The organism is Geodermatophilus sp. SYSU D00779 (genome assembly GCF_054050595.1).
On sequence record NZ_JBJGZQ010000011.1, the window covers coordinates 115,344 to 168,703 of the forward strand.

50 protein-coding genes (1 of these 50 only partly in view) are annotated in these 53,360 nt (G+C 74.3%); 22 read left to right on the plus strand and 28 right to left on the minus strand.

What is annotated here, in order from left to right; translation table 11 throughout:
- The 3 genes from ACI79G_RS10955 to ACI79G_RS10965 all read left to right on the plus strand — a co-directional run.
- Nucleotides 1-1,841: the 3' portion of a bifunctional [glutamine synthetase] adenylyltransferase/[glutamine synthetase]-adenylyl-L-tyrosine phosphorylase gene (locus ACI79G_RS10955; RefSeq protein WP_456881156.1), read on the plus strand. 1,288 nt of this gene lie to the left of the window's left edge; 1,841 of the gene's 3,129 nt are visible here — the last part of the coding sequence; its start codon lies beyond the left edge, outside the window; the stop codon is at nucleotides 1,839-1,841.
- Between the two features lie 104 nt (nucleotides 1,842-1,945).
- Complete coding sequence (locus ACI79G_RS10960) at nucleotides 1,946-2,245, plus strand: hypothetical protein (protein ID WP_091219636.1); 300 nt, start codon at nucleotides 1,946-1,948, stop codon at nucleotides 2,243-2,245.
- A 63-nt stretch (nucleotides 2,246-2,308) separates the two neighbouring features.
- Entirely contained in the window at nucleotides 2,309-2,629 is a 321-nt protein-coding gene (locus tag ACI79G_RS10965; RefSeq protein WP_456881157.1) for a CDGSH iron-sulfur domain-containing protein, read from the plus strand.
- A gap of 4 nt (nucleotides 2,630-2,633) precedes the next feature.
- On the opposite strand, the gene ACI79G_RS10970 is transcribed toward ACI79G_RS10965, so the two are convergent.
- Nucleotides 2,634-4,184 (minus strand): methyl-accepting chemotaxis protein, encoded by a 1,551-nt coding sequence (locus tag ACI79G_RS10970; protein ID WP_456881158.1) that lies wholly within the window; start codon nucleotides 4,182-4,184, stop codon nucleotides 2,634-2,636.
- Nucleotides 4,185-4,384: 200 nt separating this feature from the next.
- Nucleotides 4,385-5,395 carry an iron-containing redox enzyme family protein gene (locus ACI79G_RS10975; RefSeq protein ID WP_456881159.1) on the minus strand — a complete coding sequence of 337 codons (1,011 nt, stop codon included), beginning with the start codon at nucleotides 5,393-5,395 and terminating at the stop codon, nucleotides 4,385-4,387.
- Nucleotides 5,396-5,471: 76 nt separating this feature from the next.
- On the opposite strand from ACI79G_RS10975, the gene ACI79G_RS10980 reads away from it, so the two are divergent.
- The 3 genes from ACI79G_RS10980 to ACI79G_RS10990 all read left to right on the plus strand — a co-directional run bounded on the left by ACI79G_RS10980 (nucleotide 5,472) and on the right by ACI79G_RS10990 (nucleotide 8,963).
- Nucleotides 5,472-6,320 carry an SDR family oxidoreductase gene (locus ACI79G_RS10980; RefSeq protein ID WP_456881160.1) on the plus strand — a complete coding sequence of 283 codons (849 nt, stop codon included), beginning with the start codon at nucleotides 5,472-5,474 and terminating at the stop codon, nucleotides 6,318-6,320.
- Nucleotides 6,321-6,464: 144 nt separating this feature from the next.
- Nucleotides 6,465-8,189: a bifunctional metallophosphatase/5'-nucleotidase gene (locus ACI79G_RS10985; protein WP_456881161.1), complete on the plus strand. Its 1,725-nt coding sequence runs from the start codon at nucleotides 6,465-6,467 to the stop codon at nucleotides 8,187-8,189.
- Between the two features lie 195 nt (nucleotides 8,190-8,384).
- The gene (locus tag ACI79G_RS10990) at nucleotides 8,385-8,963 is read left to right on the plus strand and encodes a hypothetical protein (protein WP_456881162.1); all 579 of its coding nucleotides are present in this window, start codon (nucleotides 8,385-8,387) and stop codon (nucleotides 8,961-8,963) included.
- Between the two features lie 58 nt (nucleotides 8,964-9,021).
- Here ACI79G_RS10990 and ACI79G_RS10995 read toward each other — a convergent pair whose 3' ends face one another.
- A complete protein-coding gene (locus tag ACI79G_RS10995) occupies nucleotides 9,022-9,465 on the minus strand; it encodes an Hsp20/alpha crystallin family protein (RefSeq protein ID WP_456881163.1) in 444 nt (147 codons plus the stop codon).
- Between the two features lie 119 nt (nucleotides 9,466-9,584).
- Here ACI79G_RS10995 and ACI79G_RS11000 point away from each other — a divergent pair, with 119 nt between their 5' ends.
- Together ACI79G_RS11000 and ACI79G_RS11005 are read left to right on the plus strand one after the other, a co-directional pair.
- A complete protein-coding gene (locus ACI79G_RS11000) occupies nucleotides 9,585-10,673 on the plus strand; it encodes a s-methyl-5-thioribose-1-phosphate isomerase (protein WP_456881164.1) in 1,089 nt (362 codons plus the stop codon).
- Entirely contained in the window at nucleotides 10,670-11,311 is a 642-nt protein-coding gene (locus tag ACI79G_RS11005; RefSeq protein ID WP_456881165.1) for a class II aldolase/adducin family protein, read from the plus strand. Before ACI79G_RS11000 ends, ACI79G_RS11005 begins: the two co-directional genes overlap by 4 nt.
- Before the next feature lie 41 nt (nucleotides 11,312-11,352).
- On the opposite strand, the gene ACI79G_RS11010 is transcribed toward ACI79G_RS11005, so the two are convergent.
- Together ACI79G_RS11010 and ACI79G_RS11015 are read right to left on the minus strand one after the other, a co-directional pair.
- Nucleotides 11,353-11,706, minus strand: coding sequence for a DUF488 domain-containing protein (locus ACI79G_RS11010; protein ID WP_456881166.1), 354 nt, complete (start codon nucleotides 11,704-11,706; stop codon nucleotides 11,353-11,355).
- An 18-nt stretch (nucleotides 11,707-11,724) separates the two neighbouring features.
- Nucleotides 11,725-11,991, minus strand: a complete 267-nt coding sequence (locus tag ACI79G_RS11015; RefSeq protein WP_456881167.1) for a hypothetical protein — start codon at nucleotides 11,989-11,991, stop codon at nucleotides 11,725-11,727.
- Between the two features lie 85 nt (nucleotides 11,992-12,076).
- Between ACI79G_RS11015 and ACI79G_RS11020 the strand changes: the two genes are divergently transcribed.
- The 4 genes from ACI79G_RS11020 (at nucleotide 12,077) to ACI79G_RS11035 (ending at nucleotide 16,417) form a co-directional block, all read left to right on the plus strand.
- Nucleotides 12,077-13,204 carry a 5-methyltetrahydropteroyltriglutamate--homocysteine S-methyltransferase gene (locus ACI79G_RS11020; protein ID WP_456881168.1) on the plus strand — a complete coding sequence of 376 codons (1,128 nt, stop codon included), beginning with the start codon at nucleotides 12,077-12,079 and terminating at the stop codon, nucleotides 13,202-13,204.
- A 229-nt stretch (nucleotides 13,205-13,433) separates the two neighbouring features.
- Nucleotides 13,434-15,671 carry a carbon starvation CstA family protein gene (locus tag ACI79G_RS11025; protein ID WP_456881169.1) on the plus strand — a complete coding sequence of 746 codons (2,238 nt, stop codon included), beginning with the start codon at nucleotides 13,434-13,436 and terminating at the stop codon, nucleotides 15,669-15,671.
- Nucleotides 15,668-15,880, plus strand: coding sequence for a CstA-like transporter-associated (seleno)protein (locus ACI79G_RS11030; protein ID WP_456881170.1), 213 nt, complete (start codon nucleotides 15,668-15,670; stop codon nucleotides 15,878-15,880). Before ACI79G_RS11025 ends, ACI79G_RS11030 begins: the two co-directional genes overlap by 4 nt.
- A gap of 195 nt (nucleotides 15,881-16,075) precedes the next feature.
- The gene (locus tag ACI79G_RS11035; RefSeq protein WP_456881171.1) at nucleotides 16,076-16,417 is read left to right on the plus strand and encodes a hypothetical protein; all 342 of its coding nucleotides are present in this window, start codon (nucleotides 16,076-16,078) and stop codon (nucleotides 16,415-16,417) included.
- 29 nt (nucleotides 16,418-16,446) lie between these two features.
- Here the strand turns inward: ACI79G_RS11035 and ACI79G_RS11040 are convergent, their stop codons facing one another.
- The 3 genes from ACI79G_RS11040 to glnA form a co-directional block, all read right to left on the minus strand.
- Complete coding sequence (locus ACI79G_RS11040; protein WP_456881172.1) at nucleotides 16,447-17,970, minus strand: phospholipid carrier-dependent glycosyltransferase; 1,524 nt, start codon at nucleotides 17,968-17,970, stop codon at nucleotides 16,447-16,449.
- On the minus strand, nucleotides 17,967-19,505 hold the full coding sequence (locus ACI79G_RS11045) for an NAD(P)/FAD-dependent oxidoreductase (RefSeq protein WP_456881173.1): 1,539 nt from the start codon (nucleotides 19,503-19,505) through the stop codon (nucleotides 17,967-17,969). The genes ACI79G_RS11040 and ACI79G_RS11045 overlap by 4 nt, the downstream gene beginning before the upstream one ends.
- 218 nt (nucleotides 19,506-19,723) lie before the next feature.
- Nucleotides 19,724-21,157, minus strand: coding sequence for a type I glutamate--ammonia ligase (glnA, locus tag ACI79G_RS11050; RefSeq protein ID WP_456881174.1), 1,434 nt, complete (start codon nucleotides 21,155-21,157; stop codon nucleotides 19,724-19,726).
- Between the two features lie 165 nt (nucleotides 21,158-21,322).
- Between glnA and ACI79G_RS11055 the strand changes: the two genes are divergently transcribed.
- Together ACI79G_RS11055 and ACI79G_RS11060 are read left to right on the plus strand one after the other, a co-directional pair.
- Nucleotides 21,323-21,745: an RDD family protein gene (locus ACI79G_RS11055; RefSeq protein ID WP_456881175.1), complete on the plus strand. Its 423-nt coding sequence runs from the start codon at nucleotides 21,323-21,325 to the stop codon at nucleotides 21,743-21,745.
- Nucleotides 21,742-22,263 (plus strand): GNAT family N-acetyltransferase, encoded by a 522-nt coding sequence (locus ACI79G_RS11060; RefSeq protein WP_456881176.1) that lies wholly within the window; start codon nucleotides 21,742-21,744, stop codon nucleotides 22,261-22,263. The genes ACI79G_RS11055 and ACI79G_RS11060 overlap by 4 nt, the downstream gene beginning before the upstream one ends.
- 53 nt (nucleotides 22,264-22,316) lie before the next feature.
- On the opposite strand, the gene ACI79G_RS11065 is transcribed toward ACI79G_RS11060, so the two are convergent.
- The 4 genes from ACI79G_RS11065 to ACI79G_RS11080 all read right to left on the minus strand — a co-directional run bounded on the left by ACI79G_RS11065 (nucleotide 22,317) and on the right by ACI79G_RS11080 (nucleotide 28,082).
- Complete coding sequence (locus tag ACI79G_RS11065) at nucleotides 22,317-23,126, minus strand: DUF4191 domain-containing protein (protein ID WP_456881177.1); 810 nt, start codon at nucleotides 23,124-23,126, stop codon at nucleotides 22,317-22,319.
- 158 nt (nucleotides 23,127-23,284) lie between these two features.
- Nucleotides 23,285-24,259, minus strand: a complete 975-nt coding sequence (gene lipA, locus ACI79G_RS11070; RefSeq protein WP_091219570.1) for a lipoyl synthase — start codon at nucleotides 24,257-24,259, stop codon at nucleotides 23,285-23,287.
- A 78-nt stretch (nucleotides 24,260-24,337) separates the two neighbouring features.
- The gene (locus ACI79G_RS11075; RefSeq protein WP_456881178.1) at nucleotides 24,338-25,516 is read right to left on the minus strand and encodes a hypothetical protein; all 1,179 of its coding nucleotides are present in this window, start codon (nucleotides 25,514-25,516) and stop codon (nucleotides 24,338-24,340) included.
- Nucleotides 25,517-25,799: 283 nt separating this feature from the next.
- Complete coding sequence (locus tag ACI79G_RS11080; protein ID WP_456881179.1) at nucleotides 25,800-28,082, minus strand: putative bifunctional diguanylate cyclase/phosphodiesterase; 2,283 nt, start codon at nucleotides 28,080-28,082, stop codon at nucleotides 25,800-25,802.
- Nucleotides 28,083-28,320: 238 nt separating this feature from the next.
- Between ACI79G_RS11080 and leuS the strand changes: the two genes are divergently transcribed.
- The gene (leuS, locus tag ACI79G_RS11085) at nucleotides 28,321-31,209 is read left to right on the plus strand and encodes a leucine--tRNA ligase (RefSeq protein ID WP_456881180.1); all 2,889 of its coding nucleotides are present in this window, start codon (nucleotides 28,321-28,323) and stop codon (nucleotides 31,207-31,209) included.
- Between the two features lie 147 nt (nucleotides 31,210-31,356).
- Here leuS and lipB read toward each other — a convergent pair whose 3' ends face one another.
- The 3 genes from lipB to ACI79G_RS11100 form a co-directional block, all read right to left on the minus strand.
- Nucleotides 31,357-32,004: a lipoyl(octanoyl) transferase LipB gene (lipB, locus tag ACI79G_RS11090; protein WP_456881181.1), complete on the minus strand. Its 648-nt coding sequence runs from the start codon at nucleotides 32,002-32,004 to the stop codon at nucleotides 31,357-31,359.
- 74 nt (nucleotides 32,005-32,078) lie between these two features.
- Entirely contained in the window at nucleotides 32,079-32,813 is a 735-nt protein-coding gene (locus tag ACI79G_RS11095) for a Type 1 glutamine amidotransferase-like domain-containing protein (RefSeq protein WP_456881182.1), read from the minus strand.
- Nucleotides 32,814-32,815: 2 nt separating this feature from the next.
- On the minus strand, nucleotides 32,816-34,060 hold the full coding sequence (locus ACI79G_RS11100) for an FAD-dependent oxidoreductase (protein ID WP_456881183.1): 1,245 nt from the start codon (nucleotides 34,058-34,060) through the stop codon (nucleotides 32,816-32,818).
- Nucleotides 34,061-34,177: 117 nt separating this feature from the next.
- Here ACI79G_RS11100 and ACI79G_RS11105 point away from each other — a divergent pair, with 117 nt between their 5' ends.
- On the plus strand, nucleotides 34,178-35,857 hold the full coding sequence (locus ACI79G_RS11105) for a protein kinase domain-containing protein (protein WP_456881184.1): 1,680 nt from the start codon (nucleotides 34,178-34,180) through the stop codon (nucleotides 35,855-35,857).
- A gap of 6 nt (nucleotides 35,858-35,863) precedes the next feature.
- Here ACI79G_RS11105 and ACI79G_RS11110 read toward each other — a convergent pair whose 3' ends face one another.
- The 3 genes from ACI79G_RS11110 to lpdA form a co-directional block, all read right to left on the minus strand.
- Entirely contained in the window at nucleotides 35,864-36,772 is a 909-nt protein-coding gene (locus ACI79G_RS11110) for a TIGR01777 family oxidoreductase (protein WP_456881185.1), read from the minus strand.
- A 104-nt stretch (nucleotides 36,773-36,876) separates the two neighbouring features.
- Nucleotides 36,877-38,763, minus strand: a complete 1,887-nt coding sequence (sucB, locus tag ACI79G_RS11115; RefSeq protein WP_456881186.1) for a 2-oxoglutarate dehydrogenase, E2 component, dihydrolipoamide succinyltransferase — start codon at nucleotides 38,761-38,763, stop codon at nucleotides 36,877-36,879.
- A 49-nt stretch (nucleotides 38,764-38,812) separates the two neighbouring features.
- Nucleotides 38,813-40,192, minus strand: a complete 1,380-nt coding sequence (gene lpdA, locus ACI79G_RS11120) for a dihydrolipoyl dehydrogenase (protein ID WP_456881187.1) — start codon at nucleotides 40,190-40,192, stop codon at nucleotides 38,813-38,815.
- 153 nt (nucleotides 40,193-40,345) lie between these two features.
- On the opposite strand from lpdA, the gene ACI79G_RS11125 reads away from it, so the two are divergent.
- Nucleotides 40,346-40,681, plus strand: coding sequence for an oxidoreductase (locus ACI79G_RS11125; RefSeq protein WP_456881188.1), 336 nt, complete (start codon nucleotides 40,346-40,348; stop codon nucleotides 40,679-40,681).
- Nucleotides 40,682-40,718: 37 nt separating this feature from the next.
- Here ACI79G_RS11125 and ACI79G_RS11130 read toward each other — a convergent pair whose 3' ends face one another.
- Nucleotides 40,719-42,230, minus strand: a complete 1,512-nt coding sequence (locus tag ACI79G_RS11130) for a leucyl aminopeptidase (RefSeq protein WP_456881189.1) — start codon at nucleotides 42,228-42,230, stop codon at nucleotides 40,719-40,721.
- Nucleotides 42,231-42,332: 102 nt separating this feature from the next.
- On the opposite strand from ACI79G_RS11130, the gene gcvT reads away from it, so the two are divergent.
- The gene (gene gcvT, locus ACI79G_RS11135) at nucleotides 42,333-43,451 is read left to right on the plus strand and encodes a glycine cleavage system aminomethyltransferase GcvT (protein WP_456881190.1); all 1,119 of its coding nucleotides are present in this window, start codon (nucleotides 42,333-42,335) and stop codon (nucleotides 43,449-43,451) included.
- 77 nt (nucleotides 43,452-43,528) lie between these two features.
- On the opposite strand, the gene ACI79G_RS11140 is transcribed toward gcvT, so the two are convergent.
- From ACI79G_RS11140 to ACI79G_RS11155, 4 genes are read right to left on the minus strand one after another with little or no spacing between them, the layout of a single operon-like run.
- Entirely contained in the window at nucleotides 43,529-44,653 is a 1,125-nt protein-coding gene (locus ACI79G_RS11140; protein WP_456881191.1) for a YihY/virulence factor BrkB family protein, read from the minus strand.
- A gap of 1 nt (nucleotide 44,654) precedes the next feature.
- Nucleotides 44,655-44,933 (minus strand): DUF4235 domain-containing protein, encoded by a 279-nt coding sequence (locus ACI79G_RS11145; protein ID WP_456881192.1) that lies wholly within the window; start codon nucleotides 44,931-44,933, stop codon nucleotides 44,655-44,657.
- Nucleotides 44,930-45,367, minus strand: coding sequence for a DUF3618 domain-containing protein (locus ACI79G_RS11150; RefSeq protein WP_456881193.1), 438 nt, complete (start codon nucleotides 45,365-45,367; stop codon nucleotides 44,930-44,932). Before ACI79G_RS11150 ends, ACI79G_RS11145 begins: the two co-directional genes overlap by 4 nt.
- A complete protein-coding gene (locus ACI79G_RS11155; protein ID WP_456881194.1) occupies nucleotides 45,364-45,801 on the minus strand; it encodes a phage holin family protein in 438 nt (145 codons plus the stop codon). Before ACI79G_RS11155 ends, ACI79G_RS11150 begins: the two co-directional genes overlap by 4 nt.
- Nucleotides 45,802-45,931: 130 nt before the next feature.
- Here ACI79G_RS11155 and ACI79G_RS11160 point away from each other — a divergent pair, with 130 nt between their 5' ends.
- On the plus strand, nucleotides 45,932-46,144 hold the full coding sequence (locus ACI79G_RS11160; RefSeq protein ID WP_456881195.1) for a hypothetical protein: 213 nt from the start codon (nucleotides 45,932-45,934) through the stop codon (nucleotides 46,142-46,144).
- 91 nt (nucleotides 46,145-46,235) lie between these two features.
- Here the strand turns inward: ACI79G_RS11160 and ACI79G_RS11165 are convergent, their stop codons facing one another.
- Both ACI79G_RS11165 and ACI79G_RS11170 read right to left on the minus strand, forming a co-directional pair.
- Nucleotides 46,236-47,219 carry an aldo/keto reductase family protein gene (locus ACI79G_RS11165; protein ID WP_456881196.1) on the minus strand — a complete coding sequence of 328 codons (984 nt, stop codon included), beginning with the start codon at nucleotides 47,217-47,219 and terminating at the stop codon, nucleotides 46,236-46,238.
- A gap of 165 nt (nucleotides 47,220-47,384) precedes the next feature.
- A complete protein-coding gene (locus ACI79G_RS11170; RefSeq protein WP_456881197.1) occupies nucleotides 47,385-47,993 on the minus strand; it encodes a DUF3043 domain-containing protein in 609 nt (202 codons plus the stop codon).
- A 146-nt stretch (nucleotides 47,994-48,139) separates the two neighbouring features.
- On the opposite strand from ACI79G_RS11170, the gene ACI79G_RS11175 reads away from it, so the two are divergent.
- Nucleotides 48,140-48,487 carry a HesB/IscA family protein gene (locus ACI79G_RS11175; RefSeq protein WP_072915689.1) on the plus strand — a complete coding sequence of 116 codons (348 nt, stop codon included), beginning with the start codon at nucleotides 48,140-48,142 and terminating at the stop codon, nucleotides 48,485-48,487.
- A 94-nt stretch (nucleotides 48,488-48,581) separates the two neighbouring features.
- Here ACI79G_RS11175 and asnB read toward each other — a convergent pair whose 3' ends face one another.
- Genes asnB through ACI79G_RS11190 form a run of 3 tightly spaced genes read right to left on the minus strand, consistent with a single transcriptional unit; the run spans nucleotide 48,582 to nucleotide 51,292 of the window.
- Nucleotides 48,582-50,513, minus strand: a complete 1,932-nt coding sequence (asnB, locus tag ACI79G_RS11180) for an asparagine synthase (glutamine-hydrolyzing) (RefSeq protein ID WP_456881198.1) — start codon at nucleotides 50,511-50,513, stop codon at nucleotides 48,582-48,584.
- 52 nt (nucleotides 50,514-50,565) lie between these two features.
- The gene (locus ACI79G_RS11185) at nucleotides 50,566-50,937 is read right to left on the minus strand and encodes a DUF3817 domain-containing protein (RefSeq protein WP_456881199.1); all 372 of its coding nucleotides are present in this window, start codon (nucleotides 50,935-50,937) and stop codon (nucleotides 50,566-50,568) included.
- A complete protein-coding gene (locus tag ACI79G_RS11190; RefSeq protein WP_456881200.1) occupies nucleotides 50,927-51,292 on the minus strand; it encodes a metalloprotease in 366 nt (121 codons plus the stop codon). The genes ACI79G_RS11185 and ACI79G_RS11190 overlap by 11 nt, the downstream gene beginning before the upstream one ends.
- 288 nt (nucleotides 51,293-51,580) lie before the next feature.
- Here ACI79G_RS11190 and ctaC point away from each other — a divergent pair, with 288 nt between their 5' ends.
- Complete coding sequence (gene ctaC, locus ACI79G_RS11195; RefSeq protein WP_456881201.1) at nucleotides 51,581-52,450, plus strand: aa3-type cytochrome oxidase subunit II; 870 nt, start codon at nucleotides 51,581-51,583, stop codon at nucleotides 52,448-52,450.
- Between the two features lie 45 nt (nucleotides 52,451-52,495).
- Entirely contained in the window at nucleotides 52,496-52,897 is a 402-nt protein-coding gene (locus tag ACI79G_RS11200; protein WP_456881202.1) for a cytochrome c oxidase subunit 4, read from the plus strand.
- The last annotated feature ends 463 nt before the right edge of the window (nucleotides 52,898-53,360 follow it).

Genomic DNA, 53,360 nt, shown 5'->3' on the forward strand with positions numbered 1-53,360 from the left:
GCACGCTGCCGGCACTGCACGCGCTGCGCGCCGGCGGCTACGTCGGCCGCGACGACGCCGACACCCTCATCGCCTCCTACCGGTTCCTGCGCACCGTCGAGCACCGGCTGCAGCTGCTCCGGCTGCGCCGCACCCACCTGCTGCCCACCGACGAGCAGCAGCTGCGCTGGCTGGCCCGGTCGCTGGGGTACAAGCCCGACCACCGCGGGGACGCCGTCGCCGTCCTGGACGCCGAGCTGTCGCTGCACACCCGCGAGGTGCGCCGGCTGCACGAGAAGCTCTTCTACCGGCCGCTCCTCTCGGCCGTGGCCAAGGTGCCGCCGGAGGCCGCGCAGCTGGGGTCGAAGGCGGCCGGCGACTGGCTGCGCGCACTGGGCTTCGCCGACCCCGACGGCGCGCTGCGGCACATGGCCGCCCTCACCGGCGGGGTGTCGCGGTCGGCGTCGATGCAGAAGTACCTGCTGCCCGTGGTGCTGCAGACCCTCGCCGACTGCGCCGACCCCGACGCCGGGCTGCTGGCCTACCGCAAGGTCAGCGAGGCGCTCGGCGGCAACCAGTGGTACCTGCGGCTGTTGCGTGACGAGGGCCAGGTCGCCGAGCGGCTGGCCGCGCTGCTGGGCTCGAGCCAGTACGTCGCCTCGCTGCTCACCCGCACCCCCGAGGCGCTGCGGATCCTCGCCGCCGACGACGAGCTGCGCCCGCGCACCGCCGTCGCGCTCGCCGCGGCCTGGCGGCAGGCGGCCGGGCGGGCCCCGGACCCGACCGACGGCATCCGGGTGGTGCGTGGACTGCGCCGGTCCGAGCTGCTGCGGGTCGCCGCCGCGGACCTGCTGGGCATGCTGGACGTCGAGCAGGTCGGCCGGGCGCTGACCGACATCGCCGTCGCCACGCTGCAGGTCGGCCTGGACGTCGCGATTCGCGCGCACGCCGCCGAGACCGGCACCGCACCCGGCGACCTCCCGACCGACATCGCCGTCATCGGCATGGGCCGGCTCGGCGGCGGGGAGATGGGCTACGGCTCGGACGCCGACGTGCTGTTCGTCCACCGGCCGCGGGCCGGCGCGGAGGAGGGCCGGGCCACGGCGGTGGCCAACGCCGTCGCGCACACCCTGCGCCGGCTGCTGGGTGAGCCGGCACCCGACCCGGCCTTCGAGGTCGACGCCGACCTGCGCCCCGAGGGCCGGCAGGGCGCGCTGGTGCGCAGCCTGGACTCCTACCGCGAGTACTACGACCGCTGGATGTCGGTGTGGGAGGTGCAGGCGCTGCTGAGGGCCGAGCCCCTCGCCGGCGACGCGGCCCTCGGCGCGGCCTTCGTCGAGCTCGTCGACCCGATCCGCTACCCCGCCGACGGGATCTCGGCCGAGCAGGTCGCCGAGATCCGCCGGATCAAGGCCCGGGTCGAGCGGGAGCGGCTGCCGCGCGGCGCGGACCCGACCACGCACACCAAGCTGGGCCGCGGCGGGCTCGCCGACGTCGAGTGGGCCGTCCAGCTGCTGCAGCTGCAGCACGCCGGCGAGCACCCCGGGCTCCGGGTGACCTCGACGGTGGGGGCGCTGACCGCGCTGCGCGAGGCCGGTCTGCTCGACAGCGAGCACGCCGAGGCGCTGCAGCGGGCGTGGGAGCTGGCCACCCGGGCGCGCAACGCGGTCTTCCTCGTGCGCGGCCGGCCCAGCGACCAGCTGCCCCGGCCGGGTGTGGAGCTGGCCGGCGTCGCCCGGGCGAGCGGGTACGGCCCGGACGCCGACCCGGGCCAGTTCCTCGACGACTACCGGCGGGCCACCCGGCAGGCCCGCAGCGTCGTCGAGCAGGTCTTCTACGGGCAGCCCGCCTCCGGGTCCTGAGGTCCACCGCGGCGCGGGCGTCCCCGCGGGGGGCGGGGGTCTGGAAGCACGGCCCGGACAGGGGGACCATCGGGGCAGGGCCCACCGTCCGGGAGGAGAGCGCGATGTCGGACCCCGTCCACCGCTCACCGGAGCGCTCGTCGGCTGCGGACACCATGTCGGTGGCCGAGAAGCTGGCCGCCGAGTGGGAGGCGCGCCACGACGTGGCCGCCCGCGGCCGGCGGGTCGACCCCGCCGCGGCGCTCCAGCACTACCTGAGCCACTGCCGGTGCGAGGAGGAGCTGCACCACCGCGACCACCCGCACCCGCGGCGCACGGCCCGGGAGCGCAGCGCGGCGGAGCAGTTCGCGGCGGAGCACCCGCTGTTGGCGTCGTGGGTGCGCTGGGGCGAGGACCGGCCCTGACCCGGTAACCCCCGGAGGGTGACGCCGCGTGTGCGCGGGGTCCGGCCGGGGCAGAGCAGGGGCGTGTCGCAGCCCCGCCCCGCCAGCCCCGACGACCCCGCCCCGCCGTCGGAGCGCGGCGCCACCATCACGCCCTACCGGGACGGCCCGCTGATCGTCCGCGGGGACTTCCGCCTGCTCGACCAGGACGGCAACGAGATCGACCCGGGCCGCGAGACGATCGCGCTGTGCCGGTGCGGGAAGTCCGGCATCAAGCCGTTCTGCGACGGCTCGCACAAGCGCGCCGGGTTCTCCGCCCCGAGCGCGCCCAGCCGCCCGCGGCCGGCCGCCCGCATCCTGCGCGAGGCCCGGGGGGACGACGCCCCGCGCGCCGACACGGCCTAGCGGCTCAGCGTCCCTCGAACGTCCGGGCCATCCGCTCCTGCGCCTCGAGCGCCGCGCCGATCCGGGCCTGGACGGCGTCGAGCTGACCGATCACCTCGCTGGTCGCGTGGATGCCCGCCGACACCGACCCGGTGCTGGTCTGGATGCCGGTGATCTGGGAGGAGACCCGCTGCGTGGCCGCGGCCGTCTCCCGCGCGAGGTCCTTGACCTCCCCGGCGACGACGGCGAAGCCGCGGCCCAGCTCCCCGGCACGGGCCGCCTCGATCGTGGCGTTGAGCGCCAGCAGGTTGGTCTGGTCGGCGATCGAGGAGATGATCCGGATGACGTCGCTCACGGAGGCCGACGCCCGGCTCAGCGCCTCCACCTCGGTGGTCATGGCCGAGGCCCGGGCGACGGCGTCCTCGGCCACCCGGCCGGCGTCCGCGGCCGCCTCCCGGAGCTGGGCCACGGTGTCGAGCAGGGCCCGTGCGTTCTCGGCGTCCAGCTCGGTGCGCCGCAGCACCTCGATGCGCTGGGAGACCAGCTGCTGGACGTTGCGCAGCGCCGAGGCGCGGGACTCGGACAGGTCCACGGTGTCGGTGACGAAGAAGTCCATCGTCCCCGTGACGCGCCCGTCGACCTCGATGGGGAAGCACACGCCGGAGCGGACGCCGGCCCGCTGGGCGGCCGGTGCGCGGACGCAGTCGGAGACGTCGGCGAGGTCGCGGACGAAGACCAGGTCGCGGGCCCGCCAGGCGCGCCCGGAGAGCCCGACGCCCTCGGCGAAGCTCGCGGCGAGGGTGACCCGCCGGAACTCCTCGCCGGCCGAGCCGGACTCGACGCCGAAGCGCAGCACGCGCTCCTCCTCGTCGAGCTCCCAGTAGGAGCCGTAGGCCCAGCCGAACGCGGCGCGGACCGTGTCGAGGGCCGTCCGCACCGCCGCGCGCGCGTCCCGGGCCTGCCCGAGGCCCCTGGCCACCTCGGCGACGGCCATGCGGTCGTCGACGGCCTCGCGCAGGGCGACCGTGGCCACGGCACCCTGCCGGGCGTGGGCGGCGACCCGGCTCAGCGACGTCCACTTCTGGCCCCGGGCGCCCAGGAACGGCAGGGGGAAGTCGGCGTAGAACTCCTGCAGCGCGACGAGCCGGTCGCCGGAGAGCACCGGCAGCCACGCTCCCTGCGGGGTGCCGAGGGCCGCGGCGGCGTCCCGGCGCCGGGCGGCGTCGGGCCCGCCGTCGGTGCTGGCGACGGCCACCCGTGTCGCGGTCGCCCGCTGCACCAGGGCCGACGTCGCGGGCAGCGTCGCCCCGCTGCGTGGGTCGCGTGCCAGTTGCCCGGCCAGCCGGCCGAACTCGCTGTCGAGGCGGAACCCGCCGGAGGGCTCGGGCAGCCAGACCGCGGCGTAGGGCAGCTCCAGCGCCTCGCCGAGAGCCCGCACGACGCGGCGGTGGGCGTCGGCCTCGCCGGTCACGCCGGCGTCGAGGGCCTCGAGCACGTGCTCGAGGGCCTCGCTGTCCCGGGGCGGCGGCCCCGTCGGTGCGGCGACCTCCGGTGTGCGGGTGCTGCGGATCCTCATCGACGTCCTCTCCTGGGCTCCGACTCTGTCATCGGCAGCCGGACCGGAGAGTGCAGCTGGGACGGCCCCTGGCGACGTGCGGGATCGGCCACTCCCCAGGGTCCCGCCGGCCCCGTCCCGGGCCTGGCGACGTGCTGGAACGGCCCGATTGCAGGGTCCCGCTGCGAGCTTGCGAGCAGCGGGGCCAGAGGGGGCCTCCCTCAGGCGGCCAGGGCGCGCTCCCGGCGCAGGGCCGACCGCCCGGCCTCCCAGGCGCCGAGCAGGTGACGGGCCGCCAGGCCGTCCATCGCCAGCGAGCACGCCGCCCCGAACAGGACGTCGGCGGCGAGCGCGGGCTCCTCGGCCACCAGGGAGCCGCACATGTCGACCGAGGCGATCTGCTCGTGGACGGCGTCGGCCTCGACGTGCTCGTCGTAGAAGACCGTCGTCGTCCCGTCGTAACCCAGCCGGCGCAGTCCTGCCGCGTAACGGCGCGAGGGCTCGGAGGAGGTCATCTCCACGCAAGCCAGGTGCCCGAGCGCCGCGCCCCGCCAGCGCCGGTGCAGGCCGAACAGCGACATCGTGTTGACCGAGGCGAACGCGGCAGCCGGGGCGTCGTCCCACAGCGCGCCGTAACCGGCGTCGAGACCGAGGTCGCGCATCATGCCGGCGAACAGCTGGCTGTGCATGCGCTCGGTCGACCCGCCGCCGTACTCGTCGGCCTGGATCTCCACCATCGCCGCCTTCGCCCGCCCCGAGAGCCGGGGGACGGCGAAGGTGTGCGGGTCGGCCTCCTTGAGGTGGTACACCGAGCGCAGCGTGAGGTACTCGCGCCACTGCTCCAGCGAGCCGCTGCGCGACATGTACGACGACAGCGAGGGGCCGTCGTCGGCCGCGATGAGGGCGGTGAGCTGCCGGTCGACCGGCTCGTCGGTGACCTCGGGCTCGCCGACCAGCGCGCGCAGCCCCGCGGTGTGCGCCCCCTCCAGGTGGGCGCGCAGCCGCAGCAGCTCCGGATCCCACTCCCAAACCTCGGCGACGCCGTCGAAGCCGCGGTAGTGCAGCTCGTAGCAGACCGCCAGGGCCAGCTGGAGGTCCTCGTCGAGGAGCGGGTCGGTCGCGGTGGCCGCGGACCGCTCGGCGAGCTCGACGGTCGCGGCGGCGAGCTCGCCGCTGGTCAGGTCGGCGCAGAGGGCGGAGGTCAGGGGGCCCCGGGGCTCGGGCAGGCGCATGCGGCCACCATGCCCACGGTCGGGGCATCCGAAGCACGGCAGGGGTGTGGTGTCCGTCCACGGGTAGGGGGACTCCATGGAGTCCACTGCCAGGGGCCGCGTCGTCCTCGTCACCGGCGGCAGCGCCGGCATCGGCCGCAGCACCGTCACACGGCTGGCCCGCGACGGCGCGCACGTGGTGACCTGCGCCCGCGGCGGCGAGCGGCTGGAGCAGGCCGTCGGCGGGCTGCCCGGGGTGAGCACGGTCGTGGCCGACGTCGCCGAGGCCGGGGGCCGCGACCGGCTGCTCGACCGCGTCCTCGACGAGCACGGGCGGCTCGACGCCGTCGTCCTCAACGCCGGGCTCGGCTGGGCGGGGCTGGTCGAGGACATGCCCGGGGACGCCGTCGAGCGGCTGATCGGGCTGAACCTGACCGGCGTCGTGGAGCTCACCCGGATGGCGCTGCCGCACCTGCTGAGCGCCGCGGCGCAGCGCGGCCGGGCCGACGTCGTCACCGTCGCCTCGGTGGCGGCGTGGTCGCAGGTGCCACCGCTGACCGTCTACTCGGCGACCAAGGCCGGGGTGCAGGGCTTCGTCACGGGGCTGCGGCGGGAGGTGACCGCCCGGGGCGTGCGGGTGCACACGGTCAACCCCGGGCCGGTGCGGACCGAGTGGCTGGCCCGCGGGCACGGCTCCCCGCCGGTGTCGGACGACGACGCCCGCGGCCGGCTCTCCCGCGGGATCCGCCCCGACCGGGTCGCCGACCAGATCGCCGGGTGCCTGACCTCGCCGTGGTCGCGCACGGTCGCCGTCCCGCGGTGGATGGGGTTGGCCCGGCTCGGGGAGGTGCCGCCGGTGAACCGGGTGCTGGACCTGGTGCTCTCCCGCCAGGCCGACCGGATCCGCCGGGTGGCCGCCCGGACCGTGGAGCGGCGCACCGGCTGACCCGGTCGCGACCTCGACGCGGGGCTCCGGCCCGGAGGCGGCGAGGTGCTCGTCCGGCCCCCGAGTCGACACGTGGTGTTGATCTCCGGCGACCCACAGTAGGGTCGTGCCGGAACGGTCCGGCCCGTCCGCCTGGGGGAACCGATGCGACCCACCGTCCGCCGCGCCACCGTCGCGGCCGCCGTGTCCACCACGATCGCCGGCCTGGCCGTGGCCGCCGCGACCGCCGCCGCCGCTGCGCCAGGCCGTTCCGGCGACGCCCCGCACGGGGGTGGGCCGGTCGACGTGCAGCTGCTCGCCCTCAACGACTTCCACGGCGCCCTCGAGCCGCCGAACGGGTCCGGCGGCCAGATCCGCACCGGGACCGAGCCGGACGGCACGCCGGTCAGCGTGCCGGCCGGTGGCTCCGCGTACCTGGCCACCCAGCTGGCCCAGCTCGCCGAGCAGCAGGAGGAGGACAACACGATCACCGTCGCCGCCGGCGACCTGATCGGTGCCTCGCCGCTGCTGTCGGCCGCGTTCCACGACGAGCCCACCATCGAGGCGCTCGGCCTGGCCGGGCTGGACTACGCCAGCGTCGGCAACCACGAGTTCGACGAGGGCGCCGCCGAGCTGCTGCGCATCCAGGACGGCGGCTGCCACCCGGTCGACGGCTGCGCCGACGGCACCCCCTACGCCGGCGCGGACTTCCGGTACCTGTCGGCCAACGCGTTCTGGACCGGGACCGGGGAGCCGCTGCTCGACCCGTACGCCGTCCACGAGGTGGACGGGGTCGAGATCGGGTTCATCGGCATGACCCTCGAGGGCACGGCCGACATCGTCACCCAGCAGGGCATCGCGGGGCTCGACTTCGCCGACGAGGTCGAGACGGCCGACCGGTACGCCGCCGAGCTGCAGGCCCAGGGCGTCGAGGCCATCGTCGTCCTGCTGCACGAGGGCGGCGCGCAGACCGGCGAGAACGCCTGGGACGTCGACGGCTGCAACGGCCTGACCGGGCCGATCGTCGACATCGCCACCGGGATGTCCGACGCCATCGACGTCGTCGTCAGCGGGCACACCCACCAGGCCTACACCTGTCGCATCGACTCCAAGCTCGTCACCAGCGCGAGCTCCAACGGCCGCCTCGTCACCGACATCGACCTGCGGGTGAACCGGCAGACCGGGGACGTCGTCCAGGCGACCGCCGACAACACCGTCGTCACCCGGGACCTGGCCGCGGACCCGGCGCAGACCGAGCTGATCGCCCGCTACCGCACCGCGCTCGGCCCGATCGCCAACGAGGTCGTCGGCCAGGCCACGGCCGACATCACCCGCACCGCCGACGACACGGGGGAGACGCCGCTGGGCGACCTCATCGCCGACGCGCAGCTGGCCGACACCCGGGACGAGCAGGCCGTCGCGGCCTTCATGAACCCCGGCGGGGTCCGGGCCGACCTCGGCGCGGGGGACATCACCTACGAGGAGGCCTTCACCGTCCAGCCGTTCGCCAACACGCTGGTGACGCTCGACCTGACCGGGGCCCAGCTCGACTGCCTCCTCGAGCAGCAGTACGTCGTCGACCGGGTGCTGCAGCCGTCGGCGACGGTCCGCTACACCGTGCGCCCGGACGCCCCGGCGGGCACGGCCGCCGACCCCTGCTCGGGCCAGCGGGTCGGCGACCTGGCCATCGAGGGCACCGCCGTGGACCCGGTCGCGGTCTACCGCGTCACGGTGAACGGCTTCCTCGCCGACGGTGGGGACGGCTTCACGGTGCTCCGGGAGGGCGCGAACCGGGTGACCACCTCGATCGACCTGGACGCGTTCGTCGCCTACCTGGGCGCGAACTCGCCCGTCGCACCGCCGGCCACCGACCGGATCACGGCCGGCTGAGGAAGGGCCTCCCTGCCCCCCGCCACTCGCAGGCTCGCGGCGGGACCCTGCAGGGAGGCCGACGACGGCGGCTCCCTCCCGGGGGCCGCCGTCGTCGTGCGTGCGGCTCGGATCCGGGACCGGCGTGTTCAGGACGGCGCCGTCCTGGGCAGGGCAGGGGAGACCGCCGACCCCGACCGGGAGGACGCCGAGAACGTGCGCCACCTCCGTGCCACCGCCGCCGTTGCCCCTCTGCTCGCCCTCGCCGCCTGTGCGTCCCCGGCCACCGGACCGACGCCCCGAGCGGTCGACGTCTCGCTCGCCGCGCAGGCCGTCGTCGCCACCCCACCGGAGGACGACGCGGCCTCCTGCACCAGCGCCTCCGGCTACCGGGTCGAGTTCCCGGCCGACTGGGCGACCAACGCCGACGGCGTGCTGCCGACCTGCAGCTGGTTCGGGCCCGGCGAGGAGGTCGTCGTCCCCGAGGCCTCCGACGCGCGGACCGCGCCCGTGGCCCTGCGGGTCGTCGACGCGCCCCTCGCGCGGGTCGCCGTGCCGATGCCGGACGAGGTGGCGCGCGCCGAGCTGGAGGTGGGCGGCCGGTCGGCGGTGCGCACCGAGCAGGTGACGACCGTGGGCCTGTACCCGGAGGGCACCCGCATCACGACGTGGGCGCTGGACCTCGACGGCCGCAGCCTGGTCGCCGACGCCGTCGAGCTGCCCGGCGGGGACCACGAACGCGCGGTCGCCGTCCTCGACGAGGTGGTGCGGACCCTCGAGCCGACCGCCGGCTGACCCCTGGGTGGACGCGTCCGATCCGGACGCGTCCACCCAGCGCGCACGCCCGTCGGGGTCAGCTGCTGATGGCGATCCGCCGCGGCTTGGCCTGCGCGGACTTCGGGACGCGCACCGTCAGCACGCCGTCGTGCAGCTGGGCGCTGACGTCGTCGGCGTCGACGTCGCCCGGCAGCGTCACCGAGTAGTGGAAGCGACCGACCCTGCGGGTGCGCCGGTGCAGGATGCCCGTGCGCTCCTTCTCCTCGATGTTGCCGGTGACCGTCAGCCGGCGGTCGTCGAGCTGGATGTCGACGTCCTCGCGCGCCACGCCCGGGAGGTCGATCTCGACGGTGTAGGCGTCGTCGGTCTCCTCGACGTCGGCCAGCGGGGACCACTGGTCCAGGGCGCCGCCGAGCCCGGACTGCCACAGCGTGTTCATCCGCTCGTAGAGCTCGTCCAGCTCACGGAAGGGGTCCCACCGCGCGACGGAGCGGGACGGGGAACGGACGGGGAGCGTCATGGTGCGTCCTCCTCTCGAGGTCTCGTCGTCGTGTCCGACACCCTGAGAACTTCCAGTGGCCGCTGTAGGTTCCCGGACGGCCTCTGGCCGACGCCCGCTCCGGCCGCGATCATCGTCGGGTGGCTGCCCCCGCCGGCGTGTCGGCCGGTTCCCCGCCGATGACCGATCCCGAGGAACGACCGGACGTCGACGTCCCGGTCCCGACCCTGGTCGGGGAGAGCGTCCTCGTCGAGCCGGACGCCGTCCGGATCCTGGACCGCCGCGTCTTCCCCTTCGAACGGACCTGGGTGACCTGCCGCAGCCACGAGGACGTGGCCCGGGCCATCGAGGAGATGGTCACCCAGAGCCTCGGCCCGCTGTTCGCGGCCGCGGGCGGGATGACGCTCGCCGCCCGGGAGGCCGACCGGCTGCCGACGGCACGGGCGCGACGGGAGTTCCTGACCGGGGCCGGCCGCCGGCTGGTCGCCACCCGGCCGACCAACAACGCCATCCGGGACGTCGTCGCCGAGCTGTCGACCGTCGGGACGGCTGCCGTGGACGCCGGGGAGCTGCCGGGTCCCGCCGTCGAGCAGGCCGCCCGGGCGGTCGCGGAGCGGCACCGGGCCGGCCACCGGCGCCTGGGTGAGCACGCCGCCGCGCTGATCCCGGACGGCGCCACGGTCCTGACCCACTGCTGGGCGGAGTCCTACCTCACCGAGACCGTCGCGGCGGTGCTGCGCTCGGGCAAGCGCATCGACGCCGTGTGCACCGAGACCCGGCCCTACCTCCAGGGCGCCCGCCTGACCGCGGAGAGCCTGGCGGAGATGGGCGTCCCCACGCGGCTGGTCACCGACGGCATGCCCGCGCACCTCATGAGCCGGGGCGACGTCACCACCTTCGTGACCGGCGCCGACCGCGTTCCCATGGACGGCTCCGTCGTGAACAAGATCGGCACCCTGCAGATCGCGATCGCCGCGCACACCTTCGGGGTGCCGTACCTGGCGCTCGTCCAGGCGCCGGACCGGCAGGCGCCGGACGCGTCCGCCGTGGAGCTCGAGGACCGGGACGGCCGCGAGGTGCTGCAGTGCCTCGGCCACCGCACGGCGTCCGGGTCCGTTCCCGGCGTCTACCCCGCCTTCGACGTGACCCCGCCGCGGTTCGTCAGCGTCGTGGTCACCGACCGCGGGCGGTTCGCCCCGTCCGACGTGGCCTCCTACTTCGCCGCATGAGGGCGGCCGCGACCCGTGCGGAGGTGGTCGACCAGCTCGTCGAGGTCGGCCGCCTGGCGGTCGAACGCGGGCTGGTGCTGGCCAGCGGCGGCAACCTCTCCGCTCGGCTGCCGGGGGAGTCCGAGTTCGTGGTGACCGCGGCCGGCACGTGGCTGGACCGGCTGACCCCCGCGGACTTCAGCGTGCTGACCCTGGACGGCGAGGTCACCGCCGGTGCCGCGCGGCCGTCGAGCGAGTGGAAGCTCCACCAGCGCACCTACCGCGCCCGCCCGGACGTGAACGCCGTCGTCCACCTGCACCCGCAGCACGCCGTCCTGGTCGACGCCCTCGGCCACCGGATCCGGCTGATCACCCTCGACCACGCCTGCTACGTGCGGTCGGTCGGCACGGTCCCGTACTCCCCGAACGGCTCCGACGAGCTCGCCGACGGTGCCGCCGAGCAGGCGCGGCGGCACGACTGCATCGTGCTGTCGCACCACGGCTGCTCGGCGCTGGGGCCGGACGTCGGCATGGCCTTCCGGCGGGCGCTGAACCTGGAGGAAGCGGCCACGGCCACCTACCGCGCCCTGCTGCTCGGCGACACGAGCTGCACCTTCCCGCCGGAGGGCCTCGCCGGCCTGCGCCACGACCTCCCCTGACGCCGCAGGTGCCACCGCCCGCCGGGTGCCGGGGCGGGGGACTACCGGCTGAGCGCCTGCTCGAGGTGGTCGCGCAGGACGGCGGCGTTGTTGTGCTCGCGGTCCCGGGCGGCGTAGAGCAGGACGACGTCGCCCTCGGCGGCGGCGTCCCGCAGCGGCGCCCAGGTCTCGGGGGAGGCGTCGAGCTCGGCGACGTACCGGCGGCGGAACTCCTCCCACCGGGCCGGGTCGTGGCCGAACCACCGGCGCAGCTCGTCGCTGGGGGCGGCGTCGCGGAGCCAGCCGTCCAGGGCCAGGGCGTCCCGCGCGACCCCGCGCGGCCACAACCGGTCGACGAGGAAGCGGGCCCCCGGGACGCCGGCGTCGAACTCGTGGACCCGCGCGATCCGGATCACCGTGGTGCCCCGGAGCGGTCAGCCGCGGACGGCGTCGAGGTAGTCGGGGTAACCGGCGACGACGTCCTCGATCTCGACGATGTCCGGGAAGTCGGCCGCGTCCTGGTGGCCGAGGAGGAAGCGGACGGTCCGCCGGACCAGCTCCTCGTCGTCCACCTCGAGGCCGAGCTCCTCGCGGAGCCCCGGGCTGAGCCGGAACCACGACTCGGTCTCCTCGCCGTTCCCGCGCAGCCGCACGACGTACTCGGACTCGCCCTGCGCCTCGATCCGGAAGGGGTCGGTCATGTGCGTCGCCTACCCCGTCGCGGGGTCGGATCACCGCAGCGGGGTGGGCGCTGCGGTGATCCGCGCCAGGGGGCAAGCTCGGGACATGACCGACACCTCCGGACCGCCGTTCCGTGCCGACCACGTCGGCAGCCTCCTGCGCCCGCAGGGCCTGCTCGAGGCCAGGGCCCGCTTCGCCGCCGGGGAGATCGACGCGGCCGAGCTGCGGAGCGTCGAGGACGAGGCGATCGCCGACGTCGTCCGCCTGCAGGGGGACGTCGGCCTGCGCACCGCCACCGACGGCGAGTTCCGCCGCGCCTCGTGGCACATGGACTTCATCTACGCCATCGGCGGCATCAGCAAGGTGACCGGCGAGGACATCGTCGTCCACTTCAAGAACGCCGACGGCACCATCGACTTCACGCCGGCGGGCCTGCACGTCGACGGGCCGCTGTCGATCGACGAGCCCATCTTCGCCGCGGACTTCGCGTACCTGCAGGGGCAGGTCGGGCAGACGCAGACGGCGAAGCTCACGATCCCCTCGCCCTCGATGGTCCACTACCGCGGCGGCGCCGCGGCGATCGACCCGGCCGTCTACCCCGACGAGGACGCCTTCTGGGACGCGCTGTCGGCGGCCTACGCCCAGCAGGTGCGGGGCATCGCCGCGCAGGGCTGCACCTACCTGCAGCTGGACGACACCAGCCTGGCCTACCTCAACGACCCCGCGCAGCGCGCCGAGCTGGCCGCGCAGGGCCGCGACGCCGAGCACCAGCACGAGCGCTACATCCGGCAGATCAACGCCGCGCTGGCCGGCCGCCCGGAGGGGCTGACGGTCACCACGCACATGTGCCGGGGCAACTTCCGCTCCTCGTGGGTGGCCGAGGGCGGGTACGACTTCGTCGCCGAGGCACTGTTCGGCGGCCTGGAGGTCGACGGCTTCTTCCTCGAGTACGACGACGCCCGCTCCGGCGGCTTCGAGCCGTTGCGCTTCGTGCCGCCGGGCAAGCGCGTCGTCCTGGGCCTGGTCACCACCAAACGCCCGCAACTGGAGGACAAGGACGACCTCAAGCGGCGCATCGACGAGGCCGCGCGGTACGTGCCGCTGGAGCAGCTGGCGCTGTCCCCCCAGTGCGGCTTCTCCTCGACCGTCGAGGGCAACGCCCTGACCCGGGACGAGCAGATCGCCAAGCTGGCGCTCGTCGTCGAGACCGCCCAGGAGGTCTGGGGGTACTGAGAGGACCTCGGCCCCCACCGCTCGCGAGCTCGCGGCGGGCCCTGCAGGGGGCCGTTCCAGCACGTCGCCCGGCTCGCGGTGGGGCGAGGGGGCCTCGATCACGGGCGGATCACGACCCGCGCCCGCCTCCGGCCCCTCCTGGTGGAGCGGGCCGGGGGCTTGGCATGCTCCCTGCGTCCAGAGGACGGCGTCGTCCGGACGCTGTCTGCGCGCGCAGGGAGGGGCGACCGTGTCCACCACCGTCAGCAGGCCCGACACCGACGGAGGACCCCCGGGAGGGGGCGGCCGCCGCCGACCGTCGGTGAAGACCGTCCTCGTCTGGACGGCGGTGGCCGTCGTCGGCGCCGTCGCCTGGACGGTGCTCGCGCTCGCGCGCGGCGAGACGGTCTCGGCCCTCTGGATCCTGTTCGCCGCGCTGTGCTCCTACGCGATCGCGTACCGCTTCTACGCGAAGTTCATCGCGCGCCGCGTGCTCGGGGTCGACGACCGGCGGGCCACCCCGGCCGAGCGGCTGCACAACGGCATCGACTTCGACGTCACCGACCGGCGGGTGCTCTTCGGGCACCACTTCGCCGCGATCGCCGGCGCCGGCCCGCTGGTCGGGCCGGTGCTCGCCGCGCAGATGGGCTACCTGCCCGGCACCATCTGGATCATCGTCGGCGTCATCTTCGCCGGTGCGGTGCAGGACATGACCGTCCTGTTCTTCTCGATGCGCCGCAACGGCAAGAGCCTCGGCCAGATGGTCCGCGAGGAGATCGGGATCGTCGGCGGTATCGCGGCGCTCATCGCCGTCTTCGCCATCATGATCATCATCCTGGCCGTGCTGGCGCTGATCGTGGTCAACGCGCTCGCCGAGTCGCCGTGGGGCGTGTTCTCCATCGCGCTGACCATCCCGATCGCCCTGTTCATGGGCATCTACCTGCGCACCATCCGACCAGGGCGGGTCCTCGAGGCCACCGCGATCGGCGTGGTCCTGCTGCTGGCCGCGGTCATCGGTGGCGGCCTCATCGACGACACCGGGCTGGGCGAGGCGCTGACGCTGTCGAAGGAGTGGCTGGTCCTCGCGCTCGTGGTCTACGGGTTCGTGGCCTCGGTGCTGCCGGTGTGGCTGCTGCTCACCCCGCGCGACTACCTGTCGACCTTCATGAAGGTCGGCGTCATCGTCCTGCTCGCCATCGGCCTGCTGCTGGCCCGGCCGGTGCTGCAGGCCGACGCGGTCACCGACTTCGCCCGGGAGGGCACCGGCCCGGTCTTCGCCGGGTCGCTGTTCCCGTTCGTGTTCATCACCATCGCCTGCGGCGCGCTGTCGGGCTTCCACGCGCTGATCTCCTCGGGGACGACGCCGAAGATGGTGGCCAAGGAGAGCCAGGTCCGCCTCATCGGCTACGGCGGCATGCTGATGGAGTCCTTCGTCGCGATCAGCGCGCTCATCGCCGCCGTCGTGATCGACCAGGGGCTCTACTTCGCGATGAACAGCCCGGCCGGGGCCACCGGCGGCACCGTGGAGAGCGCGGCCGCCTACGTGAACGGCCTGGGCTTCGACACCACGGCGCAGGACCTGGCCGCGGCCTCCGCGGCGGTCCAGGAACCCAGCCTGGTCTCCCGCACCGGTGGCGCGCCCACCCTCGCCGTCGGCATCGCGAACATCCTGTCCGACGCGTTCGGCGCGGGCATGGCCGCGTTCTGGTACCACTTCGCGATCATGTTCGAGGCGCTGTTCATCCTCACCGCCGTCGACGCCGGCACCCGGGTGGGCCGGTTCATGCTGCAGGACACGATCGGCAACGTCTGGAAGCGCTTCGGCGACCTGTCGTGGCGGCCCGGCAACATCATGGCCAGCGCTGCGGTGGTCGCGCTGTGGGGCTACATCCTCTACGTCGGGGTCACCGACCCGCTGGGCGGCGTGAACCAGCTCTTCCCGCTGTTCGGCATCGCCAACCAGCTGCTGGCCGCCATCGCCCTGACCCTGGTCACGGTGCTGCTGATCAAGCACGGCAAGGTGAAGTACGCCTGGGTCACCGGCATCCCGCTGGCGTGGGACCTCGTGGTCACCATGACGGCGAGCTTCCAGAAGGTGTTCTCGGCGGACCCGACCGTGGGGTACTTCGCGCAGCGGGCGCGGTACGCCGCGGCCCGGGACGCCGGCGAGCTCCTGGCACCGGCCCAGAGTGCCGAGCAGATGGACCGGATCGTCTACAACTCGACCCTGAACGGCGTGCTGCAGGCGGTCTTCGCGGTGCTCGTCCTGGTGGTCGTGGTGAACGCCGTCGTCGTGATCGCCCGCGCGCTGCGGGCCCGCGGGCCGGTGCCGACCACCGAGGAGCCGGCGGTGCCGTCGTCCATCGTCGAGCCCTCCGGGCTGTTCGCGACCGCGGACGAGAAGCGGGCCATGGCCGAGCACGAGCGGCTGGTCGGCGCGGGCGCGCGGGGCCACGGCACCTTCACGGAGGAGGGTCCGTCCCGGTGAGCGGGGGGATGGCCACCGCCGTCCGGTCGGCCACCGGCCGCGCCTGGCACGGGGTGCGCTGGTACCTGCGCGAGTGGAGCGGCGAGGCCCGCTGGGACGACTACCTGCGGCACTGCGCCGAACACGGGCACCAGCCGATGAGCCGGCGCGAGTTCGAGCGTCGCCGCGCCGACGAGCGGGAGCGCAACCCGGTCAGCCGCTGCTGCTGACTCCGAGCACGACCGCGGCCCCGGCCCCCGCACAGGGGACCGGGGCCGCGGTCCGTGTGCGACGAGCCGGCTCGCCCGTCACGACAGACCCGCGGCGTCACACCCGTGTGCGGAGCCGTCCACCCGGGGGTCCGGGCTGCCGAGATCGGGGGCACGTTGCCGTGGCCCCGCGGGCCCGTCCGAGAGGTGGCACCCGTGTCCGTGCCGTCGTCGTCCCACCGTCGTGATCGCCGCACCGAGCTGCGCACCGGCATGTCCCTGCTCGCCAGTGCGGCCGCCGACCTCGGGGTCGGTGCCGAACCCGAGGTCCGCGTGCTGCGGGACGGCCGGCTCTGGCTCGCCGAGCTCGGGACGGCGGTGACCGCGGCCGACGTCTACCAGGCCGCCCGCGGTCTGGTCGCCGCCCAGCTGGACGCCATCGCCGACGTCTCGGGCCGGCCGGTGGAGGACCACGCGCTCGCCTGGCTGGTGACCCTGCAGACCAACGAGGTCGTGGTCGGTCTCGAGGGCCTCGACCTGGAGGGCGACGCGGCCTGAAGGAGGACCCGGCTCGGGTCGGCGGTCCCTCAGCCGGCCGCCGGCGCGGGCTCGGGCCGGGGCTCCTCGGCGGGCCCCCGCTCCTCCGGCCGGCGCCGCAGCGAGACCCCGCGCAGCGCCAGCGCCGCGGCCGGTGGCAGGACGGCGAGCGTCGGGAGCAGGTAGCGGAAGTCGAACGAGGCGGTCGCGGCCGGACCGGCCATGAGGGTGAGCCCGATGAGCGCCATCAGCGCGGGGTCCAGCCGGTCCTGCCAGTCGCGCCGGCGCAGGAACAGCGCACCCAGGCCCACCAGCATGCACACGCCGAGCACCGGGCCGGGGGTGTAGAAGTACCGCTGGTACGAGCGCAGGTCGCCGACCATCTCCTCGTCGTAGCCGTACGGCCCCGGGGCGAGCACCGGCGTGCAGTTGTACTGCTCCACCGGTTCCGCGTACGGGAAGGCCCACCAGGTCGGGCAGGTGTCCTGCGGGCCGGAGACGCGGCCCGGCTCGACGTAGTGCACGGTCTCCGAGAGCAGCTGGCGCAGGTAGTCCCACGGCTGGCCCGTGATGGCGATGGTGGCGAACTCCGCGAGGTCCTCCTCCGACCACACCCGCTCGCCGTCCACCACGGCGTTGGCCGGGCTGTCGGCGAACCAGACGAACTGGTCGCCGGGGCGGCGCTCCTCCGGCGGCTGCGTCGGGCACAGGGGCTGCAGCCGCTCGGGCACGTCCAGCTCCTCGCACTGGACGAAGGTGGCGACCCGTCCGTAGAGGAAGTGGCCGGTGTAGTCGGTCAGCCCGAACGAGCCGTGCACGCTCCCGAACCAGGCCGCGTAGGGCAGCAGCACCGCCGCGACGCCGCCGAGGAAGGCGACGACCGCCGGCCAGCGCAGCGTCCGGACCAGCAACCGCACGACCAGGTAGACGAACACGACGCCCACGAGGAAGAGCCCCACCGTGCGGGTGAGCGTCAGCAGGCCCAGGACGACGCCGACCGCCGCGACCAGCAGCGGGCCCGGCCGCTCGCGGACCAGCAGGAGCACCAGCGCGACGGCCATGAGGAACACGAAGAGCGTCTCGGCCAGGATGAAGTGCTCGATGTTGAGCAGGTAGGCGTCGAAGGCCAGCGGCAGGACGGCGAGCACGCTCAGCCAGCGGGCGACGCCGCGGCGCTGCAGCAGCGCGTAGACCAGCACCACGACCGCCAGGCCGAGCACGTGCTGGACGATCGCCACCTCGCGGAACGTGGTGACCGGGTCCAGCAGGGCCAGGAAGGCCGAGTAGCCCCACGGCCGGTCGACGGCGGGCTCGACCCACTCGGCCCGGTCGACGTAGGTGCCCGAGTCGGGGAACCACAGCGCCGTCGAGTACGCCGCGGTGACGTAGCCGCGCGCGATCGCGGCGAGGACCAGCACGACGAGGAAGACGGCGTGCCGGCGGGCCAGCCGGAACGCGCGGGCCGCCGGGCCCGGGCGGGCGGCGTCGGCTGCCCCGGACGCGGGCGCGCCCGCCGCCGGCGCGGGGTCCTCGAGGGACTCCGGCCGGCGACGGGCGCCTGGTGCCTGCGTCACGCCGCCGTGGGGCGGGGACTCCCGTGGTCGTCCGCCGTGGCGTCCGTGCGCTGCGACGAGACCTCCTCGTGGTAGTCCTCTTCCACGTTGACGTCCCAGATGTCGTGGTGCGTGCCGTCCGCGATGTTCTGCACGGTCAGCATGGCCGTGAGCATCGAGTGGTCCTGGTTGTTGTAGCGGAACATGCCGTTGCGCCCGACCGGGTGCAGGTTCGGCGTGTTCTCCTCGATCCAGCGCCGGATGACCTCGACGTTCTCCTTGTACCCGGCGTCGTAGAACGGGTAGGCCTTCGGCATCCGGACGACGAAGCCGCGCTCGACGTCGGAGGCCTTGGCGAGCCCGAGCTGCTCGAGCTCACGGGCCCCCTGGGCGATGAGGTCCTCGTCTGACCGGTTCCAGGTGTCGTCGCCGACGTTGACGAAGAACTCCAGGCCGAGGCAGGTGCGCCCGTCCTTGACCAGGTACGGCGACCAGGAGCCGAAGTTCTGGATCCGGCCGACCTGGACGTCGGGGGAGTGGATGTAGATCCAGTTGTCGGGGAAGCCGGCCTCGACCGGGAGCACGAGCGCCACGGTGAGGAAGTCGCGGTACTTCAGGGCGTCGGCCGCCGCCAGCACCTCCGCCGGGGGCTTCGGGTCGAGGGCGTTCACCAGGGAGGAGAACGGCATCGAGCTGATGACGTGGTCGGCCTCGTAGCGCTTCTCGGCGCCGATGTCGTTTCGGCTGGCCTCGGGCGCGCCCGCGCCGGCGCCGTAGCCGCCGGTGACCACCGTGGTCAGAGCGGTGACACCGCGACCGGGCTCCCAGTGCACGGTGCGGACCTTCTCCTCCATGACCACCGTGCCGCCGCGCTCCTGCACCTTGCGCGCGGCGGTCTCCCACATCATCCCGGGCCCGTACTTGGGGTACTGGAACTCCTCGATGAGGGAGGTGATCTCCTTCTGGTTGCGCTTGGGGGTCAGCGCGTTGACCACCGCACCGACCAGCGACAGGTTCTTGATCCGCTGGGCGGCGAAGTCGGCCGGCAGCTGGTCGACCGGGACGCCCCAGAGCTTCTCGTTGTAGGTCTTGAAGAAGTGCTGGTAGAGGCGCTTGCCGAAGCGGGCGACGATCCAGCCCTCCAGGGTGTCCTGGTTCTTCGGCGGGCGGATCCGCGCCCACAGGTAGGACGCCACGCACCGCACGGCCTCGACCGGGCCGAGGTTGCCCAGGGCGTTGCCGGCCTTGAGCGGGTAGTCGTAGAGCTTGCCGTCGTAGAAGATCCGGCTCATCCGCGGCCGGAGCAGGAAGTCCTCGTCGGGGAGGATCTCGTGCCAGAGCGCCTCGACCTCGGGGACCTTGGTGAAGAAGCGGTGGCCGCCGATGTCGAAGCGCCAGCCCTCCCGCTCGGCGGTGCGGCTGATGCCGCCCACCATCGAGTCACCCTCCAGCACGGTGACCGGAACCTGGCGACGGACCAACTCGTAGGCGGCGGTCAGCCCCGCGGGTCCGGCGCCGATCACCGCCACGCTGGTGCGGTTGCCGTCGGTGGTCATGAACTCTCGCCTTCTCGCTGTAGGACCCACGACGACGCGGCTCGGACGACCCCGACCGTTCCGGACGACCCCGTCCCATGGGATGACAGATTCGCCTTTGCACGGTACGTGGGCCGCTGTCCGGTGGCCACGCCGCCTCCGTGCCACCGACACGACACCGACACGACGCGGCCCCCGACCTCGGGTCGAGGGCGGGGGCCGCGGAGCGTCCGTCGAGGTCAGATGTCGTAGTACATCGCGAACTCGTGCGGGTGCGGGCGCAGGCGGATCGGGTCGATCTCGTTCTCCCGCTTGTACTCGATCCACGTCTCGATCAGGTCGGGGGTGAACACCCCGCCGTCGACGAGGTACTCGTGGTCGACCTCGAGCCGGTCGAGGACGGCGTCCAGCGAGGCCGGCACCTTCTCGATGCCCAGGGCCTCCTCGGGCGGCAGTTCGTAGAGGTCCTTGTCCACCGGCGCCGGCGGCTCGATCTTGTTCTTGATGCCGTCGAGGCCGGCCATCAGCATCGCCGAGAAGGCGAGGTAGGGGTTGGCCGACGGGTCGGGCACGCGGAACTCGATGCGCTTGGCCTTGGGGCTGTCGCCGGAGATCGGGATGCGGCAGCAGGCCGACCGGTTGCGGGCCGAGTAGACCAGGTTGATCGGGGCCTCGTAGCCGGGCACCAGGCGGTGGTAGCTGTTCACCGTCGGGTTGGTGAAGGCCAGCAGCGACGGGGCGTGGGCCAGCAGGCCGCCGATGTAGTGGCGGGCGGTGTCGGACAGGCCCGCGTAGCCGGTCTCGGCGTGGAAGAGCGGCTCGCCGTCCTTCCAGAGCGACTGGTGGCAGTGCATGCCGGAACCGTTGTCACCGAACAGCGGCTTGGGCATGAAGGTGGCGGTCTTGCCGGCGGCCCAGGCGGTGTTCTTGACGATGTACTTGAACAGCATCAGGCTGTCGGCCGACCGCAGCAGGGTGTCGAACTTGTAGTTGATCTCGGCCTGGCCGCCGGTGCCCACCTCGTGGTGACCGCGCTCGAGCTCCAGGCCCGCGCGGGTCAGGTTGAGCATCATGTCCGCGCGCAGGTCGCTCTGGTGGTCGTAGGGCTCCACCGGGAAGTAGCCGCCCTTGGGCCGGGTCTTGTAGCCCAGGTTCGGGCCGCCGTTCTCGCCGGTCAGCGAGCCGGAGTTCCAGGAGCCCTCGACCGCGTCGATGTGGTAGTAGCCCTCGTTGATGCCGGTCGAGTGCCGGATCGAGTCGAAGACGTAGAACTCCGCCTCGGGGCCGAAGTAGGCGGTGTCGGCGATGCCGCTGCTGGCGAGGTACGCCTCGGCCTTCTTCGCCACGTTCCGCGGGTCGCGGCTGTAGGCCTCGCGGGTGATCGGGTCGTGGATGAAGAAGTTGATGTTCAGCGTCTTGTGCTTGCGGAACGGGTCCACGAAGGCGCTGTTGGCGTCGGGCAGCAGCAGCATGTCCGACTCGTTGATCGCCTGGAAGCCGCGGATCGAGGAGCCGTCGAACCCGAGACCGTCGGCGAACGTGTCCTCGCCGAAGGTCGACGCGGGGATCGTGAAGTGCTGCATGACGCCGGGCAGGTCGCAGAAGCGGACGTCGACGAACTGGACGTCGTTGTCGCGGATGTAGGCGGCGACCTCGTCGGGACTGGTGAACATCGATCCTCCGGGTTGGGGCGGACAGCCGGTGGCGAACGTACGATCGGGCGGTTGCCCTGCGGTGTCTCGGGTGTTTCGGGCCGGTAACAACGCTCCCGGCGTGTCGCCGACCCCGTCGCCGCCGGTCGGGCGGACGGTCTGCGCGCGCGTCCTACGCTGAGGTCCATGGTCCGGGACGCGCAGCCACCCTCTCAAGAGCGCCCGCGGGGCGCCGCCCTGGGGCTACCCGCCGAGGGGCCCGGCTCCCTGGCCTCCTTCGGCAGCCGGATCGGCGCCTTCCTCGTCGACGCCGTGGCCGCGGCGCTGATCGCGGGCCTGTTCACCGCGCCCTCGCTGCCCGGCAACTGGAGCCTGCTGCCGTTCGGGCTGATCACCGTGGTCACGCTCGTCGCCTTCGGGCAGACGCCGGGGATGCGGCTGCTCGGCCTGCGGCTGGCGCACCCGCGGGCGGGGGAGCGGCTGGCGCTGTGGCGGGCCGTCGTCCGGACGGCGCTGCTCATGCTGCTGGTGCCCGCGCTCGTGGTGGACGCCGACGGCCGCGGGCTGCACGACCGGCTGACCGACACCGCCGTGGTCCGCGACGCGTGATCGTCCGTCGGGAACGGCCGGCCGACCACGCCGCCGTCCACGCGCTGCACGCCGCCGCCTTCCGGCCGCCCGGCGCGCGGCCCGACGCCGACGTCGTCGAGGCCCGGCTGACCGACGAGCTGCGCGAGGACGCCGGCTTCCTGCCGCACCTGTCCCTCGTCGCCACGGACGGCGACGCGGTGGTCGGGCACGTGATCGCCACCCGCGGCTGGCTGGAGCCCCTCGGCGTCCCGGCGCTCGGGCTGGGTCCGCTCGGTGTCCTCCCCGCGGCTCAGGGCAGAGGCGTGGGCACCGTGCTGGTGCACGCGCTGCTCGCCGTGGCCGAGGCGGCCGACGAGCGGCTGGTCGCGCTGCTCGGGGCGCCCGGCTACTACCGGCGGTTCGGGTTCGTCGCGGCCGCCACCGTGGGGGTGGCCGCGCCCGACCCGGCGTGGGGCGAGCACTTCCAGGCCCGCTGGCTCGCCGACCGGCGCGCCGAGGGCACGTTCCGGTACGCGGAGCCCTTCGCCCGGCTGTGAGCCCGGGACGCGCGGAGCCCGTGCCGGTGGGCACGGGCTCTGCGTCGTCCGTCCTACCTGCGGCGGACCTGGCGCTGGCTGACGGTCATCTGGCGCCCCCCGGGCAGCGGGCCGCCGGGCACCGGCATCCGCGAGCCGCCGAGCGCGGCGACCCGCTTGCGCAGGGCGTTGAGCTCACCGCCGTCGAGGTTGCGCGGCAGCTTCATCACGTGGGCGCTGAGCTTGCGCAGCGGCACCTGCCCCTCCTCGTCGCCGACGAGGACGTCGTAGATCGGGGCGTCCCCGGCGATGCGGGCGAGGCGCTTCTTCTCCTGGGCGAGCAGCGGGCGGACCCGCGACGGCGCGCCCTCGCCGACCAGGACCACGCCGGGACGGCCCAGCACGCGGTGGACGGCGTCGAGCTGGGTGGTGCCGGCGACGCCCGAGGAGACCTGCCAGTCACCGCGCATGCCCTCGAGGACCCACGCGGCCGCACCGGGCTGGCCCTCCACCTGGCGGTAGGCCGAGCCCTGCGCGCGGCGACCGAAGACGATCAGCGCGGCCAGCGCGCCGAAGAGGATCGCGATGGGCAGGAAGAGGAACGGCGAGCCGAACAGGATGCCGATCAGCTCGACGACCGCGGCCACCGCCACGAAGGCGATGAGCATGAACCAGGGCAGCTTGGGGTCGTTCTTGCGGGTCAGCGAGTAGGCCTGCTTCATCATGCGGGCCTGGTCGCCGACCTTCTTGAGGCGGCCGACCTTGGGCCGGCCGTCCTTGCCGACCTTCGTCGCCCCCCTGCCGCGGCCTCGGGAGCCGGGCCCGGTGGCGGCCTTGCCGGTGCCGGACGGCGCGGAGGAGTCGGTGGGCCTGCTGCGTGCCATGTCCCCAGGATAGAGAAAGGACCCTCCTGACCCCCCACCGTGTGAGGACCCCGTCCTCCTCATCCCTCGCATGCTCGGGACGAGCCTCTGGACGGGGCCGGCGTCGGGACCCTGCAGGAGGGCCGGCGACCGGCCCCGGTGGACCGGCCGCGACGTCCTCAGATCGAGCGGGTCAGCCCGCGCGCCTCGACGGCCTGCTGGTACAGCCGGCCCGCGCGGTAGGAGCTGCGCACCAACGGCCCGGCGAGCACGCCGGGGAAGCCGATCTCCTCCGCCGTCTGCTGGAAGCCGACGAACTCGTCGGGCTTGACCCAGCGGACGACGGGGTGGTGCCGCGGCGAGGGCCGCAGGTACTGGGTGATGGTCAGCAGGTCGCAGCCGGCCTCGTGCAGGGCCCGCATCGTCTCGACGACCTCGTCGGGCTCCTCGCCCATGCCCAGGATGAGGTTGGACTTGGTGACCAGCCCGGCCTCACGGGCGGCGGTGAGAACGGCCAGCGAGCGCTCGAACCGGAAGCCGGGGCGGATGCGCTTGAAGATGCGCGGCACGGTCTCGACGTTGTGCGCCAGGACCTCGGGGCGGGAGGAGAAGACCTCGGCGAGCTGGTCGGGGTCGGCGTTGAAGTCGGGGATGAGCAGCTCGACACCGCACCCCGGGACGGCGGCGTGGATCTGCCGCACCGTCTCGGCGTAGAGCCAGGCGCCGCCGTCGGGCAGGTCGTCACGGGCGACGCCGGTGACCGTGGCGTAGCGCAGCTGCATCGTGGCGACGCTCTCGGCGACCCGGCGCGGTTCGTCGGCGTCGAACTCGGCGGGCTTGCCCGTGTCGATCTGGCAGAAGTCGCACCGCCGGGTGCACTGGTCCCCGCCGATGAGGAAGGTGGCCTCCCGGTCCTCCCAGCACTCGTAGATGTTGGGGCACCCGGCCTCTTCGCAGACGGTGTGCAGACCCTCCCGGCGCACCAGCGACTTCAGCTCGGTGTACTCCGGGCCGGTCTTCAGCCGGGTCTTGATCCACTCCGGCTTGCGCTCGATCGGGACCTGGCTGTTGCGGACCTCGAGGCGCAGCAGTTTGCGGCCGGAGGGCGCCAGGGGGGTGTCGGTGGAGGGGGTCGGGGCCACCGTCTCGCTCATGATCGACCACGGTACCCCCGGAGACGGCAACGCCCGCCTCGACGGAGGCGGGCGTTGCTGCTCAGGGGCGGAACGGGGTCAGGTCGCCGGGTTGCGCGGGTCCTCGGAGTCGGAGCCGATCCCGCCGGAGGCGGTCTGCGGCTGGTCGTTCGGCGAGGCGGTGGCGGTGTCCAGCGCCGGGTCGTCCGCACTGGTCGTGGCCGTGCCCGGGGTGGCGGAGCCAGGGGTCTCCGTGGGCTTGGACTGCTGCGCCCACGAGCCCGCGTCGGTGTCGGGCGGGGTGGCGTCCCCCGCGGTGGTCTGGGCGGTGGAGACGGTCTTGCCGGAGTTGCTCGGGGAGCTGGGCACGGGGTCCTCTCGGTAGCTCGGCACGGGCCCGTCGCCGGTGGGGGCGGGGGTCCACAGGTCGTCGGAGCCGCTGCGGCGGCGCAGCACCACCGCCACGGCGGCGGCGATGCCGAGGACGGCGAGCAGCCACGGCCAGCGCCGCGGCCGGGGCTCGATCCCGACCTTCCGCCTCCCTGCCTTACCCGCCTTCGCGGCCTTCCTCCCCAGTTCCCGGCGCTTCTTCGCCGCCGCCCTCTCCAGCTCACCGCGCTTCTTCGCAGCCTTGGCCGTGGCGGCGGCGAGCTCCAGGCGGCGCAGCTCGAGCTCGTCGCGGGCGCCGCCCAGCCCGGAGCTGAGCGACTCCCGGGTGTTCTCCAGCACCGGGGTGACCGCCTCACGGGCGGCCAGCACCCTGGGTGCGGCGTAGGCCAGCGTGGCGGCCTGGGCGGCGGTCAGCCGGGGGACGACGTCCTCTGCCAGCGTCTTCTGGGCCGCGCCACGGGCGGCCTCGACGCGGGGGGTGAGGTCGGCGGCGGCCTTGGCGGCCGCGGCCTGCGCGGCGGTCACCGCGGCGGTCAGGTGCGGGACGGCGGCGTCGCGGGCGGCCTCCACATGCGGGGTGAGCGCGTCGCGGGCAGCCTCCACGCGGGGGCCGACCGCGTCACGGGCGGCCTCCACCCGCGGGGTGAGCGCGTCACGGGCGGCCTCGACGGCGGGCGCGGCGACGGCCACCGCGGCGGCGACCTTGGGGACGACCGCGCCCCTGGCGGCGTCCAGCGCCGGACCGCTCGCCTCGCGGGCGGCCTCGACGCGCGGTGCCAGCTGTTCCGTCGCTGCCCGCCGGGCCTCCGCCACCGCCGTGCCGATGTGGGCGAGGCCCTCCTGCAGTTCCTCGCCGATGATCTGGCCGTGCGTCTTCTTGCGGAACACGGGATGCACCTCCGGTTGATCGTGTCGGCGGTCATCCTGCCCGGTCACCGGGGACGGCACACCCCGGGTGCGATCCCCGGGACGGCGGGCGCGACGAGGCCCCGGCAGCATCGCCGGGTGCAGCCGCGCCTCCCCACCGGACCGCAGCGGGGCGCCCTCCACGAGGGGCGGGGACGGCCTGGCCGTACCGCCCGGGGGCACCTGCAGGTCGTCGACCCCGCCGACCCCGGCGCCGGGACCTGGTGGCCCGGGGACGGCGCCCCAGCTGGGCCGACGCGCCTCGTTACAGCGACTGCAGCGGGCTCTCCCGGGTCGCCAGCCACGTCAGCAGGTCCTCGACCGGCATGGGACGGGCGATCGCGTACCCCTGAGCGACGTCGCAGCCCAGCGCGGCCAGCGCGACGCCCATCTCGTCGTCCTCCACGCCCTCGGCCACCAGCGAGAGGCCGAGGTCGTGGGCCAGGGCCACGGTGTGCCGGACGATCGCCGCGGCCCGCGGGTCGCTGCCGACGTCGCGGGTGAGGCTCCGGTCGAGCTTGAGCTCGTCGGCCGGCAGGTGGCGCAGGTAGGCCAGCGAGCTGTACCCGGTGCCGTAGTCGTCGATCGACGTCCGGACGCCGAGCCGGCGCAGGTGGGCCAGGACGGTCCGGCCACGTTCGGGGTCGGCCATGAGGGTGTCCTCGACCAGCTCGAGGGTGAGCGCCGCAGGCGGCAGCCCGTGGTGGAGCAGGGCCATCGCCACCTTGCTCGGCAGGTCGAGGTCGCTGACGTTCGCGGCCGACAGGTTCACCGACACCGGCACCCGCCGGGTCGGCCACCACCGGGCGACGGCCTCGAGCGACAGCTCGAGCACCCGGTCGGCGAGGGGCCGCATGAGGCCGGCCTGCTCGGCCGCGGGCAGCAGGTCGCCGGGCATGAGCAGGCCCCGGGTCGGGTGGTGCCAGCGGACCAGTGCCTCGACGCCGACGACCGTGCCCGCGCGGGTGTCCACCTGCGGCTGCAGGTGCACCACGAGCTCGTCGTTGTCCAGGGCGGTGTGCAGGTCCTCCATGGTGCGCAGCCGGTCGCCGGTGCCGCTGCCCGGGTCGGGCACGTAGGCCCGCACGCCGTCCCGGCTGGCCTTGGCGGCGTACATCGCCACGTCGGCGCAGCGCAGCAGCTCGGCCACCGTGGCGGCGGGGACCGGCGCCGTCGCGACCCCGATGCTGACGCCCACGTGCAGGCGGATCCCCTCGACGGTGAACGGTTGCAGCAGCAGCTCACGGAGCCGCTCGGCCCGCTCCTGCGCCTCGTCCAGAGCAGCGTGCGGCAGCAGGACGGCGAACTCGTCACCACCCAGCCGCGCCAGGGTGTCCGAGGTCCGCAGGGCGCCGCGCAACCGTGGGCCGACCTGGCGCAGCAGGCCGTCGCCGGCGTGGTGGCCCAGGCTGTCGTTGACCTCCTTGAAGCCGTCGAGGTCGAGCAGCAGCAGGGCGGCGGGGTGGCGGGCGGTGGCGGTGTCCAGCTCCCGCTGGGCCGCGTCGAGGAAGGCCCGTCGGTTGGGCAGGCCGGTCAGCTCGTCGGTCCGGGCCTGTTCGCGGACCTCGTTGAAGGCGCGGACCTCCCGGAACGTGATCGCGGTGCGGACCAGCGCGGCGACGACGCAGCCCACGGCGAGCCAGGCGGCCGCCGTGGGCAGCCGGTCGCCGTAGCCGGTCGCGAGCACCATCAGGCTGGCCAGGTTGCACGCCAGCGGGACCGCCAGGACGCGCCAGCCCACCCGGGTGGCCGCCCGCGCGCTCGCCTCGGCAGACGCCCGCACGGCCTCGGGGTCGCTGTGGTGCGCGGCGAGGGCGATCAGCGCCATCGCGACCAGCCAGGTGAGGTCCAGCGGCCCGCCCTCGACGTACACCCCCGCGGTGGCCAGGTCGAGGAAGACGATGTCGCCGAAGAGGTTGGCCCCGATGCCGGCGCCGAGCAGCAGCAGGGTCCGGTCGCGCCGGACGCCCAGGATGGCGCCCACCCCGACGAGCAGCGCGAGCAGCACGACGTCGGCCACCGGGTAGGCCAGGCTGGTGAGCACCGCGGGCACGCTGCCCTCGGTCAGCTCGAGGGCCGGGGCGAGCAGGGCCGCGACGGCGACGGCGCCCGCGCCCAGGGCCCCGACGACCCCGTCCAGCCACATGCTGGCGTGGAAGCGCGCCACCCGGGCGCGGATGAGCCCGACGAGCGCGACGTAGAGCGGCAGGTAGTAGACGAGGTAGAAGACGTCGGCGACGGAGGGGAACGGCTCCTCGGCCATCGGGGCGATCGCCAGCGAGTACACCAGGTTGCCGACGACCCCCAGGACCAGCGCGACCGTCATGCTCCACCAGGCCACCCGGTCGTCGGCGGCCCGGCGGGCTGCGCTGGCGCACACCAACGCCGCCCCGACGTAGACGGCGTTGTAGAGGACGAGGTCGTAGGCGATCGCCCACGTCTCGCCGTCCGGTCGACCCCACACCCCGGTGGTGAACAGGACCAGGGCCGTCAGCGTCAGGCCGAGTGCGCTGCGGGACGGGGCGGGAGCGTGCCGGGTGGATCGCACACGACGGACATCGGCCGGCGCCGTGCCGGGCTCCACCCGACACCCGTCCGGCCTCCCTCCTGTGGGTGAGGCCGGGCCGGGCGCCGGTGCGCGGTAGCATCGACGGTGTGACCAGGCGGCTCCTCCTCGCGCGGCCGTGCTGACCTGAGATCCCCAGTCAGCACGGCGACCCCTCCTGCGTGAGGGGTCTTTTGCTGTCCGCCGCCGGTACGAGCACTCGAGGACCAGGAGCACGACGATGAGCCAGACGGCCGACCAGCCGAGTGTCGAGCAGGCGGGGGACGTCCCGCCGCACCGCTACACGCCCGCCCTGGCGCAGCGGATCGAGCTCGCCTGGCAGGACCGCTGGGAGGCCGAGGGGACGTTCCACACCCCGAACCCGACGGGCCGGCTGTCCGAGGGCTTCGAGCGGGTCGCCGACCGGCCCAAGTACTTCGTGATGGACATGTTCCCGTACCCCTCGGGCGCCGGGCTGCACGTCGGGCACCCGCTGGGGTACCTGGGCACCGACGCCATCAGCCGCTTCCGCCGCATGGACGGCGCCAACGTGCTGCACCCGATGGGCTACGACGCCTTCGGCCTGCCGGCCGAGCAGTACGCCGTCCAGACCGGGCAGCACCCGCGGATCACCACCGAGGCCAACATCGCGGCCATCAAGGCGCAGCTGCGCCGGCTGGGCGTCGACCACGACGAGCGCCGCACCTTCGCCACCATCGACCCGGGCTACTACCGGTGGACCCAGTGGATCTTCCTGCAGGTCTTCGGGTCCTGGTTCGACGAGGAGGCCGGCAGGGCGCGCCGGATCGCCGAGCTGGTCGACGAGCTGGACGCCGGCACGCGGGAGCCGGCCCCCGGGACCAACGACACCGGCCGGCCGTGGGCCGAGCTGGACGACGTCGAGCGGCGCCGGGTCGTCGACGCGCACCGGCTGGCCTACCTGCACCAGGCGCCGGTCAACTGGTGCCCGGGCCTGGGCACGGTGCTGTCCAACGAGGAGGTCACGCCCGACGGCCGCTCCGAGCGCGGCAACTTCCCGGTGTTCCGGCGTCCGCTGACCCAGTGGATGATGCGGATCACCGCCTACGCCGAGCGGCTGCTGGCCGACCTGGACCGGCTGGACTGGTCGGACTCGGTGAAGCAGATGCAGCGCAACTGGATCGGCCGCTCCACCGGCGCGCGGATCGGCTTCCGCTGCGGCGACGAGACCGTCGAGGTCTTCACCACCCGGCCCGACACCCTGTTCGGCGCCACCTACATGGTGCTGGCCCCCGAGCACCCCCTGGTCGAGACGCTGACCGCCGCCCAGTGGCCCGATGGCACCGACCCGCGGTGGACCGGCGGCGCGGCGACCCCGGCCGAGGCGGTGCGCGAGTACCAGCGGCAGGCCTCCCGCCGCTCCGAGCTGGACCGGCAGAACGAGGCGCGGGAGAAGACCGGCGTCTGGTTGGGCGTCACCGCGGTCAACCCGGTCAACGGCCGCGAGCTGCCGGTGTTCATCGCCGACTACGTGCTGACCGGGTACGGCACCGGCGCCATCATGGCCGTCCCCGGGGAGGACACCCGCGACTTCGAGTTCGCGCAGGTGTTCGGGCTGCCCGTCGTCCGCACGGTGCAGCCGCCGGAGGACTTCGAGGGCGGCGCCTACACCGGCGCCGGCCCGATGATCAACTCGTCCAACGAGGACATCTCGCTGGACGGCCTGGACAAGGCGACCGCGATCGCCACCATCACCGACTGGCTGGTCGAGCACGGCCACGGCCAGGCGACCACCACCTACAAGCTGCGCGACTGGCTGTTCAGCCGGCAGCGCTACTGGGGCGAGCCGTTCCCGATCGTCTACGACGAGGACGACCTGCCGGTCGCGGTGCCGGACTCGATGCTGCCGGTGCTGCTGCCCGAGGTCGACGACTACTCGCCCAAGACCTTCGACGACGACGACGCCGACTCCCTGCCGGAGCCGCCGCTGTCGCGCGTCACGGACTGGACGACGGTCGAGCTGGACCTCGGCGACGGCCTGCGGAAGTACCGGCGGGAGACCAACACGATGCCCAACTGGGCCGGCTCGTGCTGGTACTACCTGCGCTACCTGGACCCCTCCGACGACACCCGGATGGTGGACCCGGAGCTGGAGCGCTACTGGCTGGGCCCGCGCGAGCCCGGTGACGTCGGCGGCGTCGACCTGTACGTCGGCGGCATGGAGCACGCCGTGCTGCACCTGCTGTACGCCCGGTTCTGGCACAAGGTGCTGCACGACCTGGGCTACGTCTCGAGCGAGGAGCCGTTCCGCCGCCTGGTCAACCAGGGCTACATCTCCGCCTACGCCTACACCGACGAGCGCGGCTTCTACGTGCCCGCCGCCGAGGTGGTCGAGGAGGACGGCCGGTTCACCCACGAGGGCAGGCCCGTCAACCGTGAGTACGGGAAGATGGGCAAGAGCCTGAAGAACATGGTCACGCCGGACGAGATGATCGCCGCATACGGCGCCGACACGCTCCGGGTCTACGAGATGTCGACCGGCCCGCTGGAGCAGTCCCGGCCGTGGGAGACCAAGGCCGTCGTCGGCTCGCAGCGGCTGCTGCAGCGGATCTGGCGGGTCGTCGTCGACGAGGAGACCGGGGCGGTCCGGACGGCGGACGACGCCGGGCCGGCCGAGGAGACGCTGCGGGCGCTGCACCGGGCGATCGCCGGGGTCCGCGACGGCATGGCGACGCTGCGCTTCAACATCGCGATCGCCCGGATCACCGAGCTGACCAACCACCTGACGCAGGCGTACGGCGCGGACTCCGCGGTGCCGCGCTCGGTCGCCGAGCCGCTGGTGCTGCTGGTGGCGCCGCTGGCCCCGCACATCGCCGAGGAGCTGTGGGCGCGGCTGGGCCACGAGCAGTCGCTGGCCTGGCACCCGTTCCCGGAGGCCGACGAGCGCTGGCTGGTCGAGGACACCGTGCAGGTCGCCGTCCAGGTCAACGGCAAGGTGCGGGCCCAGGTGACCGTGCCGGCGGACGCCGACGCCGCCGCGCTGGAGGCCGCCGCCCGGGCCGACGAGAAGGTGGCCGCGCACCTGGACGGCAAGACGGTGCGCCGCGTCGTCGCCGTCCCCGGTCGGCTGGTCAACTTCGTCCTCGGCTGAGCACTCCGTCGTCCTCCGGACGACACCGCGACCCGGTCACCGTCGTACTCCGGACCGCACCGCGGGCCGGGTGCCGTGCCCCTGTCGCGCTGAGCCGCTGCGTTGCGCTGAGCGGACCCCTCTGGGGCCCGCTCAGCGCGACGACACTCACACGGTCAGGACGGCGCGCATCGCCTTCTCGACCGGCTCGAGGGCCTCGTCGATCGTCACGTCACGGCCGAGCTCGGCCGACAGCGAGGTGACGCCGGCGTCGGCGATGCCGCAGGGCACGATCGCACCGAAGGCGGCGAGGTCGGGGTCGCAGTTGAGCGCGAAGCCGTGCATCGTCACGCCGCGGGCCACCCGGATGCCGATCGCGGCGATCTTCCGCTCGGGACGCCACCGGCTGCCCGGGCCGGGTCCGTCGGCGGGCAGCCAGACGCCGCTGCGCCCCTCGACCCGTCCGGCCTCGACGCCGAAGCCGGCGCAGACCTCGATGAGCGCGCCCTCCAGCCGGCGGACGTAGGCGACCACGTCGACCGGGTCGGGCAGCGCGACGATCGGGTAGCCGACCAGCTGACCCGGGCCGTGCCAGGTGATCTTCCCGCCGCGGTCGACGTCGACCACGGGGGTGCCGTCCTGGGGCCGCTCGTGCGGCTCGGTGCGCTTGCCGGCGGTGTAGACCGACGGGTGCTCGAGGAGGAGCAGCGTGTCGGGCCCCTCGCCGGCCACCCGGGCGGCGTGCAGCTCGCGCTGGCGCTCCCAGGCCTCCTCGTAGGGGACCGTGCCCGCCCGGATCACCTGCAGCTCAGTCACGCGTCCAGCGTAGAGAAGGGACCCCGTCCTCCCCACTCCTCGCAGGCTCGGAGCGGGACCCGGGACGGGGCCGGTCAGCGCAGCCGCCGGGGCTCGATGCAGGTCTCGACCGCGGTGCCGTCGGGACCCGGCTCCACCCGGTAGGCGGCCCTGTCCGGGCGGTCGGCAACCGCCTCCACCAGCTCGGTGCCGCGGTAGACCAGCCCCACGCCGTCGTCGGTGGCGTGCCCGCCGGGCAGCGTGCCGTCGGCCACGAGCCGGTGGTACAGCGGACGGCGCTGCTCCTCGGAGTCGTAGTGCACCCCGTTGGACGTCGGGATGAGCCCCAGCCCGTTGGTCACCGGGCGCAGGTCGGGGCCGTAGGAGTCGGTGGTGCCGCCGACGTGCCAGCACAGCGATCCGGCCGACACCCCGCCCAGCACGACACCGGCCTCCCACACCTCGCGGAAGACCTCGTCCAGTCCGTGCACCCGCCACACCGCGAGCAGGTTGGCCACGCTGCCGCCGCCGACCCAGACCACGTCCTGGGCCAGCAGGTGTGCGCGGACGTCGGGCACGGTGGGCATCGGGAAGAGGCTCAGGTGGCTGACCTGCACCCCGCTGCCGGCGAAGGCGCCGTACACGCCGGCCACCCGCACCGGGTCGTCGCCGGTGGCGGTGCCGAGGTAGCACAGGCGCGGCCGCTCGGGCGCACCCGCCAGCTGGAGGGCGAGGTCGAAGACGGGCCCCGGCGCCCAGTCGTAGGGGCCGCGACCCCGGGAGTCGAAGCCGATGCTCGTGGCGAGGATGGTCGGTGCGGTGGCGGGCACGGTCAGGCAGCTCCTCGCTGGTCGGTCCCCAGAGCGCGCAGGACGGCGCGGGCGGCCCGCGCCCCGCTGGCCATGGCGCCCTGGATGGACGGGGTGTCGCGGTGGTCGCCGGCGACGAACAGCCCGCCGCCGAGGTCGACCGGCTGCCGGAGGCGCAGCGGCGGGACGGCGGCCGGCTGGGCCTGCGGCACGGTGACCGAGGTGAGGTGCTCGAGGTCGCCCGGGCCGATGCCGTGCAGCGCGGCGACCTCGGCCCGCACGTCGGCCTCGCGGGTGGGGGCGAGGCTGGAGCTGGCCACCAACGCCCGGCCGTCGGGGCTGTAGGCGGGCTGGGCGTCGGTGAGCACCGCGCTGTTCACCAGCCGCCCGCCCGGCGTCCCGAGGACCAGCAGCGGCTCCCCGGTCGGGGAGGCGGGCAGCACGTGCAGGTGGGTGGTGACCTGGCGGGGCGCGGACGCCGTCAGCCCGGGGACCAGCTCCGCGGCGGTGCCGGGGTCGGTGGCGACGACGACCGCGTCGGCGCGGGTGCGCCCGCTGCCGGTGACGACGGCGTCGCCGCGCACGGCCGTCGCCCGGACGCCGAGGTGCACGCGGTCGGCCCCGACCCGGGCGGCCAGCTGCTCGCCGACCGACTGCATGCCGCGGGCCGGCAGCCCGATGGCGCCGCGGGCGAAGCTGCGCCACAGCAGGTCCAGGTAGTGGCTCGAGGTCTCCAGCCGGTCCTCCAGGAGCACCCCGGCGAGGAAGGGCCGGAAGAAGCGCTCCAGCGCCGTGTCGCCCACACCGGCCTGCCTCAGCCGCTCCTCGGCCGTCGTCTCCCGCTCCCTGAGCAGGCGCGCGACCGGTGTGTAGCCGGCCCGGGCCGAGTAGGCGGCGATCGCGGCCTTGCGCACCGGGGAGCCGAGCGGCGCGCGCAGCGTGTCCAGCGCGGCCGTGGGCCGTCGCCGCGGGTCGACCAGCCGGGAGCGCCGGCCGTCCATCCGGACGACCGCGCCCGGCCAGAACCAGCCGAGGTCGAGCGCCGCCAGGTCGAGGTCGGCAGCGCGCGGGTAGCCGGTGTTGAGCACCTGGAAGCCGCGGTCGACGACGAACCCGTCGACCCGCTCGGTGGCCAGCCGACCGCCGGCGTGCGCGGCCGCCTCGGCGACGTGCACGTCCACGCCCGCCGCGCGCAGCCGGACGGCCACGGACAAGCCGGCCAGTCCCGCCCCCACGACGACGACCTGGGCGCGTGCGGGCAGCGGCATGGCCCGAACCTAGGACGCCCGGCGCCGTCCCACCCGTCCGGGGCATGGTCTGTGGACGCAGCCGGTGCCTGTGGACGGCGTCGGCGGGTGCAGGCCCATCCGCCTACGGTGCCTGCCATGCCCGCGTCCCCTCCCACGCCCGTCGTGCCCGGCTACCGGCTCGAGGAGCTGCTCGGGCGGGGCGGCTCCGGCGAGGTGTGGCGCGCGGTGCCCCGCTCCGGCGGTCCGGCGGTCGCCGTCAAGCTGCTGGTGGCCGGGGACGCCGAGCGGCAGGCCCGCGAGGCGGCGCTGCTCGGGGAGCTCGACCACCCGCACCTGGTCCGGCTGCACGAGGTGGTGCACGAGCCACGTCGCGGCGGGCAGCCGCGGGTGGCCCTGGTCCTCGACCTGCTCGCCGGCGGCAGCCTGGCCGCCCTGCTGGCCCGTCGCGGCCGGCTGCGGCCCGGGGAGGTGGTCACCGCCCTCGCTCCCGTGGCCGCGGCCCTGGCGCACGCGCACGATCGTGGTGTCGTGCACGGCGACCTCTCGCCCGGCAACGTCGTGTTCACCGCCGAGGGTCGTCCGGTGCTCACCGACCTCGGGGTGGCGCGGGTGCTGGGGGAGGAGGCGGCCCGTGAGGTCACGCCGGCCTACGTCGACCCCACCGTGGCCCGCGGTGGGGCGCCCGGCCCGGCCTCGGACGTCTTCGGCGTCGCGGCTGCGGCCTTCCACGCGCTGACCGGGGTCGCCCCCTGGAACGCCGCCACGCCCGCCGACACGCTCCGGGTGGCCGCCGAGGGCGTGCTGCCCGACCTCGCGGAGCTCGCGCCCGGTGCCCCGGCGGACCTGCTCGCCGTCATCGCCCGCGGGCTCTCGGCCGACCCGCACGACCGCGGGTCGGCCGCCGCCTTCGCCCTGGACCTGCGGCACGCCTGCCGTCCCGAGCCGGTGCGGCTGCCGCAGGCCGGGGTCCCCGACGAGGAGCTCGCCCGCACCGGCCGTGGTCCGCGCACCGAGCTCACCCACCAGGTCCCGGGGCGGCACCGGCGAGCCGGGGACGAGGTGCTGCCCGACCGCACCGGCCTGCGCGCCCGGCTCGCGGCGTCCGGTCCGCTGCTGCGCCGGGGGGCGCTGCTGGCCGGCGCGGCCGCGGTCGTGGTGGTCCTCGGGGTCCAGCTCGGCGGCTGGTGGGGCAGTGCGCCGGGGCCGGCCCCCCTGGCCGACCGCGCCGCCGGTGCACCTCGCACGCCGGAGCCGGCGGCCGACCCGTCTGCAGCCGCGCCCACGTCGGCTGCCCCGGAGACCGCGGCCCCGTCACCGCCGGTCCCGGCGCCCGGGGGCTCCGTCGAGACGACGCCGACCCCGACACCGGAGGTCGCTGCACCGGAGGCTCCTGCACCGGAGGCCGCTGCCACGCCCGAGGACGACTGGCAGGGGCGGCTCACCAGGCTGTACCAGCGCCGGGCGGAGGCGCTGGCCACCGGGTCCGTGCCGCTGCTCGAGGACGTGTACGCCCCGGGCAGCACCCTCCTCACGGCCGACCGGGACAGCGTGGCCGCCCTGACCGCCGTCGGCGAGGCGCTGCGCGGCTTCGCGCCGGAGGTGGTCAGCGCGACCCTGGTCGGCGGCACGCCCGGCGCGGGCCCGGTGACCCTGCAGGTGGTGGACCGCTGGCCGGACTACGAGGTGGTGCGAGCGGCCGATCCCGGGGGCCCGGCGTTGCGCACGGTCGGCGGGCGCGGGGAGGCGGAGGTGCGCATGACGATCGAGGCCACCGCCGAAGGGTGGCGGATCTCGTCGGCCGAGCGGGTCGGGTGAGGCGGGTCAGCCGCGCTGCAGCGCCGCGCGCAACGCGTCGTCGAGGTCGGGATGGGTCCACCGGTAGCCGGCCCGCTCCAGCACCGCGGGGACGGCGCGCTGACCGGCCAGCACGCTGGAACGGCCGAACTCACCCAGGGCCAGCGCCAGCACGGGACCGGGGACCGGGAGGACCGCCGGCCGGTGCACCGCGGCGGCCAGACGGCGGACGAACTCGGCGTTGGGGACCGGGTGGGGTCCGGTGAGGTTCACCGGGCCGGAGACGTCGGCGGTCAGCAGGAACCGGATCGCGTCGACCTCGTCGTCCAGGCTGATCCACGGCCAGTACTGCCGTCCCGAGCCCATGCGCCCGCCGAGGCCGGCCCGGAAGACCAGGCCCAGGATGCGCACCAGCATGGCGTCGCGGCCGACGACCAGGCCGGTGCGCAGGTGCACCACGCGGACGCCGGCGTCCTCGGCGGGGCGCGTGGCGGCCTCCCAGTCGACGCACAGGCGGGCCAGGAAGTCCCTGCCGGGCGGCGCGTCCTCCTGCACCTCCCGGTCCCCGGTGTCGCCGTAGTAGCCCACCGCCGAGGCCGAGAGCAGCACCCGACGGCGTCCCGGGTCGGCCGTGGCCGCCGCGGCCAGCGCCTCGCTGACCGTGGCCGTGCTGTCCAGCCGGCTGGAGCGCAGCTGCTCCTTGTAGCCGGCCGTGAAGGGGCGCGGCCGGATGGGCGTACCGGCCAGGTTCACCACGGCGTCGGCGTCGGAGAGCAGGGTCGGGTCGATCCGCCGGTGCTGGGGGTCCCAGCGGTGCTCGTCGGCCGTCCGCGGCGTGCGGCGGACCAGTCGCAGCACCTCGTGCCCGTCGGCCCGCAGTGCGGCCACCAGGTGCGTGCCGATCAGACCGGAGGAGCCGGTGACCGCGACCTTCATCTGTCTCCTCCAGGCAGGGCGGGACGCGACCGGGGCCCCGGCAGCTGCCGGGGCCCCGATGGCCCCCTGCGGGGCCCGTCAACGATGGGGGCAGGGGTGCTTGTTCAGGAGAGGCCGAGCTCGCCCTGGAACTGACCGGCCTCCAGCCGCTCCTTCACCGTGACGAGGAAGCGGGCGGCGTCGGCGCCGTCGACGATCCGGTGGTCGTAGGTCAGCGCCAGGTAGACCATCGACCGGACCGCGATGACCTCGCCGAGGCCGGGGTCCTGGACGACGACCGGGCGCTTGACGACGCTGCCCACGCCGAGGATCGCCACCTGCGGCTGGTTGATGATCGGCGTGTCGAACAACGCCCCACGGCTGCCGGTGTTGGTGAGCGTGAAGGTGCCGCCGCCGAGCTCGTCCGGGGTGACCTTGTTGGTGCGGGTCCGCTCGGCCAGGTCGGCGATCTTGCGGGCCAGCCCGCCGATGCTCAGGTCACCGGCGTCCCTGATGACCGGGACCAGCAGACCGCGCTCGGTGTCGACCGCGACACCCAGGTTCTCGGCGTCGTGGTAGGTCACCGTGCCCGCCTCGAGGTCGATCGAGGAGTTCACGGCCGGGTGGGCCTTGAGCGCCTCGACCGCCGCCTTGGCGAAGAACGGCAGGAACGACAGCTTGACGCCCTCGCGGGCCTCGAAGTCGCGCTTGGCCCGGTCCCGCAGCCGCGCGATGGTCGTGACGTCGGCCTCCACGACCGTCGTCAGCTGGGCGCTGACCTGCAGCGACTCGACCATCCGGCGGGCGATGACGGTGCGCAGCCGGGAGAGCTTCTCGGTGCGCCCGCGCAGCGAGGTGTCGGGCTGGGCCGCCGGCGACGGGCTCGGGGCCGGTCGACCGGTGGCGGCGGCCGGGGCCTCTGCCGGGGCGGCCGCCTTCTCGGCGGCGGCGAGCACGTCCTGCTTGCGGATCCGCCCACCGACGCCGGTGCCGGTCACCGAGGACAGGTCGACACCGCGCTCGGCGGCCAGCCGGCGCACCAGCGGGGTGACGTACTGCCCGCCACCGTCCCCGCCACCGGCCGGAGCCGGAGCCGGGGTCTTCGGCGCCGCGGGCGCCTGCGGGGCGACCGCCTGGGCCGGCGAGGGCGCCTCGGTGGGGGAGGTGCTGGGCAGCACGCCGCCGGAGCCGTAGTCGGCACCGGGCTGCTCCGAGGTCGGCTGCGCCCGCTGCGGCGTCGGGTCGGCCTGCGGGGTCGGCTGCGTCGCCTGGGCGGGAGGCGCCGGCTGTCGCGGCTCCTGCTGCGACTGCGGCTCCTGCTGGGCCGGCGCCGAGGGAGCCGGGGCCTGCGCCTGCGCGCCCCCGCCGGCGGACCCGGAGCCGATGACGGCCAGCTCCGCACCGACCTCGACCGTCTCGTCCTCGTTCACCGAGATCGACAGGAGCGTGCCCGACACCGGCGCGGGGATCTCGGTGTCGACCTTGTCGGTGGAGACCTCGAGCAGCGGCTCGTCGGCGGTCACCTCGTCGCCGACGGACTTCAGCCACCGGGTGACGGTGCCCTCGGTGACGCTCTCGCCGAGCGCCGGCATGGTCACCGACGTCCCCTGGCCACCGCCGCCCTGGCCGCCGTCGCCGGAGGCCGGTGCGGCCGCGGCCGGCTGCGGCTCGTCCGACGGACCGGGACCGGCGTCCTCGACCTGCTCGACGGGGGTCTGCGGGGTGGTGTCGGTGTCCTCGGCCGAGGCCGGACCGGCCGGCGCCCCGCCGTCCCCGTCCCCGCCGATGACCGCGAGCTCGGCGCCGACCTCGACCGTCTCGTCCTCGGCGACGAGGATCTTGCTCAGCACGCCGGCGGCCGGTGAGGGGATCTCGGTGTCGACCTTGTCGGTCGAGACCTCGAGCAGCGGCTCGTCGACCTCGACCTGCTCACCCTCCTGCTTGAGCCATCGGGTGACCGTGCCCTCGGTGACGCTCTCGCCCAGGGCGGGCATGGTGACGGAGGTCGGCATCGGGGCGGGGCTCCTTCTGGCGCGGGTGGGTGGGGGAGTGGTGCGGAGGTCAGCCGTGCACGTGCAGCGGCTTGCCGGCGAGCGCGAGATGGGCCTCGCCCAGGGCCTCGCTCTGCGTCGGGTGCGGGTGGATGAGGGCGGCGACGTCGTCGGCCTCGGCCTCCCAGTTGTAGATCAGCTGGGCCTCGGCGATCAGCTCGCCGACCCGGCTGCCGACCATGTGCACGCCGACCACGGGGCCGTCGACGGCCTGCACCAGCTTGACCGCGCCCGCGGTCTTGAGGATCTGGCTGCGGCCGTTGCCGCCGAGGTCGTAGGTGAGGGTCTTGACCTCGCCGAAGCGCTCCTTGGCCTGCGCCTCGGTGAGACCGACCGAGGCGACCTCGGGGTCGGAGTAGGTGATCCGCGGGACACCGGCGTAGTCGATCGGGGCGGGCTCGAGGCCGGCCAGCCGCTCGGCCACGAAGATGCCCTCGGCGAAGCCGACGTGGGCCAGCTGCAGGGTCGGGATCAGGTCACCGACGGCGGAGATGGTGGGCACGTTGGTGCGCAGGTACTCGTCGACGAGCACGTAACCGCGCTCCATCGCGACACCGGCCTCCTCGTAACCCAGGCCCTGGCTGACCGGCCCGCGGCCCACGGCCACGAGCAGCAGCTCGGCCTCGAACTCCTTGCCGTTCTCGAGCGACACCTTGACGCCGTTCTCGGTGTTCTGCACGCCCGTGAAGCGGCTCCCGAGCTCGAAGCCGATCTTGCGGCGGCGGAAGGCCCGCTCCAGGAGCTTGGAGGAGGCCTCGTCCTCGAGCGGGACGAGGTGCGGCAGGGCCTCGATGATGGTGACGTCGACGCCGAAGGACTTCCAGGCGCTGGCGAACTCGCAGCCGATGACGCCGCCACCGAGGATGATCGCCGAGGCCGGCACGCGGTCCATGTTCAGCGCGTGGTCGCTGGTGATGACCCGGTTGCCGTCGATCTCGAGACCGGGCAGCGAGCGGGCGTAGGAGCCGGTCGCCAGCAGGACGTGGCGGCCCTCGTAGCGCTGGCCGCCCACCTCGACCGCGGTGAGGGAGACCAGCCGGCCCTCGCCCTCCACGTACTGGATCTTGCGGCTCTTGATCAGGCCCTGCAGGCCCTTGTAGAGCCGGGAGATGACGCCGTCCTTGTAGCTGTTGACGCCGTCCATGTCGATGCCGGCCAGTGACGTCTTGACGCCGAACTGCTCACCCTCGCGGGCCAGGTCCGCGACCTCGCCGGCGTGCAGCAGGGCCTTGGTCGGGATGCAGCCGCGGTGCAGGCAGGTGCCGCCGACCTTGTCCCGCTCGACGAGGACGACGGACATGCCCAGTTCGGCGGCGCGCAGCGCGGCGGCGTAGCCACCCGAGCCACCACCGAGGATGACCAGGTCGGCGGGGGAGGTGGGTGCGCTCACGAGATCTCCTCGGGTGCCGGGGTCCCGCCCGCGTTCGAGCGGCCGGGTGAAGGTCCGCGCCCATCCTGCCACTCCGGGAACGCGCCCGTGGGCAGCACCGTTGCCAGCGCGACGTCGCGGTGCGGACGCGACCCGGTCGAGACGGGAGCGGGCATGGGTTTCTGGGGCCGACTGCGGCGGCGGGCGCCCGGCCGCGGCACGCTCGACCGGGGCTCCGGACGGGCCGACGTCACCCACCTCGAGCAGTTCGTCGCGAGCCGGCGCGGTGTCGAGGGGTACGTCGAGCCCCGGACGGCGGTCACCGAGACCACGATCGTGCTGGTCGCCGCGGACGGCGAGTGGACCCGGCGCCGGATCGAGGGCCCGGACACCGCCCGGCGGCTCTCCCGCGAGCTCGGCATCCCCGTCTACGACGCGCAGGTGACCGGCTATCCGCAGCGGATGCGGGACTGGAACGAGGCCCGCCGACAGGGCCCCACCACTCGCTGACTCGCGGCGGGGCCCTGACGGTGGCCGTTCCAGGCGCTCACGAGCCGGCGACGAGGTCCTCGATGGTGGCCAGCAGCGTGCGCACCGGCACGCCGGTCCCGCCCTTGGGGGTGTACCCCCAGGGCGCGCCGGTGTTGTAGCTCGGGCCCGCGATGTCGATGTGCGCCCACGGCAGCCCGTCCGGCACGAACTCGGCGAGGAAGTGGGCCCCGACCAGCATGCCGCCCATCCGGTCGGCGTTGGCGTTGACGAAGTCGGCGATCGGCGAGTCCAGCCCACGGCGCAGTTCGGCCGGCATCGGCATCGCCCACATCCCCTCGCCGCTGCGGGTCGAGGCGGCGACGACGGCGTCCCGCATGTCGTCGCTGCCCATGACGCCGGCGGTGCGCGAGCCGAGGGCGACCAGCTGCGCGCCGGTGAGCGTGGAGGTCTCCAGGATCGCGTCGGGGGAGTCCTCGGCGGCCCGGGCCAGGGCGTCGGCGAGGATCACGCGGCCCTCGGCGTCGGTGTTGGTGATCTCGGCCTTCTTGCCGTTGCGGAAGGTCACCACGTCGGCCGGGCGGTAGGCCGAGCCGCTGGGCAGGTTCTCGGCCATCGGCACGGTGGCGGTGACCTCGACGGGCAGGCCGAGCTCGGCGACCAGGCAGACCGTGGCGATCACGGCGGCCGCGCCGGCCATGTCGCTGGTCATGTGGTGCATGTTCGCGGCCGGCTTGATCGACAGGCCGCCGCTGTCGAAGGTGATGCCCTTGCCGACCAGTGCGACCTTCCTGCGCGCCTTCTTCCCGCGGTAGGTCAGCCGGAGCAGGCGGGGCCCACGGGTCGAGCCGCCCCCGACGGCCAGGACGCCGCCGTAGCCGCCGGCGGCCAGGGCCGCCTCGTCGAGCACCTCGACGTCCAGCCCGGCGCGCTTGCCCGCCGCGGCGCCGCGCGCCGCGAGCTCGGCGGGGAAGAGGTCGTTGGGCGGGGTGTTGACCAGGTCGCGCACCAGCGCGACGGCGTCGGCGACGGCGCGGGCGCGCTCCAGCGGTCCCTTCGCGGCCCCGGCGTCGGGGACGACGACGGCGAACTCGCGCGGCGGCAGCGGCCGGCCGGCAGAGTCGGACTTGTAGGCGGTGAACTCGTAGGCGCCGAGCAGGCTGCCCTCGCCGACGGCGTGCAGGCGCAGCTCGTCGGGCGTCCCGCCGACCGCGGCCAGCAGGGTGACCACCGACGCGCGACCCGACAGCGCCCGGCTGGCGGCACCGGCGGCCCGGCGGACCGCCTCGGCGGCGTACCCGCCCCCGGCCTGGGGCGCGCCGAGGCCGACGGCGGCGACGACGGGGAACGGGCCCTGGCCGAGCGCGGCGACCCGGGTGACCTCGTCCTCCGCACCGCGGGCGCCCAGGTCGGCGAGGGCGGGCAGCAGGCGGCCGCCCAGCAGCCGGTCGACGGCCTCCGTGCCGGGGGTGGGGAGCGGGCCGTCGGGCCCCTTCCCGATGCCGACGACGACGGCGTCGGCGGAGAGCTTCTCGAGCGGGCGGTCGGTGGCGGAGATCGTCGGCGGCACCGCTCGATCCTAGAAGGACCCCCGCGCTCCCCACGCCCCGCAGCCTCGGCGCGGGTCCCTGCACGGGGGCCGTTCCCGCACGTCGCCGGATAGCGTGCCGGTGTGACCGCGCGGACCTCCCCCCTGCACGACCGGCACGTCGCGGCCGGCGCCAAGCTGGCCGACTTCGGCGGCTGGTCGATGCCGATCGAGTACGCCGGCGGCGGGGTGCTGGCCGAGCACGAGGCGGTCCGCACCCGCGTGGGCCTGTTCGACGTCTCGCACCTGGGCACCGCCACGGTGCGCGGCCCGGGGGCGGCGGCCTTCGTCGACAGCTGCCTGACCAACGACCTGTCGCGCATCGGGCCGGGCCAGGCGCAGTACACGATGTGCTGCCTGCCCGACGGCGACCCGCGGGCCGGGGGAGTGGTCGACGACCTGATCGCCTACCTGCACGGCCCGGACGACGTCCTGCTCGTGCCCAACGCCGCCAACGCCGCCGAGGTGGTGGCCCGGTTGACCGACGCCGCACCGGCCGGTGTGACGGTCACCGACCGGCACACCGAGGTCGCCGTCCTGGCCGTGCAGGGGCCCCGGTCACCGCAGCTGCTGGCGTTCCTCGGGTTGCCCGGCGAGCTGCCCTACATGTCCTTCGTGACCGGCGTGGGCGGCGGCTCGGCCGAGGTGACCGTCTGCCGCACCGGCTACACCGGCGAGCACGGCTACGAGCTGCTGGTGGCCGCCGACCGCGCCGGCGAGCTGTGGGACGTGCTGGTGGAGACCGGTCAGGACGAGGGCCTGCGGCTGTGCGGGCTGGGCGCCCGCGACACGTTGCGCACCGAGATGGGCTACCCGTTGCACGGCCACGAGCTCTCGACCGAGATCACGCCGGTGCAGGCCCGCGCCGGCTGGGCGGTGGGCTGGCGCAAGCCGGCGTTCTGGGGTCGCCAGGCGCTGCTGGCGGAGAAGGAGGCCGGTCCGGCGCGCCTGCTGTGGGGGCTGCGGGCGACCGGGCGGGGCATCCCGCGGCCGGGCATGGCGGTGCTCGACGCCGACGGCGCCCGGGTCGGCGAGGTCACCAGCGGCACCTTCTCGCCGTCCCTGCGCACCGGCATCGCCCTGGCCCTGCTGGACACCGCCTCGGGCGTCGAGGAGGGCAGCGAGCTGGCCGTGGACGTGCGCGGGCGGCCGCAGACCGTGCAGGTCGTGCGGCCGCCCTTCGTCCCCTCGCACGTGCGCTGAGAGAGGACCCCTGCTCCCCACCACTCGCGAGCTCGCGGCGGGCCCCTGCAGGGGGCGGGGCCTGGAACGGTCCTCTCTCAGCTCCGCTGGTGTGACTCCTTGGTGGGCACCGGCAGGTCGGGCAGCGAGTCGGCCATGGTGGCGTCGCGCTGGCCCATCGGCTGCGGCGGACCCTGGGTGGTGTCCTCCGCCGTCTGGTGCTCGGCCTCGGAGTTGATCTCCGCGCCGAGCAGGATCAGGTAGCAGGTCAGGTACAGCCACAGCATCAGCACGATGACGCCGGCGATGGCCCCGTAGGTCTTGTCGTAGGAGCCGAAGTTGTCGACGTAGATGCTGAAGCCGAGGCTCACGATCGCCCAGATCACGGTGACGACGACGGCGCCGAGACTCACCCAGCGCAGCCTCGGGGCGTCCCGGTCCGGGGCGACCCGGTACAGCACGGCCAGCGACCCCGCGAAGACGGCGAGGAGCAGGACCCACCGGACCACCTGCGCGAGGACGGTGGCGAACGGGCCGAGCGGCAGCACGTCCAGGAGGTTCGGGACCACCGCGACGAGCGCGAAGGTGATCAGCACGAAGACGATCGCGCCGAGGGTCAGGCCCAGCGAGACGGCCTTGCGCTTGACGAAGCCGCGCGTCTCCACCTCGTCGTAGGCCAGGTTCACCGCCGTCACCAGGTTGCCGACGCCACCGGAGGCGCTCCACAGCGCGCCGAGCACGGAGACCGCCAGGCCGAAGCTGAGCGCCCCGCCGCTGTTGGTGACGATGCTGTTGAGCTGGTCCCCGATCAAGCGGGCGGCGCTCTCCGGGAGCTGTGCCGAGAGGTCCTCGACCTGCCGTGCGACGGTCTCCGGGGAGGCCACCAGCCCGTAGATGTTCAGCATCGCGATCAGCGCGGGGAAGATCGCCAGGAACCCGAAGAACGCCACGCCGCCGCCGATGATCGGCATGTTGTCGGCGTTGTTCTCCGCCCACGCCCGCCGGACGATCTGCTTCCACCCCCGCCAGGGGATCTCGGTGGGCTTGTCCGCGGTGATGCCGGGCAGCTGCTGCTCGCTGGGCGCCCCTGGCGGCGGCTCGCTCGCCCGTGGGTCCGGCCCGCGGGCCTCCGCGGCCCGCGCGGCCGCCCGTCGGGCCGCCTTCTCCTCGACCCGCTCGCGGATGCGGTCGACGGCGCTGTCGCGGTGTCGGGTGCCGGCCACGTCAGTCGCCCGGCCAGTTGCCGGTCAGCTTGGTGAACCCGCGGGCGCCGGCACGGTCGATGGCCGCCTTGGTGGCGGCGAAGATGGCGCCCTGCAGCGCTGCGGCGAGGACGACCTCCTTCATCGAGTACTCGCTCTGCAGCGCGTCGGGGGCGTCGTCCTCGTCGGACACGCGCTTCCAGACCTGCTTGAAGACCGCGCCGGACACCACACCGGCCAGGATGCCGCCGAGCAGGCCGATCGGCCGGTAGGCGAGCTTGGCTCCCTTGCTGCTGCTCACGTGGTCCTCCTCCTGGCCCGGCGGGCCTTCGCCGTCCTCTTCGCCGTCCTGCGTGCCGCCTTCTCGGCTGCGGCGCGACGGGCGGCGGCCACCTTCGCGACGCGCTTGGCCTCCCGCTTGGCCTCCCGCTTGGCGGCCCGGCGGTCCTTCGTCCGGCGGCGCCAGACCAGCAGGCCCAGCAGCGCGGCCACGCCGGCGCCGGCGCCGATGACCGCCGGCGGACTCTCCCGGTAGGTCTCCACCGCGGTGTCGCGGGCGCGGTAGGCGCTCTCCCGTGCCCGCTCGGGTACGTCGAGGCGGTGGGAGAGCTCGTCGACCGTGCGGCTGAGCTGCTCCCGGGTGGCCTCGATCTCGGCCTTGATGGCGTCGGGGTCGTTCGCCGGCGGCTGGCCGTTCGTCGTCCCGTCGGGGCCTCGGCTGGCTGGGGTGCTCACCGGCGCGCACTCTCCTTCACGGTCTGGATGTCGGTCCTGGTGCTGGCGATGGCCTCGGTGGGCACCGGCGGGGTGCCCTTCTCGACGTCCTTCTTGCCGACCAGTGCCAGCACGCCGGCGACGGCGAAGAGCACGACGGCGACGATGAGCGCGGCCAGCCAGCCGGGCAGCACCAGGGCGAGGGCCAGGACGGCGGCGGCGATGAGCACGGCCAGACCGAGGAAGACGAACAGGCCGGCACCACCGAACAGCCCGGCGCCGATGCCCAGGCGCTTGGCCTTCTGGGTCACCTCCGCCTGGGCGAGCCGGGCCTCGTCGCGCACGAGCCGGCTGATCTGCTCGGTCAGCTGGCCGATGAGCTGGCCGGTCGAGGCGTCCTCGGGGGCGGGGGGCGGGGCGGTTGCGCGAGTGGCGCCCGCGGTCGGGTCGGTCATCGGTCCTCCGAGCCGGGGGAGACTGTCGATGTCCTCACATGCCCCCGATGATCGCCGGGGTAACCAGGCGCGGGTCACACTCCGGGCACGGTCGCCGCGCTCACCGACCCGGTCGCTAACCTCAGCGCGCATGAGCTGGTACTGGCGGCTGGAGGACCCCACGGGGGCGGAGCTCGACCCCGCCGCGGTGGGGGTGGAGGTGCCGCGTTCGGACAACCAGGGCGACGCGGAGTCCTGGCTGGGGGAGAACTGGCGCGACCTGCTCGAGCGGGGGGTGGCGACCGTGACGCTCCTCGACGGCGAGCAGGAGGTCTACGGCCCGATGAGCCTCGCCGCCACCTGAGGCCGTTCGAGCGGAGTCGGGCGGGCTCGGGAGGGACCCCGAGGCGGCCCCGTCCTGAGCTGGCGAGGGGTGGGCAGGTCGGGGTCCTCCTTCAGCCGCGGGCGGTCTTGGCGGGGTCACGCTCGACGACGTCCCCCAGGACCTCGTCGATGCGCGCCAGGACGTCGGCGTCGAGGGTCACCCCGGCCGCCGCCACGTTGTCGTGCACCTGCTCGGGCCGGGTCGCACCGATGATCGCCGCCGCGACGTTGGGGTTCTGCAGCACCCAGGCGATGGCCAGCTGCGCCATGGACAGGCCGAGGTCCTCGGCGACCGGCCGCAGTCCCTGCACCGCGGTGAGGACGTCGTCCCGCAGGAACCGCCGCATCGACCCGCCGACCTCCGCGTGCCCGCCCCGGCTGTCGGCCGGTGGCTGCCGGCCGGGCAGGTACTTGCCGGTGAGCACGCCCTGCGCCAGCGGGGACCACACGATCTGCGAGATCCCCTCCTTCTCGGAGGTGGGCACGACCTCGTCCTCGATGACCCGCCACAGCATCGAGTACTGCGGCTGGTTGCTGATGAGCTGGACGCCGAGGTCGCGGGCGAGCGCGGCGCCGGCGGCGATCTCCTCGGCGTTCCACTCGGAGACGCCGATGTAGAGCACCTTGCCGGCCCGGACGAGGTCGGCGAAGGCCGTCATCGTCTCCTCGAGCGGCACCGTCGGGTCGTAGCGGTGCGCCTGGTAGAGGTCGACGTAGTCGGTCCGCAGCCGCCGCAGCGAGGCGTGGCAGCTCTCGGTGATGTGCTTGCGGGACAGGCCGCGGTCGTTGTGGCCCGGGCCGGTCGGCCAGTAGACCTTGGTGAAGACCTCGAGCCCCTCCCGGCGCTGACCGGCGAGGGCGCGGCCGAGCACCGACTCGGCCCGGGTGCCCGCGTAGACGTCGGCGGTGTCGAAGGTGGTGATGCCGGCGTCGAGGGCGGCGCGGACGCAGGCGTGCGCGGCGTCCTCCTCGACCTGGCCGCCGTGGGTCAGCCAGTTGCCGTAGGCGATCGCGGAGGTGTTGAGGCCGGAGCGGCCCAGTCGTCGGGATTCCACGGGCGCCGACGCTAGCCCGGCGGGCCCGCCCGGGCCTCCCGAGCGTGGTGACGTGCGGGAACGGCCCCGCGCCAGGGTCCGCGGCCCCCTGCCGGGTCCCGCCGCGAGCCTGCGAGTGGCAGGGGGCAGGGGGCCTTCTGCCAGGGACGGCGGGACGCGGGGTCCTCAGACCTGGGCGCCCAGCGGGACCTCGGGCTTCGGGAAGCGCCAGCGGCGGACCATGGTGGCGCGGCTGATCCCGTACCAGACCAGGCCCTTCATCCTGTGGTCCTGGTCCGGGAAGCGCTCGAGCACCTTCTTCTTGATCCGCCGGCCCAGGACGATGGAGTCGGCGATGATCAGCAGGAAGAAGACCAGCCAGATCGAGACGGTGTAGCTGCGCACCTGCTCGTTGGGCACGAAGTTGCCGATGAGCACCAGCGCGGCGACGAAGAGGAAGAAGCTGCCGGCGTTGCGGCGGGCGTCCACGACGTTGCGGACCAGCTTGCGGACCGGGCCGCGGTCGCGGGGCGGCAGGTAGCCCTCGTCGCCCCGCGCGGCGCCGGCGCGGGCGGCCCCGCGGTTGGCCGCCTGCTGCTCGCGCATCCGCTTGTAGGCCTCCTTGCGGGTCTGCGGAGGCGGCGGGGGAGGGCCGGGGCGGCGTCCCTGGGCCTCGTGGCGCTTGGGCGTGGGCCGACCCTTGCCGCCCGTCTTCACCACCTGCGTGGTCGGGTCGGCGGCGGGGTCGGGCGCGGCCTCGGTGCGGTCGCGGCGCCCGGGCAGGCGGAGCTTCACGACGGCGAGTCTACGTGTGACCTCGGCCGATCCCGGTCCGCACGGCACTCCACGCCGTACAGTGGGAAGAGGCTCCGCTCCGGCGGTGTTGGCCTGCTGCAGGACGTGCCGCAGCAGGCACCCTCGAACGTGGGAGGACTTCCAACATGACGGTGCAGGACACCACGGCCACCGGCGTCATCCTCAGCGACCCCGCTGCCGCCAAGGTCAAGGCGCTGCTGGACCAGGAGGGTCGCGACGACCTCCGCCTGCGCATCGCCGTCCAGCCCGGCGGCTGCTCGGGCCTGCGTTACCAGCTCTTCTTCGACGAGCGGTTCCTCGACGGCGACCAGACCTACGACTTCGGCGGGGTCGAGGTCATCGTCGACCGGATGAGCGGCCCCTACCTCGGCGGTGCCGTCATCGACTTCGTGGACACGATCGAGAAGCAGGGCTTCACGATCGACAACCCGAACGCCACCGGCTCCTGCGCCTGCGGCGACTCCTTCAGCTGAGCCGGTGACACCGCGGTCCTCGGGACCGCACCGCTGACACGACGAAGGCCCGGTCCCTCCCGCGGGGAGGGACCGGGCCTTCGTCGTCCCCGGACTACAGCCGGACGGGGTAGACCGTCTCCGGGACGTCGACCTTGATGCGCTGCTCGACGAAGACGCCGTGCCACACCATGAAGACCAGCAGCGTCCACAGCTTGCGCGAGAGGTCGACCGGTGAGCCGGCCCGGTGGTTGTCGCGGTGGGCGTCGAGCATCCAGAGGATCTGCCGCCGGTCGAGCCACTCGTCGGTCTGGCTCTCCTCGACGACCTGCCGCGCCCAGTCGTGCAGGTCCTCGGCGAGCCAGTGCCGGGTCGGGACCGGGAAGCCGAGCTTGCGGCGGTTGAGCACGTGCGGCGGCACGATCTGCTCCAGCGCCCTGCGCAGCGCGTACTTGGTCGTCTCCTTCGTGACCCGCTGGTCGACCGGCAGCGTGCCGGCGACCGCGAAGACCTCCGGGTCCAGGAAGGGCACCCGCAGCTCGAGCGAGTTGGCCATGGTCATCTTGTCGGCCTTGACCAGGATGTCGCCGCGCAGCCAGGTGAACAGGTCCACGTACTGCATCGCGGTCACGTCGTCGTAGCCCGCCGCCCGGGTGCGCTCGTAGAGCTCCCGGGTGACGGCGACGTGCGACAGGTCGGGGTCGCGGCGCTCGAGGAAGCCGAGCTCGTCGTCCCGGAAGATGCGCGCGTTGCCGTAGTACCGCTGCTCGAGCGGGATGGATCCGCGGCGCAGCAGGTCCTTGCCGCGCATGCCGTCGGGCAGCCTCGCCGACAGCGCGCCCAGCGCCCGGCGGATGCCCCCCGGCAGCCTGTCGAACGCCGCCAGCGACAGCGGCTCGCGGTAGATGTTGTAGCCGCCGAACAGCTCGTCGGCACCCTCGCCGGAGAGCACCACCTTCACGTGCTCGCGTGCCTCGCGCGCCACGAAGTACAGCGGCACGAGGGCGGGGTCGGCGACCGGGTCGTCGAGGTACCAGACGACCAACGGGATCGACTCGGCGAACTCCTCGGGCGTGACCACCTTGGTCACGTGCTGGACGCCGATCGCCGCCGCGGACTCGGCGGCGACGTCGACCTCCGAGTAGCCCTCGCGCTCGAAGCCGACCGTGAAGGTCATGAGGTCGGGGTTGTACCGCTTGGCCAGCGCGGCGATCGCGGTGGAGTCGATGCCGCCCGAGAGGAACGACCCGACGGTGACGTCGGCGCGCATGTGCACCCGCACCGAGTCGTCGAGCACCGCGGCGATCCGGTCGTAGAGGCCCTGCTGCTCGTCCGCGGCGACCGGCCGGACGGGGAAGGTCGGGTGGAAGTAGCGGCTGGTGTGCAGCTCGCCGTCCACCACGGTGAAGCTCGTGCCGCTCTCGATCCGCCGGATGCCGCGGTGCAGCGTCGCCGGCTCGGGGACGTACTGCAGGGTCAGGTAGTGCTGCAGCGAGGCGGAGTCCACGCCGCCGGCGGCGTCGCTGCCGCCGAGCATCTCCAGCAGCGCCTTCTTCTCGGAGCTGAAGACCAGCGCGCCGTCGGCGAGGCGGGCGGTGAACAGCGGCTTGATGCCGAAGGGGTCGCGGGCGCCGAACGCCGTCCCGGTCCGGGTGTCCCAGATGACGAAGGCGAACATGCCGCGCAGCCGCCGGACGACGTCCTGACCCCAGTAGTGGTAGCCGGCGACGATCGCCTCGGTGTCGCCCTCGGTGGCGAAGCGCGCGCCGAGGGCGGCGAGCTCCTGGCGCAGCTCGACGTAGTTGTAGATCTCGCCGTTGAAGACGATCCGGTACCGGTCGTCGGCGTAGGGCATCGGCTGGTGGCTGTGCTCGATGTCGATGAAGGCCAGCCGGTTGAAGCCGAGGACGACGCGCGCGTCGTTCCAGACCTGCGTCTCGTCAGGGCCGCGGTGGCGCAGGCAGTGCAGCGCCTCGCGCACCTCCTTCACGCGGGTGTCGTCGACGCGGTCGGCGTCGGTGGACAGGTAGGCGAGCAGGCCGCACATGGGCGTGGTTCTCCGGGGGTCGTGGTGTGCCGGCGGAGTGGCCGCGGCAGGGTCAGACGCGAACGCCGGCGCGCGTCTTGCGCGTGGCGTTGCGCTCGGCCACGAAGGACAGGATCGGAACGGTGCCTGCCACCAGGGTGAGAAGCGTGCCGCGCAACGTCCAGGAGGCGCGCAGGGCGAGGTCGCAGGCGGTCAGGAAGAAGACGAAGTAGAGCCAGCCGTGCAGGGTGCCGAGGACGGTCACCGGCTCCGCGACCCCGCCGAGGTACTTCAGCGGGACGGCGACCAGGACCAGTGCGATGAGCAGGACACCCACGACCCAGGCCATCACGCGGTAGCGGGTCAGCGCGGCGGGGACGTCGCGGCCCACCCGGCGGGCGAGGGCGCGGGGCAGCCGGGAGGTCGTCGTCGGCTCAGCGGCCATGCTCGGCCCGCTGCTGCAGCGCCCGCTCGTTGAGCTCGGCGAGGTAGGCGTTGTAGGCGGCCAGCTCCGGGTCGCCGGTCGTGTCGATGCGCGGCCGCTGGTAGAGGACCAGGTCGGAGCCCGGCTCGTCCTCGTCGGGGTCGCGGTTGACCTCCTCGCGGCACATGCGCACGTAGAACCACAGGCCCATGAACCCGTACAGCGGCCACTGCAGCGCGTAGCTCCAGTTCACCGCGCCGCCGCCGGCCTCGGCCTTGGACAGCTGCCAGTACCCCAGGAAGAAGGTGGCCACGAACAGGGCGGCCACCACCAGGTGCAGGAGCACCCACTTGGGGGTCAGCAGCCGGGAGAACACGGCCCCGACTGTAACCGGCGGTGCCCCCGGCAGGGGACGTCGGTGAGAGGGCTCACCGTCCCGCCGTCGGGGTCTCGACCCCGCCCGGCGCGGGGCGCCCGGGCCCCGGCCGCCGACCCCGGGGGCCCGACCCGCCGTCGGGGTGTCTCCGGTGGTCGGCCGCCGTGCGGGGTCGGCTAGTCTCGCCGCAGACTGTGGTCGGCACAGGCGCCGTTCGCCGGGGACCGGCTGACGGCCCGCCGGGAAGACCGTCCGGGGTACCGGACGAGGACGAGGAGGCAGCGAGCAGTGGCTCGAGGCAGCAGGCTCGCGCGGGTCGCCGCGCTCGGTCTCCTGGGGGTGCTCGCCCTGACCGGGTGCACCCCGAACAACGAGTTCTGGCGCTGGGGCTGGCCCGACGGGGTCACCGACGAGGCCTACGAGATGCGCACCCTCTGGATCTGGTCGGTCATCGCCGCCCTGATCGTCGGGTTCGCGGTGTGGGGGCTGATCGGTTGGTCGGTCGTCATGCACCGCAAGCGCGGTGACGAGCTGCCCAAGCAGACGGCGTACAACCTGCCGCTGGAGATCGTCTACACGATCATCCCGTTCCTCATCATCGCCGGGCTGTTCTTCTTCACGGTGGTCACGCAGAACCGGGTGCAGGAACGCAGCGCCGACCCCGACGTCACCATCGCGGTCAACGCCTTCAAGTGGAACTGGCAGTTCGTCTACCCGGAGACCACCGGGGCCGACGGCGAGCCGATCAACACGGTCGGCAACAGCGACGAGATCCCCATCCTCGTGCTGCCGACCGACCAGACCGTCCGCTTCGAACTGGCCTCGGCCGACGTCATCCACTCGTTCTGGGTGCCGGAGTTCCTCTTCAAGCTCGACGTCATCCCGGGCAACGAGAACGGCCGGGACAACGTCTTCGAGGTGACCGTCCGCGAGGAGGGCGCCTTCGTGGGCCGTTGCGCCGAGCTCTGCGGCACCTACCACGCCTACATGAACTTCGAGGTGCGGGCGGTGTCGGCGGCGGACTACGACGCCTACCTGGCCGCGCGCGAGTCGGGCCTGACCACCTACGACGCGCTGGAGAGCATCGGTCAGCCGGGCAACGCGACGAGCACCTCGCCGTTCGACCTGGTCGACGACGCGCAGCGGGCCGACGGCTGACGTGTCCGCCGACCGCGCACCGCACACCACGCAGGAGGGACGGCCGTGAAGGTCGAAGCGCTCATCTTCAACGTCATCGGCGTCTTCTGCCTGGTCATGGCCGCCGTCTACGGGATCTGGTCCCGTGAGCCGATCGGGACGACGGCCCTGGTCCTCTCCGGTGGGCTGACGTTCCTCGTCGGCGGCTTCTTCTGGTTCATCTCGCGGCGCATCGACGCCCGCCCGGAGGACCGCAAGGACGCCGACATCGCTGACGGCGCCGGCGAGCTGGGCTTCTTCAGCCCGGGCAGCTACTGGCCGTTCGGCATCGCCCTGTCGGCCGGTCTCATGGGCCTGGCACTGGCGTTCTTCTACCCGTGGATGATCATCCTGGCCGGTGCGGCCCTGCTGATCACCATCGGCGGTCTGCTGTTCGAGTACTACGTGGGGCAGAACGCCCAGGGCTGATCTCGCCCGACCGACGAGGGCCCCTCCCCGCAGCTGCGGGGAGGGGCCCTCGTCGTCGTGGATCACCGGCCCTGCGGCCGTCGTGTACGGGCGCCGCGGGCCCGCGGGCCAGGGGGTGGGGCCGGCCCCTCGGAGCCCGGAGGAGGGCGTTGACGGCCGTGGCGGGCGCCTGGCGGTCGTGCGCGGCTGGAGCAGCGGGCGTGGGCCCGCCCTGTGGCGGTGGCCGCCTCGTCGGCCCGCCGCCCGCACGGCCGTCGTCCGCGGCTGCGGGCGAGGACCGCTGGACCACCACCGGCCCGCGGGAGGACGCCGGCGGGCCGGGGACCGTGCCCCTGGCCCCGCGGGGGACGCGTCTGCCGTGGGGGGGGGGGGGGGGGGGGGGGGGGGGGGGGGGGCGGGGGGGGGGGCCGCGGGGCGCGGCGCGGGCGCGAGCGGTCGTCCGAGCCCTGGGGACGCTCGGCTC

Excerpts from the sequence above, each read along its gene's own strand:
- ACI79G_RS10960 (WP_091219636.1), top strand. The coding sequence starts at position 1,946 with ATGTCGGACCCCGTCCACCGCTCACCGGAGCGCTCGTCGGCTGCGGAC.
- ACI79G_RS10970 (WP_456881158.1), bottom strand. The coding sequence starts at position 4,184 with ATGAGGATCCGCAGCACCCGCACACCGGAGGTCGCCGCACCGACGGGG.
- ACI79G_RS10975 (WP_456881159.1), bottom strand. The coding sequence starts at position 5,395 with ATGCGCCTGCCCGAGCCCCGGGGCCCCCTGACCTCCGCCCTCTGCGCC.
- ACI79G_RS10980 (WP_456881160.1), top strand. The coding sequence starts at position 5,472 with ATGGAGTCCACTGCCAGGGGCCGCGTCGTCCTCGTCACCGGCGGCAGC.
- ACI79G_RS10985 (WP_456881161.1), top strand. The coding sequence starts at position 6,465 with ATGCGACCCACCGTCCGCCGCGCCACCGTCGCGGCCGCCGTGTCCACC.
- ACI79G_RS10995 (WP_456881163.1), bottom strand. The coding sequence starts at position 9,465 with ATGACGCTCCCCGTCCGTTCCCCGTCCCGCTCCGTCGCGCGGTGGGAC.
- ACI79G_RS11005 (WP_456881165.1), top strand. The coding sequence starts at position 10,670 with ATGAGGGCGGCCGCGACCCGTGCGGAGGTGGTCGACCAGCTCGTCGAG.
- ACI79G_RS11015 (WP_456881167.1), bottom strand. The coding sequence starts at position 11,991 with ATGACCGACCCCTTCCGGATCGAGGCGCAGGGCGAGTCCGAGTACGTC.
- ACI79G_RS11020 (WP_456881168.1), top strand. The coding sequence starts at position 12,077 with ATGACCGACACCTCCGGACCGCCGTTCCGTGCCGACCACGTCGGCAGC.
- ACI79G_RS11045 (WP_456881173.1), bottom strand. The coding sequence starts at position 19,505 with ATGACCACCGACGGCAACCGCACCAGCGTGGCGGTGATCGGCGCCGGA.
- glnA (WP_456881174.1), bottom strand. The coding sequence starts at position 21,157 with ATGTTCACCAGTCCCGACGAGGTCGCCGCCTACATCCGCGACAACGAC.
- ACI79G_RS11055 (WP_456881175.1), top strand. The coding sequence starts at position 21,323 with ATGGTCCGGGACGCGCAGCCACCCTCTCAAGAGCGCCCGCGGGGCGCC.
- ACI79G_RS11065 (WP_456881177.1), bottom strand. The coding sequence starts at position 23,126 with ATGGCACGCAGCAGGCCCACCGACTCCTCCGCGCCGTCCGGCACCGGC.
- lipA (WP_091219570.1), bottom strand. The coding sequence starts at position 24,259 with ATGAGCGAGACGGTGGCCCCGACCCCCTCCACCGACACCCCCCTGGCG.
- leuS (WP_456881180.1), top strand. The coding sequence starts at position 28,321 with ATGAGCCAGACGGCCGACCAGCCGAGTGTCGAGCAGGCGGGGGACGTC.
- ACI79G_RS11100 (WP_456881183.1), bottom strand. The coding sequence starts at position 34,060 with ATGCCGCTGCCCGCACGCGCCCAGGTCGTCGTCGTGGGGGCGGGACTG.
- ACI79G_RS11105 (WP_456881184.1), top strand. The coding sequence starts at position 34,178 with ATGCCCGCGTCCCCTCCCACGCCCGTCGTGCCCGGCTACCGGCTCGAG.
- ACI79G_RS11110 (WP_456881185.1), bottom strand. The coding sequence starts at position 36,772 with ATGAAGGTCGCGGTCACCGGCTCCTCCGGTCTGATCGGCACGCACCTG.
- sucB (WP_456881186.1), bottom strand. The coding sequence starts at position 38,763 with ATGCCGACCTCCGTCACCATGCCCGCCCTGGGCGAGAGCGTCACCGAG.
- ACI79G_RS11125 (WP_456881188.1), top strand. The coding sequence starts at position 40,346 with ATGGGTTTCTGGGGCCGACTGCGGCGGCGGGCGCCCGGCCGCGGCACG.
- ACI79G_RS11155 (WP_456881194.1), bottom strand. The coding sequence starts at position 45,801 with ATGACCGACCCGACCGCGGGCGCCACTCGCGCAACCGCCCCGCCCCCC.
- ACI79G_RS11160 (WP_456881195.1), top strand. The coding sequence starts at position 45,932 with ATGAGCTGGTACTGGCGGCTGGAGGACCCCACGGGGGCGGAGCTCGAC.
- ACI79G_RS11175 (WP_072915689.1), top strand. The coding sequence starts at position 48,140 with ATGACGGTGCAGGACACCACGGCCACCGGCGTCATCCTCAGCGACCCC.
- asnB (WP_456881198.1), bottom strand. The coding sequence starts at position 50,513 with ATGTGCGGCCTGCTCGCCTACCTGTCCACCGACGCCGACCGCGTCGAC.
- ACI79G_RS11185 (WP_456881199.1), bottom strand. The coding sequence starts at position 50,937 with ATGGCCGCTGAGCCGACGACGACCTCCCGGCTGCCCCGCGCCCTCGCC.